The sequence below is a fragment of the uncultured Porphyromonas sp. genome (assembly GCF_915070105.1).
Lineage (GTDB): Bacteria > Bacteroidota > Bacteroidia > Bacteroidales > Porphyromonadaceae > Porphyromonas.
The window spans coordinates 1-40,901 of sequence record NZ_CAJZFJ010000009.1; the positions used below are offsets into that span (position 1 = coordinate 1).

General features: G+C 54.9%; 32 protein-coding genes. 20 read left to right on the forward strand and 12 right to left on the reverse strand.

What is annotated here, in order from left to right:
• Nucleotides 1–242: 242 nt before the first annotated feature.
• The 3 genes from QZ554_RS01710 to ruvC are packed head-to-tail and all read left to right on the forward strand — an operon-like array spanning nt 243 to nt 1,732.
• The gene (locus tag QZ554_RS01710) at nt 243–785 is read left to right on the forward strand and encodes a ClbS/DfsB family four-helix bundle protein (RefSeq protein ID WP_297193818.1); all 543 of its coding nucleotides are present in this window, start codon (nt 243–245) and stop codon (nt 783–785) included.
• A gap of 49 nt (nt 786–834) precedes the next feature.
• Nucleotides 835–1,146, forward strand: a complete 312-nt coding sequence (locus tag QZ554_RS01715) for a DUF4286 family protein (RefSeq protein ID WP_297193820.1) — start codon at nt 835–837, stop codon at nt 1,144–1,146.
• Between the two features lie 7 nt (nt 1,147–1,153).
• Complete coding sequence (ruvC, locus tag QZ554_RS01720; protein ID WP_297193822.1) at nt 1,154–1,732, forward strand: crossover junction endodeoxyribonuclease RuvC; 579 nt, start codon at nt 1,154–1,156, stop codon at nt 1,730–1,732.
• Nucleotides 1,733–1,906: 174 nt separating this feature from the next.
• Here the strand turns inward: ruvC and purN are convergent, their stop codons facing one another.
• Entirely contained in the window at nt 1,907–2,476 is a 570-nt protein-coding gene (purN, locus tag QZ554_RS01725; RefSeq protein WP_297193824.1) for a phosphoribosylglycinamide formyltransferase, read from the reverse strand.
• A gap of 168 nt (nt 2,477–2,644) precedes the next feature.
• On the opposite strand from purN, the gene QZ554_RS01730 reads away from it, so the two are divergent.
• The 16 genes from QZ554_RS01730 to QZ554_RS01805 all read left to right on the forward strand — a co-directional run bounded on the left by QZ554_RS01730 (nt 2,645) and on the right by QZ554_RS01805 (nt 20,205).
• Nucleotides 2,645–2,884, forward strand: a complete 240-nt coding sequence (locus QZ554_RS01730) for an acyl carrier protein (protein WP_297193825.1) — start codon at nt 2,645–2,647, stop codon at nt 2,882–2,884.
• A gap of 32 nt (nt 2,885–2,916) precedes the next feature.
• Nucleotides 2,917–4,173, forward strand: a complete 1,257-nt coding sequence (fabF, locus tag QZ554_RS01735; RefSeq protein ID WP_297193827.1) for a beta-ketoacyl-ACP synthase II — start codon at nt 2,917–2,919, stop codon at nt 4,171–4,173.
• An 85-nt stretch (nt 4,174–4,258) separates the two neighbouring features.
• Complete coding sequence (gene rnc, locus QZ554_RS01740) at nt 4,259–5,062, forward strand: ribonuclease III (RefSeq protein ID WP_297193829.1); 804 nt, start codon at nt 4,259–4,261, stop codon at nt 5,060–5,062.
• 288 nt (nt 5,063–5,350) lie between these two features.
• Nucleotides 5,351–6,673: an OmpA family protein gene (locus QZ554_RS01745; RefSeq protein ID WP_297193831.1), complete on the forward strand. Its 1,323-nt coding sequence runs from the start codon at nt 5,351–5,353 to the stop codon at nt 6,671–6,673.
• A 164-nt stretch (nt 6,674–6,837) separates the two neighbouring features.
• A complete protein-coding gene (locus QZ554_RS01750) occupies nt 6,838–7,713 on the forward strand; it encodes a beta-1,6-N-acetylglucosaminyltransferase (RefSeq protein WP_297193833.1) in 876 nt (291 codons plus the stop codon).
• Nucleotides 7,706–8,707, forward strand: a complete 1,002-nt coding sequence (locus QZ554_RS01755; RefSeq protein ID WP_297193835.1) for a glycosyltransferase family 2 protein — start codon at nt 7,706–7,708, stop codon at nt 8,705–8,707. The genes QZ554_RS01750 and QZ554_RS01755 overlap by 8 nt, the downstream gene beginning before the upstream one ends.
• Nucleotides 8,708–8,815: 108 nt before the next feature.
• Nucleotides 8,816–9,973, forward strand: coding sequence for a hypothetical protein (locus tag QZ554_RS01760; protein WP_297193836.1), 1,158 nt, complete (start codon nt 8,816–8,818; stop codon nt 9,971–9,973).
• Nucleotides 9,974–9,978: 5 nt separating this feature from the next.
• Nucleotides 9,979–11,103 carry a glycosyltransferase family 4 protein gene (locus QZ554_RS01765; RefSeq protein ID WP_297193838.1) on the forward strand — a complete coding sequence of 375 codons (1,125 nt, stop codon included), beginning with the start codon at nt 9,979–9,981 and terminating at the stop codon, nt 11,101–11,103.
• Nucleotides 11,104–11,131: 28 nt separating this feature from the next.
• The gene (locus QZ554_RS01770; RefSeq protein ID WP_297193840.1) at nt 11,132–12,250 is read left to right on the forward strand and encodes a glycosyltransferase family 1 protein; all 1,119 of its coding nucleotides are present in this window, start codon (nt 11,132–11,134) and stop codon (nt 12,248–12,250) included.
• A 382-nt stretch (nt 12,251–12,632) separates the two neighbouring features.
• Nucleotides 12,633–13,751 carry a glycosyltransferase gene (locus tag QZ554_RS01775; RefSeq protein ID WP_297193842.1) on the forward strand — a complete coding sequence of 373 codons (1,119 nt, stop codon included), beginning with the start codon at nt 12,633–12,635 and terminating at the stop codon, nt 13,749–13,751.
• Nucleotides 13,752–13,767: 16 nt separating this feature from the next.
• Nucleotides 13,768–14,364, forward strand: a complete 597-nt coding sequence (locus QZ554_RS01780) for a sugar transferase (protein ID WP_297193844.1) — start codon at nt 13,768–13,770, stop codon at nt 14,362–14,364.
• Nucleotides 14,365–14,383: 19 nt separating this feature from the next.
• Nucleotides 14,384–15,268, forward strand: coding sequence for a polysaccharide biosynthesis/export family protein (locus tag QZ554_RS01785; protein WP_297193845.1), 885 nt, complete (start codon nt 14,384–14,386; stop codon nt 15,266–15,268).
• A 4-nt stretch (nt 15,269–15,272) separates the two neighbouring features.
• Nucleotides 15,273–17,657, forward strand: coding sequence for a polysaccharide biosynthesis tyrosine autokinase (locus tag QZ554_RS01790; protein WP_297193847.1), 2,385 nt, complete (start codon nt 15,273–15,275; stop codon nt 17,655–17,657).
• 162 nt (nt 17,658–17,819) lie between these two features.
• On the forward strand, nt 17,820–18,803 hold the full coding sequence (locus QZ554_RS01795; protein WP_297193849.1) for a glycosyltransferase family 2 protein: 984 nt from the start codon (nt 17,820–17,822) through the stop codon (nt 18,801–18,803).
• A gap of 17 nt (nt 18,804–18,820) precedes the next feature.
• On the forward strand, nt 18,821–19,699 hold the full coding sequence (locus QZ554_RS01800; protein ID WP_297193851.1) for a hypothetical protein: 879 nt from the start codon (nt 18,821–18,823) through the stop codon (nt 19,697–19,699).
• A gap of 17 nt (nt 19,700–19,716) precedes the next feature.
• Complete coding sequence (locus tag QZ554_RS01805) at nt 19,717–20,205, forward strand: hypothetical protein (RefSeq protein WP_297193853.1); 489 nt, start codon at nt 19,717–19,719, stop codon at nt 20,203–20,205.
• Nucleotides 20,206–20,351: 146 nt separating this feature from the next.
• Here the strand turns inward: QZ554_RS01805 and QZ554_RS01810 are convergent, their stop codons facing one another.
• The 3 genes from QZ554_RS01810 to QZ554_RS01820 form a co-directional block, all read right to left on the reverse strand.
• Nucleotides 20,352–21,932, reverse strand: coding sequence for an FAD-dependent protein (locus tag QZ554_RS01810; RefSeq protein ID WP_297193855.1), 1,581 nt, complete (start codon nt 21,930–21,932; stop codon nt 20,352–20,354).
• Nucleotides 21,933–21,999: 67 nt separating this feature from the next.
• Nucleotides 22,000–22,635, reverse strand: coding sequence for a DedA family protein (locus QZ554_RS01815; RefSeq protein WP_297193857.1), 636 nt, complete (start codon nt 22,633–22,635; stop codon nt 22,000–22,002).
• A 27-nt stretch (nt 22,636–22,662) separates the two neighbouring features.
• A complete protein-coding gene (locus tag QZ554_RS01820) occupies nt 22,663–24,387 on the reverse strand; it encodes a glutamine--tRNA ligase/YqeY domain fusion protein (protein WP_297193859.1) in 1,725 nt (574 codons plus the stop codon).
• 683 nt (nt 24,388–25,070) lie between these two features.
• Here QZ554_RS01820 and QZ554_RS01825 point away from each other — a divergent pair.
• Entirely contained in the window at nt 25,071–25,658 is a 588-nt protein-coding gene (locus tag QZ554_RS01825; protein ID WP_297193861.1) for a hypothetical protein, read from the forward strand.
• Between the two features lie 224 nt (nt 25,659–25,882).
• On the opposite strand, the gene sprA is transcribed toward QZ554_RS01825, so the two are convergent.
• From sprA to serC, 8 genes are all read right to left on the reverse strand, one after another.
• The gene (gene sprA, locus QZ554_RS01830; RefSeq protein WP_297193863.1) at nt 25,883–32,944 is read right to left on the reverse strand and encodes a cell surface protein SprA; all 7,062 of its coding nucleotides are present in this window, start codon (nt 32,942–32,944) and stop codon (nt 25,883–25,885) included.
• A 112-nt stretch (nt 32,945–33,056) separates the two neighbouring features.
• The gene (gene ruvA / locus QZ554_RS01835; protein WP_297193865.1) at nt 33,057–33,674 is read right to left on the reverse strand and encodes a Holliday junction branch migration protein RuvA; all 618 of its coding nucleotides are present in this window, start codon (nt 33,672–33,674) and stop codon (nt 33,057–33,059) included.
• 681 nt (nt 33,675–34,355) lie between these two features.
• A complete protein-coding gene (locus QZ554_RS01840) occupies nt 34,356–35,249 on the reverse strand; it encodes a hypothetical protein (RefSeq protein ID WP_297193867.1) in 894 nt (297 codons plus the stop codon).
• A gap of 58 nt (nt 35,250–35,307) precedes the next feature.
• Entirely contained in the window at nt 35,308–36,222 is a 915-nt protein-coding gene (locus QZ554_RS01845; RefSeq protein ID WP_297193869.1) for a hypothetical protein, read from the reverse strand.
• Between the two features lie 66 nt (nt 36,223–36,288).
• Nucleotides 36,289–37,182: a hypothetical protein gene (locus QZ554_RS01850; RefSeq protein WP_297193871.1), complete on the reverse strand. Its 894-nt coding sequence runs from the start codon at nt 37,180–37,182 to the stop codon at nt 36,289–36,291.
• 136 nt (nt 37,183–37,318) lie between these two features.
• On the reverse strand, nt 37,319–38,566 hold the full coding sequence (locus QZ554_RS01855) for a DUF1015 domain-containing protein (RefSeq protein WP_297193873.1): 1,248 nt from the start codon (nt 38,564–38,566) through the stop codon (nt 37,319–37,321).
• 44 nt (nt 38,567–38,610) lie between these two features.
• Nucleotides 38,611–39,534 (reverse strand): NAD(P)-dependent oxidoreductase, encoded by a 924-nt coding sequence (locus tag QZ554_RS01860; protein WP_044167772.1) that lies wholly within the window; start codon nt 39,532–39,534, stop codon nt 38,611–38,613.
• A gap of 168 nt (nt 39,535–39,702) precedes the next feature.
• Nucleotides 39,703–40,776 (reverse strand): 3-phosphoserine/phosphohydroxythreonine transaminase, encoded by a 1,074-nt coding sequence (gene serC, locus QZ554_RS01865; RefSeq protein WP_297193876.1) that lies wholly within the window; start codon nt 40,774–40,776, stop codon nt 39,703–39,705.
• Nucleotides 40,777–40,901 lie beyond the last annotated feature (125 nt).

Genomic DNA, 40,901 nt, shown 5'->3' on the forward strand with positions numbered 1-40,901 from the left:
TGAGTTAGGCTTTATCCCGCGAGCGAATGCTACTCGCTTCTGCTGTCATATCAATCTTCTCTCTCCCATAGAAGAGGTGATGCCAGAGTGGTGTCACCTCTTTTTCGTTTTTCTCCTTGTTGCTTTGTTCCTCTTCTTCGGTGATCGTAGAGACGGATTTTATTATCTTTGGTGTGCTTCTCAGGAATATCATCCCTCTGGGGAGAGATTCTGACGGGGTATAATAGATGATATGAGTGAACATGCGAGGACCTACTAATCTAAAAGACTTCCTTCGGCAGGCAGAGGCTGGCTGGATGGAGCTGTGGAGCGTCATTGATGGGCAAAGTCCCGAGGAGCAAGAAAAGCCCTTCCCCGAAGGTGTAGCGACCTTGGGTAAGGAGAAGCATTGGGCTCGAGACCGCAACCTTCGTGATGTGCTGGTGCATTTGTATGCTTGGCATAGGCTACTGCTTGACTGGGTGGAGGCTGGTCGTGGAGGTGTGGCTCGTCCTTTCCTTCCTGCACCGTATAATTGGCGCACTTATCCCGAGATGAATCGGGTGATTTGGGAGCAAAATCAAGCGATATCACTCTCGGAGGCAAAGACGAACCTCAGGCAAAGCCATGCCGAGGTGATGCTGCTCCTTGGTGGGCTTACCGAGGAAGAACTCTTTTCGCAGGGCTTCTTTCCCTGGGTGGGGAAGACGGCACTCAGTGATTATTGCTACGCTTCGACCACGGCACACTATCGCTGGGCGGTGATGAAGCTCCGTCGGGTAGGGCGTCTGGCTCAGATAGGCTAGAGGATCTTTTGCCGTATCTTTGTGTGCTAGAAAAGGAAAAGAGAATAAAATGATCCTATATAATACGACCTTTGTGATGGGGGAGCCCTCGGAGGGGGCTTTCCTTGAGTTTATGAAGGAGGTTTACCTCCCTACACTGGCGCAGGATGAACTTGTGGAGGAGGGAAGCCTTCGCCTACACCGCATCGTGCCTCAGGACGAGGATGTGGACGGCATTAGCTATGCCTTGCACTTCTACACACCTACCGAATATCATCTGCAGGACGTGCTCTCCAACACGGGGCTACGTCTTGCCGAGGCGCTTGTCGCACGCTTTGGGGAAGCGGTCATTGGCTTTAGTACCATCATGAAGGAGGTCTAGTCAGGCGATGAAGCAAGTCTCTGAGCGCATCATCATGGGGATTGACCCAGGTACGATTATCATGGGCTATGGTCTGCTGCGGGTAAGAGGGCAGGAGGCCGAACTTCTCGCTCTGGGGACGATCAACCTCAATAAGTTTGACAACCATTATATCCGTCTGCGTCGGATCTTCGACCGAGTGCAAGGGCTCATCGACGAATACCATCCCGATGAACTTGCCATCGAGGCTCCCTTCTTCGGCAAGAACGTCCAGAGTATGCTCAAGCTAGGACGTGCCCAAGGGGTAGCTATGGCGGCAGCCCTTACACGTGACATCCCCATCACCGAGTACGTCCCTATGCGTATCAAGCAAGCCATTACAGGCAACGGCGGTGCTTCTAAGGAGCAGGTAGCGGGTATGCTCCAGCGCTACCTCAAGATCCCCGACGAAGACATGCCGAGGGAGTTGGATGCTACCGACGGTCTCGCGGCGGCGCTCTGCCATCACTTCCTCACCTCCTCGCCCTTGAGGGCAGGGAAGGCTGGAGCGACGAAGAATTGGGAGGACTTTGTCCGTCAGAACCCCAATCGAGTCAAGGGCGTATAGCCCTCCTAACTTGCGGGGAAGCCCAGCAAAGGGCTCCAAGCATAGGCCAAAGGGTGTAGCAAGACAACCCTCCATGAGGTGGTACTAGTACCTTACCTCATGGGGGGTTGTCTCTTTGTTGGGGTTTGAGTGTGAGGCTCTTAGTGGGGAGCTTCGCTAAGCCTTTGGGTGAGGCTAGAGGAAGCGCAGATACTGTGCAATAGTAGTCGGGAAGAAGCGGTGCTCCAGCTCGTGAATACGACTTGCCAGCGTCTCGGGAGTGTCGTCGGGGAAGACGGGGCAGGTGGCTTGTAGGAGGTGTCGGCCATGGTCGTAGTCCTCGTCCACGAGGTGGATGGTGATGCCACTCTGGGCTTTGCCCGCAGCTAGGACGGCACGGTGGACGTGATCGCCGTACATGCCTTTGCCGCCGAAGTCGGGTAGGAGAGCAGGATGGATATTGATGATGCGCTCGGGATACTCCTTTATATATATAGGAGTGATGAGGCAGAGGTAGCCGGCTAAGACGATGAGATCTACCTGCTGAGCCTTCATGAGGGCAATCGGTTCGGCACCATCACGGAGCTGCTCGTTCGTGAAGTAGTGACACGGGATATTGAGCTTCTTGGCACGCTCAATAACGCCAGCCTGAGGGCGATTGGTAATGATCAGAGCTACCTCTGCTTCGCCTGTTTGGCGAAGATAACTAACGATCTGCTGGGCATTGGAGCCATTGCCAGAGGCTAGTATTGCTATTCGTTTCATAAAATTACGTATCTTTGTGCACAATTCTGCTCGATTTGTGCAGTGAGGGGATGGGTACTCCCGCCCCCAGGTACTGCTCAGAGAGGCATGTGCTGGAGAAGCCTTGCGCTACAAAGGTACGTGTAACAGGACAAACGTAAGACTATATAAACTCAAAAAGAAAAGAACATGTCACAGGAAATTCAGGACAAGGTAGTAGCCATCATCGTCGAAAAGCTCAACTGCGAAGCAAGCGAAGTAACTCCAGAAGCAAACTTCTCGAGCGACCTCGGTGCAGACTCACTTGACACCGTCGAGCTCATCATGGAGTTCGAAAAGGCCTTCGACATCCAGATCCCCGACCAGGACGCTCAGGGCATCAAGACTGTCGGTGATGCTATCGAGTACATCAAGGCTAAGAAGGCCTAATCTGCGGTCCTAACCGGAAAAGGATTCGACTGATGGAACTCAAGAGAGTCGTCATCACTGGAATAGGCGCTATCTCACCTCTTGGGCATACCGCCCAAGAGACGTGGGAGGCCGTCGTAGCGGGTAAGAGTGGGGCAGGTCCCATCACGCTCTTCGATGCCTCAAAGTTCAAGACTACCTTTGCATGTGAGGTCAAGGGCTTCGATGTCGCAAAGTATATTGACCGCAAGGAGGCACGCCGCCTAGACCGCTATGCTCAGTTTGCCATGGTGGCAGCCGAAGAGTGTATCGCCGATTCCAAGCTAGACCTTGACAAGGTCAATAAGAACCGTGTGGGCGTCGTCATCGCCTCTGGTATCGGAGGTTTAGGTACCTTCGAGGAAGAGGTGCGCGGCTATGATGCCGAGGCAGGTCCACGCTTCAACCCCTTCTTCATCCCCAAGATGATCTCGGATATCTCCGCAGGTCATGTGTCGATGAAGTATGGCTTCCACGGCCCTAACTACTCTACTGCATCTGCTTGTGCTTCGTCTACGAACGCACTGATCGATGCTTGCCACCTAGTCCGCCTAGGTAAGGCTGATGTCATCATCGCTGGTGGCGCAGAGGCTTCGATCTGTGCAGCTGGTGTCGGTGGCTTCAACGCTATGAATGCCCTCTCTACACGCAACGATGATCCCGAGGGAGCTTCGCGCCCCTTCAGTGCCTCCCGTGATGGCTTCGTCATGGGCGAAGGTGCTGCCTGTCTCGTCGTCGAGGAGCTGGAGCACGCCCTAGCACGTGGTGCGCATATCTATGCCGAACTCGTGGGCACAGGTCTGTCTGCTGACGCCTATCACCTAACGGCGACCCATCCCGACGGGCTGGGAGCCAAGCTGGTAATGACCAATGCACTCGAGGATGCCGGTCTATCCCCCGAGGATATCGACTACATCAACGTCCATGGTACCTCTACTCCCGTGGGCGATATATCGGAGTCAAAGGCAATCAAGGAGGTCTTCGGTGAGGCAGCCTACAAGCTGAATATCAGCTCTACAAAGTCTATGACGGGTCACCTCCTCGGCGCCGCAGGTGCGATCGAGGCAGTCTTTGCCCTCAAGGCCGTAGAGGAGGATGTCGTTCCCCCGACGATCAACCATGCTAGCGACGATGAAGATCCCGAGATCGACTACAAGCTGAACTTTACGTTCAACGAGGCTCAGCGTCGTCCCGTGCGAGCAGCCCTCTCCAATACCTTCGGGTTCGGTGGGCACAACGCAAGTGTGATCTTCAAGAAGTACGTTAAGTAACCTCTTACTCCCACCTCTCTGGACGATCATCGGACAAGAACACCATAATAGTCCCTCTCTGTGAAAGGGGAGGAATATAGGATCTATGATTGTAAGGCTCGTTCAGAATGTATTCTCTAGGCTCTTTGGACTTCGGTCCAAAGAGCCTTTATTTCATCTTGTCGAGATACTCGGCTTTGAGCCCCATGAGATGTCCTACTACGAGTTGGCCTTTCGGCACAGCTCTGTGAGTAAGACGGATGCGACAGGCTTTAAGCTCAATAATGAGCGCTTGGAGTTCCTCGGAGATTCTGTCCTCGCCACAGCGATGAGCCACTACCTTTATCTGAGTCACCCCACTTGGGATGAGGGGGAGCTGAGTAAGAGGCGAGGGGCTCTAGTCAAGCGAGCTGTAAACAACGCTGTAGCCCAGCGTATGGGGCTAGATCGGATGCTCCAGATCCGCCGTGAGGCGCGCCATGGCAGTGCCGATATATATGGTAATACCCTAGAGGCTCTAATCGGTGCGATCTTCCTAGACCGTGGCTATACGAAGGCTGAGGAGTTTGTTCATCACCGAGTGCTCCCTCTGTTTATTGAGTTGGAGCAAAGCCTACGGGAGCAGACGACCAACTATAAGTCCCTCCTGCTGGAGTGGACACAAAAGCATCGTCTTAGCCTAGACTTCCGCATGCTTCAGGAGCCTAAGCGGTCGGGTGCTTCCTTTATTTGTGGCGTCTATATCAGTGAGCGCAAGGTGGGTGTCGGCTCAGGGCTCAATAAAAAGGAAGCCCATCAAGATGCTGCTCACCGAGCCCTCTTGGCTCTCTGTGAAGCAGATTCCTCTGTGGCAGAGGAATTAGGTCTTCGGATCGAAGATCTTATGATGATCCCTACGGAGAAAGCCTAGGGAAAGACTTAGTCGAGAGGCTAGGTTCTGCGTATCTGGGAAAAAGATATATATATTGCAAAAATAAGTTGTCGCTTTTATTAAAAAGCGTTACCTTTGCATTGTAATTGGTAAGTCCCCTAAATAGACTGTTGTATGAAGATTGCTCAGCAGGGGACAGGATTCTTTCAGGTTAAGCCTGTGTGAGGTTGCTTCGAAGGTTATATACTTTGCACGGCTATAGCTATGCTCAAAGGCTGGGAATTCAGAAATGAGTTCAATTAAAAGGATAACTATAGTAAGGATTTTATGATGTTAAGAAAGCTTTTAGTCGTCGCTATGTCTGGCTTTTTTCTTGTACAGGGAATCTCGGCTCAGACTACGACGGACTCCGTCTACACTGTAGAGGTAAAGGATGCCAGCAAGTATAAGGTCGAAACAAATCTCTTTGGGAGTAATTGGTTCTTCGGTCTTGGTGTTGGTGCCCAGATGTACTTCGGTGATCATGACAAGCAGATGAAGTTTGTAGATCGCCTAACTCCCAACTTCGAAGCTTATTTCGGTAAGTGGTTTACTCCAGGCATTGGGGTGCGCTTTGGTGCCAATGGCTACAAGATCAAGGGGCTATCAGGCTGGACTGGTCACAGAGGAGCTAACCCCAATGTGAATAGAGGAAACTACCGAGGCTTCATCGTAGGGTGGGATCCAGCTCGTCAACAAGGAAGCAAGCCCTATGATAAGGTGAATGTAGGTTACCCACTCTATGAGACGGAGATGAAGTATCTCCACGCTCATGGAGACGTAATGTTCAACCTTACGCAGATGATCTGTGGCTACAATGAGCATCGGTTCTACTCGCTGATTCCTTATCTTGGAGTAGGGTTTGCTGCTAGCCTTGAGAAGGCTGCGACTACAGGGCAGCACTCGCACGAAGTGACGGGGAGTGTTGGTTTGATCAACCGCTTCCGACTGAGCAGTGCTTGGGATATCAATCTTGATGTCCGCGCTGCCTATACAGGGGATCACTTCGACCAAGAGGATGTCTCAGCTAATCCTGATAGGAAGTATATGTCCTATGCTGGTGCTGGTCGTTTTGGCGAAGGGTTGCTCACGGCTACTCTCGGTATTAGCTACAACTTCCCTCGTCGTGGATGGGATCGTAGTACAATAACCACAATCCGTGTTAATGAGCATGTCCTAGAGAGCCTACGAGGTCGTGTTAATGAGCTGCAGACAATCAATGATGACCTCCGCCGTCAGCTCGAGGAGGCTCTAAACCGCCCTGTCACTCCAGCTACGGTCACGGCAATGCCTCTGTTGGTTACCTTCCCTATCGACCGCTGGACGCTGTCGCATAAGGATCGTGTTAATCTAGGCTTCCTTGCCGATGCTCTGAAGGCTAATCCTAACCTTGTTTATATGGTTGCTGGCTATGCGGACAAGGATACCGGTAGTGAAAAGCGCAACGTCTTCCTCGCTCGTAAGCGAGCAGAAGTTGTCTTCGACTGCCTCGTTAATGAGTTTGGAGTCTCTGAGTCTCAGCTGAAGCTTGATTCTTTCGGTGGTGTTGGCAATCTCTACTACAACGACCCCCGCTGTAGCCGCTCTGTCCTAACGAAGGTTGCGGAGTAAACCCTCCTAGAGTCCTTTTAGGGATGTCACCTCTTGGTGGAGGCTCCGTAGCGAAAGGTCTATAAGGAAAATCTCCCTCGTCAGCTCGTCGGCTTGTATCTAGGCCACGTAATGACGAGGGAGTTTTTTGCTTATACCTAAGAACGTTATATCTTTGTGGTTACATGAAACATGCGTATTTGATTCTTGCTCACACAGAGTTCAAGTTGCTGGGTTTTTTAGTCTCCCGGCTTGATGATCCTCGGAATGATATCTATATTCATTTTGACAAGAAGCTTCGTGTGCTACCGAAGCTCGAAGTGAAACAGGCAAAACTCTTTATTCTAGAGCATCGAGAGGATGTGGCATGGGCACACTGTAGCATGATAAAGGCTGAGTACCTTCTCTTTAGGGCAGCGTATTTTTCAACCGAGAAGTACGCTTATTATCACCTGCTTTCGGGTGTGGATCTTCCTTTGAAGAGCCAAGATTACATTCACAGCTTCTTCCTCAAGCATGAAGGGAAAGAATTTGTCGGGCTTCATCAGCCAAATATAGATGCTTATATTGATCGCAATCTAAGACATTACCATCTCTTCTCCCGTTCCTTCAGAGAAACAAAAGGGGTGAGAGGCCTAGCGAAGCGTATCTTGCGTAAGTCCTTTCACATTCTGCAAGATCTTTTCTCCTTTAGGATCAACCCTCGAGTAGACTTTCATAAAGGTGGACAATGGGTGAGCGTCACGTCAAAACTAGTGGCATATATCATCTCTAAGGAGCAGTACGCTCTTGCCCTATTTGATGGTACCTTTGGCTCAGATGAATTCTTTATTCCGACCTTGATTTGGGGGACTCCCTTTATGGAGAACCTTTATGACCCCACAGATGAAAGCCGTGGAGCAATGCGTTGCATAGGATGGGTGGGTGGACAACTCATAGATTATGCAAGGAAAGATCTAGAGATGCTACAAGATACAGATCTCCTCTTCGCTCGGAAGTTCAACTCTCATGATATGGACTTCATTGAAGAAGTCCTTAAACTGTCTTATACGCATGGATAAAGATCTGTCACCACTCGTCTCTGTAGTCATCCCTATTTATAAGGCAGAGGCTACACTCCCGAGTTGTATTGATAGCCTCATTGGACAGAGTTATCGTCCTCTGGAGCTCCTTTTTGTAGATGACAGTAGTCCTGACCGAGGTGCAGAGCTCGTAGCTTCCCGTACACCTGAACTTCGGGAGCGAGGTATGCAAGTGAAGCTCCTTCGTCATCCTGTGAACCAGGGTGTCGCTGTTGCACGAAATACAGCTCTTGATGCAGCTACAGGGGACTACATCTATTCGGTGGATGCAGATGATGAGCTCGCTCCAAATACGATAGAGCTCTTGGTGCAAAGAGCCCTTGAGGCGAAATGTGACATTGTCGGCTGTGAATGGCTGCTCAAGCAAGGAGAGAGCATTCGTCCAATGGTGCAGCCAGAGGTGAGGACAGGTCGTGAGGCCTTTGAGCAGTGCTGTAAAGGCTTGATGCGCTGGAATCTTTGGCTTTTCCTCATCAAGCGATCCCTTATTGAGACACCCGAGCCTCTACGTTTCCTCCCTGGGAAGAATATGGGCGAAGATATGATGCTTATGGGGAAGCTCTTCCAAAGAGCAGACTCAGTATCGATCGTTCATAAGCCTCTCTATACTTATGTACGTAATGATAGCTCCCTGACCAGCTCCTATAGTCCGCAGAACTGGGAGCAAGTGGATGCTAATCTCAAGGAGCTGGAGTCCTACATACAGCGTGCAGGTGGAGATGCCTCCACGCTGGAACTCCTGCAGTTCCTCAAACTTAACCTTAAACTCCCCCTTCTCATCACGGGCAAGCGTCAGGACTATGATCGCTGGATGTCGAGCTATACGGAGGCTCATCCCTTCATAGCCCGCAATACCTCTATCTCCTTCCGCACGAAGCTTCTACAGCAGATGGCTGCTCGTCGTCAGTACTGGTTCGTTATGCTTTATGACCGGATCGTCATGAAGTGGCTCTACAAACTCCTATATCACTAGTGTCGGTCTATGTGGAAGCTCCTCAGGGTACTCTTTATTTCGGTACTCATCCTTTGCTCTTATTATTCATTCTCCTTTGCTGCTTGGCCGACTGGTCCCAACACAAAGATGCTTCTAGCTGCGCTAGGGCTCGTGTGGTTTCTCTTCGACTCTTGGAGGCAAGGGAAGGGGCTTCCCTTTACTCCCCTTATGATCGGGGGGGCGATTTTTGCAGGGGTATACTCCATCATCAACCTTGTGGCAGTAGAGGTCAATGCCACGGATGACTATAGCTATGTGAACTATCTGACGACCTTCTTCGTCTGGATATTCAGTATCTATCCTGCCATGGCGATGCTTCGCCTGGAGTATGGGCAGGTTACCTTCACTCGTGTCGCTTATTATCTAGCGGGAGTCTCGGCCTTTCAGTGTATCAGTGCCCTTCTGATTGACAATATCCCAGAGGTGGATGAATGGGTTGCATCCCTTGTCCACTACGATGCGGAGTTTATGGAGCGTATTGACCGCTTGCGCTGCTTTAGTACTTCGCTTGACTCGGGTGGGGTACGCTTTGCCCTTGTCCTAGTCTTGATTGCAGGTTGTCTAAGTGCTGACAGGGAGCTAAGGGCCAATACTTCCCATGTCGTCTATCTCCTTCTCTCTTTCTTCGTCATATTGGCCGTCGGATCAATGGTTTCTCGTACTACCTTTACGGGGGGGGCAGTTGGTATTTTAATTTATATCATACAGACTTCATTTGGGGAGGTACGAAAAGAGACGAACCCGAGTAAAATTATGCCGATCTTTTTGTCTATAACGCTTTTGATAGTGGGCATTGGGATCTATCTTTACAATACAGATCCATATTATCATCAGCTTATTCGCTTTGCTTTTGAGGGATTCTTTAATCTTGTGGAGAAAGGTGAGTTTACTACAGGTTCTACGGAGGTACTCAGCTCTATGTGGCAGTGGCCGAAGGATACCCAGTCTTGGATTATCGGGACGGGAGCCTACGGGAACTTTATCTATGGTACGGACATTGGCTACTGTCGTCTGATTCTGTACTCGGGGCTGACGGGCTTCATTCCCTTTGCTCTTTCCTTTGTCTTCTATGCGTATGTGCTGGGCAGGAGGTATAGCCCTTATCGCTGGATGTTCCTTGCTTTCTGTGCTATGACCTTCATCATTTGGGTAAAGGTATCGACGGACATCCTGATGATCTATGCCTTTATGTTCTGGCTAAGGCCTGAGGACGATACCTTGATATTTAAGCAGGCTCAATCATAAGTACTATGAAGATCGTATACTGCATCCCAGCCACCTCCAACTCTGGAGGGATGGAGCGAGTCCTATCGGGGAAGGCTAACTACCTTGCCTCTCTGGGGCATGAGATCGCTATCATCACCACCGATCAGCGTGGCAAGGCTCCCTTCTTCCCCTTCCGAGAGGGGATTGCCCAGTATGACCTAGGGATCAACTATGATGAGAACAACGATGAGGGTATCCTCTCTAAGCTACGTTCCTATCCAGGGAAGAAGCGTCGCCACAAGGCTCTGCTTACCTCTCTCCTGATGGAGCTAAAGGCAGATGTCGTCGTCTCTATGTTTGGGGATGATGCTGATCTTCTCCCCTCGATCGCAGATGGGAGTAAGAAGGTACTTGAATATCACTTCTCCAAGCTCAAGCGACTACAATACGGGCGTACGGGACTCTGGCGACTGGTGGATCAGATTCGTACCAAGCTAGATGAACGCACGGTACGTCCTTATGATCGTTTTGTCGTCTTGACGAAGGAGGATCAGGGCTATTGGGGAGCATTGCCCAACATACGTGTTATCCCCAACGCTCTACCCTTCACGACCGATACCCCATCAGACTGCAAGGCTCACCGAGTGGTCGCTGCTGGGCGTTACGACTTCCAAAAGAACTTTGAGCTCCTCATCCGCCTTTGGGCACGCCTTGCCCAAAGTTTCCCCGATTGGGAGCTCTACATCGTAGGCGATGGGAAGATGCGGGCAGAGCTGACGGCTTTGGTTAGTTCTCTTGGGCTCACGGGCTCGATCACCCTCGCTACCCCCACACATCAGATGCAGGAGGTCTACCGATCTTCCTCGGTCTATGCAATGACCTCCCGCTACGAAGGTCTTCCGATGGTGCTCCTCGAAGCCCAGCAGATGGGGCTCCCGATCGTCTCTTTTGCCTGCCCCTGTGGTCCTCGTGATGTGATCACGGATGGTCGGGATGGGTTCCTCATTGAGCCTGGGGACGAAGAGCGTTTTGTCGCTGAGCTCTCCCGACTGATGGCGGACGAGGAGCTGCGCTGCAAGATGGGGGAAGAGGCACGTAAGGCCTCCCTTCGCTATACTGTAGATCATGTGATGGCTCAGTGGGTGGAGCTATTCGAGGGCTTGGGTTAAGGCTCTGCTAACTTGCTACTAGACGAAGATGAAACGCATTGTTATCTCCGCTGTGAACCTCCGCAAGGGTGGGACGCTGACTATCCTTAGGCAGTGCCTCGCCTTTCTCTCTGAATGGGCTCCTGGGGCAGGCTACGAAGTTGTAGCCCTTGTCCATCGCCAAGAGCTCGCCGACTACCCCAACATCCGCTATATCGAGCTCCCGTGGGCGATCGATAGCTGGACGAAGCGCCTGTGGTGCGAATACCGTACTATGGGCAAGATCTCACGGGAGCTACCCGGGGAGACGTCCCTCTGGCTCTCCCTGCACGATACCACGCCAAGGGTCAAGGCGGAGCGCCAAGCAGTCTACTGCCAGACCTCCTTCCCCTTCATGAAGTGGAGAGTGCGAGACTTCCACTTCGATCCCAAGATACCTCTCTTCTCGATGCTGACCCGCTTTGCCTATAGGATCGGTATTCATCGCAATCGCTATCTGGTGGTACAGCAACGCTGGCTTCGGGAGGGCTTCAGTCAGATGTTTGGTATCCCCTCGGAGCGGTTTATTGTAGCGCCTCCTCCTCGTTCGCCTGCTGTCGCACTCGGGGAAAGCCCCGAAGGTGAGGACAGGCAAGGGCGACCCTTCACCTTCCTTTTCGCTTCTACCCCCGATGTGCATAAGAACTTTGAGCTCCTTGCTGAGGCCTCAAGGCTCCTCGAGAGAAGGCTCGGCAAGGGTGTCTTCGAGACCGTCTTCACCGTCTCGGGGCAGGAGAACAAGTATGCCACTTGGCTCAAGGAAAAGTGGGGTGGGGTAGCGAGCCTTCGCTTCGCAGGCTTCCAGTCCCCCTCTGACCTTCAGAGCCTCTATGCTAGCTCGGACTGCTTGGTCTTCCCCTCGCGCATTGAGACGTGGGGTCTTCCGATCTCTGAGTTTATGCCCTACGATCGTCCTATGCTACTCTCTGACCTGCCTTATGCGCATGAGACCTCGACTGGGGCTCGTAGAGTGGCCTACTTCGATCCCGATAATGCGGAGCAGTTGGCTACGCTGATGGAGAAGACCCTCCGAGGCGACGACGCTCCCTTTGCGCCCAATGAGCCCCGCCCGACAGCCCCGCCCACGGCGAAGGACTGGCAGGAGCTCTTCACCTTGCTCCTTAGCTAAGGTCGCTCATCCCTCCTCTTTCTGCCCTACAGCAGGTAGGCCCGATACCTCTCTTTAGGTATCCTCGCTACCTCGTTTCGGGTTCCCCCGCTACCTCAGCAGGGCTTTCCTCACTACCTTCATCTAGCTACATGGAGGGTTAGAGGACGGGAAGTGGAAGTACTCACCGAGGGTTCGTTACTTTACCTCCTAAATGCCACTGTCATAGGGGGGAGAAATCCTTTGGGGAAGCTGTGCAGTGGCATCTGTAGCAGATAGTTAATAATTAGCAGTAAATTTATAGGGCAAAGGAGCTTGATCATCCCCTCCCTTCCCCTGCACGACGACAAGGTAGGAGAAGGAGCGGTCTGGCGAAGGCCCACTGCAACAATGGGAATAGAGTATGACTAGAATTCTACAACTTGGTAAGTTTTACCCCATCCATGGCGGCGTAGAGAAGGTCATGATGATCTTCACAGAGGGTCTCGATGAGCGAGGCTACTCCTGCGACATGCTCTGTGCCTCCCACGACGGCGAGGTGGACGATATAATCCTCTCGGAGCGCTCCCGCATCATGCGTACCAATACGCTGGTCAAGGCTGCTGCGACGATGATTTCTCCCGAGATGATCTTCCGCCTCCGACGTGTCTGCAATCGCTACGACATCATCCATATCCATCACCCAGACCCTATGGCGACCCTTGCCCTGTGGCTCTCGGGATACAAAGGGAAGGTCGTCCTGCACTGGCACAGCGATATCCTCAAGCAGAAGCACCTGCTCAAGCTCTTCATGCCCCTGCAAAAGTGGCTGATCCGTCGGGCAGACCTCATCCTAGGTACTACGCCTGTCTATGTCAAGGAGTCCCCATTCCTGCAGCAGGCACAGCATAAGACGAACTTCCTACCTATCGGGGTAGACCCTCACCCCTGGCTCGCAGATGAGATCGAGACGATACGAGAGAGCTACGCAGGAAAGAAGATTATCTTCAATGTCGGGCGTCTAGTACCCTATAAGGGCTATCACCACCTCATCGACTCGATGAGATACCTCAGTGATGACTACATCCTCCTCATAGGAGGTGATGGCCCGCTACGAGGGGAGCTAGAGGCACAGATCCAGCAGCATGGTCTGCAGGATCGCGTGAAGCTCCTAGGCTTCATCCCTGGCAAGCTCAAACCTGCCTACTTCGGTGCTTGTGATGTCTTCTGCCTGAGCTCGATCCTCAAGACCGAGGCTTATGCCATCGTCCTCATTGAGGCGATGTCCCTAGCTCGCCCCGTGATCGCCACCAAGATCCCCGAGTCAGGTGTCTCGTGGGTCAACGCAGATGGAGTCTCTGGGATCAACGTCCCCATCGAGGATAGTGCCTCTATGGCCGATTCTATACGAACAATATGTGAAGACCCAGCGTTGTGGGAGAAGTACAGCCGAGGAGCACGAGCACGCTTCTACGACGTCTTCACGAAAGATGAGATGATCAATAACTTGATCGAAATCTATACAGACCTACTAAATAAGTAAAGAGAGGAAATAGAGTATGAACATCATTGAGCGAGTGATCAAGCGAACGTTTGACTTTTGGCTAGCCCTGATCTCCTTGATCTTCTTCTCCCCAGTAATCGCTATCATCGCGATCTTGATACGCCGGGAGGAACCAGATGGGGATGTGATCTTCCAGCAGGAGCGTATCGGCTATAAAGGCAAGCCCTTCACTCTATATAAGTTCCGATCCATGCGAATGGATGCGGAGAAGGATAATACGCCCCAGCTCTACCAGGATGGCGATAGTCGTCTGACGAAGATCGGAGCCTTCATCCGAGCTCATCACCTCGATGAGTTCCCCCAGCTATGGAATGTACTTAAGGGGGAGATGGCATTCGTTGGACCACGACCTGAGCGTAAATTCTTCATCGACCAGATCATGGAGCATAACCCCGACTATGCCCGCCTCTATGCCCTGCGCCCAGGACTTTTCTCCTATGCTACACTCTATAACGGTTACACAGATACAATGGAAAAGATGCTAGAGCGTCTACGTCTCGACCTAGAGTATCTGGATAACTACTCGCTGTGGTTTGACGTTAAGATCATCTTCCTCACAGCCTTCTCTATTATTTTTGGTAAGAAATTCTAAGATGGGACACTATCCTGCAATGATTAAAAAGATACTCCGAGCAACAGCCCTACCTGCGGCTATTCTATTCACCCTCGTACTCTCCTCCTGTGACTCGGCACAGCGCACGATCTACCTCAAGGATGCCGAGGTCGCTAAGACCTATGGCGTGAAGTATGATAGTGGGATCGTGATCCAGAAGGGCGATAAGCTCGGTATCACCGTGACCAGCCTGCGCAATCCCGAGCTAGCTCTCCCCTTCAATGCCAAGGGGCTAACCACAGCCTCCAAGGCTCAGAGTACCCTACCTACGGTCTCTCTACCCGAAGGGATCAATGAGCCCAAGTCCCCTGATGCCCAGCTCTCCTATCTAGTAGATGCTAATGGCAACATCCAGTTCCCTGTCCTAGGGACTCTACAGGTGCAGGGGATGACCCTCGAGCAGGTTAGCGAGATCATTCGTACCCGCCTCGTCGCAGATAAGTACCTCGTAGATGCCCATGTGGTGACGAAGTTTGATAACCTAAGAGTTATGCTCCTCGGTGCTTTTATGGCTCTGACGACCTTCAATACAAACGCAACGTCCCTTACGGATAGAGGTTCCTTCCACCTCGATAACTCCCAGACGAATATTCTCGAGCTTATCTCTCGTGTGGGGGGGCTGTCAGAGCAGGCCGACTTTGCACGGGTGAATGTCATTCGCCGTGTGGGCAACGAGTATGCCTATTACAGGCTAAATATGCTCTCGAAGGACATCTTTGATTCTCCAGCCTTCTATCTCCAGCAGAACGATATCGTCTACGCAGAGTACAAGTATCAGAAGAAGGATAGTGAGGCCAAGCTCCTCTCTACTATCACCTATGTGACCTCTGCTCTCTCAACGCTGGTGACTGCAATGGCTCTCATCACAGTCCTCAAGAAGTAACGATATGGCAAGCAATCAAGATACAACCTCCCGCCAAGCCAGCGAGAGGGGAGTAGATATCAACCTCGTCGATATCTTCTTCTATCTCCTGCGCTTTTGGTATATCTATGTCCTCTCCATAGGACTTGTGCTGGCCTTCGCTCTCTATCGCATGGCACGTCAGCCCTATGTCTATGAGACGATGGTCAAGGTGTTCATCAAGGATGCTACCCAGCGTTCGATGGTCGATGCTGACATGATGCGCTACATGCGTAATGTCCGCCTCAATATGGATAACGAGATGCTCCAGATATCCTCCCGGCAGGTGCTAGAGCGTGCCGTGCGGATGGTCAATGCGAATGTCTTCTATCAGGCTCCCTCGGGGCTTCGTACCATAGAGCTCTACGATACGGCTCCCTTTGCTATTCACTTCCTCGACACCCTAGAACGAGAGGCTCGATATCAGGTTTCCTACAAGGATGCTCAGCATATCCTTCTCTCTGTCGAGGGGCAGAAGGGGGAACATGAGATCCCGCTTAATCTCCCCGTACAACTTGGTTCTGTTCGCTTCATCGTCGAGCCTCGGGCGAACTTTGCCTCCCCATGGCAGCACGAGGTCATCACCGTCGAGCGTTATCCTATCTCGGATATTGCTCGCTACTACCAGCATACGATCGAGGTAACCCAAGCAGAGTCTAAGGCTTCGTCGCTGACCCTTAGCCTACGTGACCATACGAAGAGTCGAGCCCTAGATATCCTCAAGGCACAGGTTGCCGCTTACAACCAAGAGGAGGTCGAGATGCGTGGACAGATCGCTATCAATACGACCAACTTCATCAATGAGCGTATTGCGATCCTCACCAAGGAGCTCGGTATCGTTGAGAACGAGATGGAGGACTTCTTGGTGAAGAATCGTACCCTAGACTTCGAGAGCAAGGTCGGACAGTATAATACCCGATCTATGGACTCTGAGGTGAAGGTCGTTGAGCTCCAGGCTCAGCTCCGCCTCGTCTCCTATATGCTTTCTTATCTCAATAGCCCTCAGAAGCAGGGTGAGTACCTCCCTCTCAATATCGGTATCTCCGACCCTAATCTCGACACCTACATCGCTAAGTATAATCAGCTCAAGAGTGATCGAGATCGCCTTGTGAAGGCCTCCGAGGGGAGTGTTGCCAACCCTGTCATCACAGAGTATGATCGTGCTCTAGCTCAGATCCGCAAGGAGGCAACCGAAGGGCTCAACCAATATGCGGTAGCTCTCAACACCCGTCTGAGAGACCTCCAGGGTACGCAGTCCTCACTCATCTCTCAGCTCCCTGATGTGTCCACGAAGGGACGTGAGAAGGCCGAGATCGACCGACGTATCGCTATCCGTGAGCATCTCTATACGGAGATGCTCAACAAGCGTGAGGAGTACACCCTCATGCAGGCTATGACTCAGGACAGTGCCTACATCCTCGATATGAACGATGCGCCAAGTCCTCCTGTCAGCCCCAATAAGCTACGTACGATCCTGCTGGCCTTCCTTATCGGTCTTGCCCTTCCGACGATTGTGTTGATTGTCCGTCTGCTAGCTGACAACAAGGTGCGTACTCGCAAGGATATCCTTGACCGCCTCACAATTCCTTTCCTTGGTGATATCCCCAAGGAGGATATCTCGGGCAAAACAGCCCCTCGAGGTGTGCGTGAGCAGGGCGCCGATGAGACCTCCGAGTCCTTCCGTGTGCTACGTGAGAATCTTCGCTTCATGATCGGTAGTGGTGATCGTCCTATGAAGAAGCTGATCTTCACCTCATTCGGAGAGGCTGCTGGTAAGTCCTACGTCTCGTATAACCTCTCCAAGACGCTCACCTTCGCAGGTCATTCGGTCGTTATCGTAGACCTAGACCTACGTAAGGGGACACTCTCTCGCCGAGCTTGTGTCTCGGGTATGGGGGTCTCTGAGTATCTCATCGACAAGAATCTGCCTGTGGAGAAGATTATCCATACCGATCCAAATTACGGTAAGCTCTCGGTAATCCCTGCAGGGGCAATTCCCCCTAACCCCGCAGAGCTCCTCCTCGGTCATCGCCTAGAGCAGCTGGCAGAGGAGCTATCACAGCGCTTTGATTTCGTTGTTTTCGATAATGTGCCCTTTGGCAGTGTCGCAGACTCTGCTATTGCCAATCGCATAGCGGATCTAACGATCTTCATCCTCCGTGCTGCTCGCATGGATAAGCGCGCTCTCCCCGAGCTGCAGCGCCTCTATGATCAGGGTATCCTAAACAATATGTCCATCGTCCTCAATGGGGCGAGTGAGAGTGCGCACGGCTACGGCTATGGTTATGGCTACGGCTATGGTTACGGCTATGGCTATGGCTACGGGACTAAAAAGAAGAAGAGCCTGCTCCGCCGTCTCGGCATCAAGTAGCAGTGCCCTTACTCCTAAGAGTATGACGACAGGCCGAGTATCCACCAGATGGACTCCTCTCCCACTCAAGGGTGGGAGAGGAGACCTCTCCTCCTCCCTTAGCTCTGCGAGTTCGGGGAGTGTAGGCTCATCTAGGAGGTGCTCGCAGCTATTTCCTCTGAGATGACCCAAGAGAATCGTTCGCAACGCCCTCTGCTGTCGGTCATTGTCCCTGTCTACAATGTCGCTCCCTATCTGGATCAGTGCCTAGGCTCGATCCTCTCGTGTGGGTATAGCGAGCTGGAGGTAATCGTCGTAGATGATGGTTCGACAGATGGCTCGCCTGCCCTATGCGATGCTTGGGCAGAGCGAGATGCTCGCCTTCGGATGATTCATCAGCCTAATGCAGGGCAGTCTGCTGCGAGGAATCGAGCTCTCGAGCAGATGCGAGGGGACTACTTCACCTTCGTTGATGCGGATGACTGGGTCGCACCTCAGGCATTTACCCGAGGAATAGCTTACCTAGAGGAGCATCCCGAGATAGGGCTGCTGGAGCTAGGTTATGCTGAGGTATTCTCCTCGGAGCACGAGCCCAAGCCTCAGTTGCAGACGAGTCAGAGCCTCTCGGCAAGGGAGGTTTTAGCTCTCTTCGCTCGTATGCAGGGACCACTAGGTATGCCGTGGGGTAAGCTTTTCCGCACAGCGCTCGCAGGCCACTTGCGGTTTCCCGAGGGGCGTATCTATGAGGATACACCCTTTGTCTTCCGAGCATTGAGCCTCTCGGGACGATACTATTATATGGCAGAGGTCGGTTATTATTATCGAGTTGGACGGCCAGGTAGCTCGACAGAGCATTGGGATGGTCGTCTGACTTGGCTCTTTGATAATCTATTGGAGCTGCACCCTGCCCTCACTGCGGAGTCCCCGGAGCTCCTACCCTATTTGTACCAGACGCTACTGGAGCGTCTCTTGATTTTTGTCCTGTGGGCTGATCGCCACCGAGCCTCAGCACCAGAGTTACGCTCATTATTACTCCCTTACACTAAAGAGCTACGTCGCAGGCCTCTGCTTCCTTCGTCAATGACAACGGCAGTGCGCAACACCCTCTTCATCTATACACCGAGGCTTTTTCTCATGATGAAGCGGCTCTGCACTCCTCGTAGCTAGTAACCAATGATATGACAATGGACGAACAACTCATATATTGCATCGCGTCGGAGTATATCGTGCTCCATACGCCTGCTCCAGAGGTCACAGCTAGCCTGTTGCCGAGCTATGAGCCTTTCCGTGTGGCTGAGCTACCTGAGGGTGTCGAGCCCCTCTTCACGTTCTCGGGTGGTGTAGAGCTAGATACCAAGAAGCGTATAGCCCTGCTGGAGGATAAGACCTCTGAGGGGGTACGTGCCCAGGTCTATCATACGGATGATAGGCAGCTTCTGCTGGAGCTGACTATCAGCCGTCGTCATCAGGCTCTCTGTGTCGATCGCTCTTGGCGCACGATCGTCTCCGATGTCCTGCTGGATGATCCATCGGCTGCGGTCTTCATCAATAGGCTTATTATGATAGCCTTTGGAGTGGCCATTGCCCCACATCGTATGCTCAAGATGCATGCCTCTGTCACTGTGTTGGATGGGCAAGCCTTGCTCTTCCTCGGCGTAAGTGGCACGGGTAAGAGCACGCATAGCCGTCTCTGGCGCAAGTTTGTCCCTGGGGCGACGCTTCTCAATGATGATGAGCCGATCGTACGTGTCCTAGAGGATGGCGAGGTGCGTGTCTATGGCTGTCCTTGGAGCGGAAGTACACCCTGCTACAAGAACGAGTCGGCTCGTGTCAAGGCTTTCGTCTATCTCTACCAGTCGCCTGAGAACAAGCTCTCTCGCCTGCGTGGTCGTGATAGCTTCGATGCGATCTATTCCTCCTCGGCCTTTCTGCACTCGGACAAGGTGCGTCACCTAGCGATGTTTGACACGGTAGCTGATGTGCTGGAGCGCATCCCGGTCTATCGCCTGGACTGCCGTCCAGACGAAGAGGCCGTCTCTCTTACTCGTCAGCTCCTTGATTAGCGAGCCCCCGAAAGACTATGAGTGATACTCCACGTACGGATACTAGACGCTCCTCGCTCGTTGTGGGTGTGGACGAATTCTTCCGTGAGATCCTAGCCCGTCTAGCCTCTGGCAAGCGGGTGAAGATACGAGCGAAGGGCTTTAGTATGCTCCCGCTCATCCGAGATACTCGGGATACGATCATCCTCTCTGCCCTCAGAGAGGACTCTATCCAGGTGGGTCGTCTCCTACTCGTGCGTATCACTCAGGGCTATGCTCTTCATCGGGTCGAGCGTATAGAGGGGCACACCATCACCCTAAGAGGTGATGGCAACCCCTACCAGAGGGAGCAGTGTACGCCTGACCAAGTCCTAGCCGAGGCAACAGCTATCCTAAGAGGGAAGAAGATGATCGAGCAGGGCTCTCGCCTCTGGTGGTGCTACGAGCACCTGTGGCCTAAGAATGACTTCATCCGTCGTCTCTGCCTTGCGCTCTATCGCCGTACGCTCCTTCGCTGGGGCTATTGAGCCTCTTCCCCTAAGACGACTATACAGCAAGGGCTGCACTCCTATACGGAGTGCAGCCCTTGCTGTATAGTCGTCTTTACACTCTAGCGTCTAGCGGTCGTGGCGTAGCGTGATTATTGTCTATGGGGGCTTGCTCGCACTCCTTGCTATCGCATGGATTGTAGCGTGGAGGCTAGGGCGGTAGCGGCATTCTCGCCGTCGATGGCTGCGGAGACGATACCACCTGCGTAGCCTGCTCCTTCGCCTGCGGGGTAGAGTCCGTCGATGAGGATGTGGCGGTAGTGCTCCCTATCTCTAGGGATGCGAACGGGCGAGGAGGTACGGCTCTCTACGGCGATGAGCTGCGCCTCTTCGCTGATGAAGCCCCGTGTAGAGCGGTCGAAGGCTCTGAAGCCCTCTGCCAGTCGCTTCGTCACGAATTCTGGCATCCACTCATGGAGGTTGCCCGAGGTGAGTCCCATAGTATAGGAGGTAGAGGGTAGGGTGCTGGAGGCTCGACCCTTCAGGAAGTCTGTCATGCGCTGGGCTGGGGCACGGAGCGAACGCTCGGCAGCGAGGTAGCTCCTGCGCTCCAGCTCCTCGCACCAGTACATCAGGGCGAGGGGGGAATGGTGTTCCTCCACCGAGATGCCCGTCTCGGGAATATCCTCGGGGTGAAGCTCTACGACCATCCCGGAGTTGGCCCAGCGAGAGCCTCTATTGGCAGGGGACATCCCATTGACGACTGTCTCCTCGGGGGCTGTCGAGGCGGGTACGATGAAGCCCCCCGGGCACATGCAGAAGCTGTAGACGCCACGCCCTGCCGACTGAGCCTTGTAGACGTACTCTGCCGCTGGTAGCCACTTCCCTCGTCCCTCGGGGCTGTGGTAGCGGATCTGGTCGATGAGCTGCTGGGGGTGCTCTAGGCGCACACCTACGGCGATAGGCTTAGCCTCGATGAGCACTCCTGCCCGATCGAGGTAGCGGTAGACGTCTCGTGCCGAGTGCCCTGTGGCTAGGATCACGGGCCCCATGAAGCTCTCGCCCGTGGCCGTGAGGACACCTCTTACCTTGCCCTCCTCTAGGATGAGCTCCGTCATGCGGCAGCCGAAGTGCACCTCGCCTCCTGAGCCGAGGATCTGCTCCCGCATCCTGCGGATGATCACGGGGAGCTTGTCTGTGCCGATATGAGGGTGGGCATCAATGAGGATCTTGGGGTCAGCTCCGAAGCGGCAGAAGACACGCAGGGTCTTCTCTACACTCCCTCGTTTCTTGCTCCGGGTATAGAGCTTGCCATCGGAGAAGGCTCCTGCCCCGCCCTCGCCGTAGCTGTAGTTGCTCTCGGGATCAATCACCCCCGTCTTAGCCAGAGTGGCTAGGTCTCGTCTGCGCTGCATCACATCCTGCCCTCGCTCTACGACGATGGGGCGCACACCTAGCTCTATGAGCCTAAGTGCAGCGAAGAGTCCACAGGGGCCAGCTCCTACCACGACAGCTGTCGGGGCGGAGGAGACATCGGGGTAGATCAGGTCCTCGAAGGTGTCTATGCAGGGCTCCTCCCCCGTGAGATAGACCTCGATACCTAGATTGACCAAGATACGACGCTGGCGAGCGTCGATATTGCGCCTACGTATCTGGATCGAGGTAATATCCTCGGTGGGAACGGAGAGCTGGCGAGCGACCTCCTCTCGGACGCGTGCGTCAGATGCTGCGACCTCGGGGGTGAGGGTAAGCTGGAGCGTAGTCATATCGGGTAGGGGAAAAGAGCCGTGGGGAGGTCTTGGTTAAGAGGGTAGAGAGGAGAATAGGAAGGCTTTACTCAGCCTTCCTATTTCTCTTGTAGAGGTAGTAGCCGATACCGGCGACTACGAGTAGAGCTATGATCACCAGCCCGATGGTCGTGCTGTAGCTCTTGATCGTCTCGGCGAAGAGCTCGGGGGGGACGGTCCTACCGATGAACCACCCGAGTAGGGCGAGGACGATGTTCCATGCCCCTGCACCGATCGTCGTATAGAGCAGGAAGCGCCCGACGGGCATCCCCGCTAGACCTGCTGGGATAGAGATCAGCTGGCGGATACCGGGGACGAGACGACCTACGAGGGTGGAGGTCACTCCGTTCTTGACGAAGTACCCTTCGGCCTTCTCTACCTTCTCTGCCGAGAGGAGGCATAGGCGTCCTAGACGGGAGGAGGCGAACTTATACACGATCGGGCGACCTAGATAGCGGGCGAGGTAATAGTTCACCAGCGCACCGATATCTGACCCGAGGGTGGCGAAGAAGACGACGAGGAAGATATTCATCTCCCCCTGAGCCGCCTTATAGGCAGCTGGGGGGACGACGACCTCCGAGGGGAAGGGGATGAAGGACGACTCGATAGCCATGAGTATCGTTACCCATAGGTAGTCGAGATGGTGGAGTATATCCTGGATGAAGCCTAGGGATTCGAGCATATTGGACCTATTGGATGCAGTGGAGGACTACTTATTGACTTTCTTCCACGTATCCTTGAGCGAGACCGTGCGGTTGAAGACGAGGTGATCGGGACGGCTGTCGGGGTCAAGGCAGAAGTAGCCGATACGCTGGAACTGGTAGTACTCCCCGAGCTGTGCCCCAGCGAGGAAGGGCTCTATGCGACAGCCCTTGACGACCTCGAGTGACTCGGGATTGAGTAGCTCCGAGAGCTCCTTGTCCTTGATCTCTGAGGGATCCTCATCGGTGAAGAGGCGGTCATACAGGCGCACCTCGGCCTCCACGCTGTCCGTGGCGGATACCCAGTGGATAGTACCCTTGACCTTGCGGTTGCTCTCGGGGCGTCCGCTTAGGGTCTCGGGGGCGTACTCGGCATAGACCTCTACGACATTGCCCGCCTCATCACGCTTGCACCCGGTGCAGCGTACGATGTAGGCGCTCTTTAGGCGCACCTCCTGCCCAGGGGTCATACGGAAGTACTTCTTAGGCGCATCCTCCATGAAGTCCTCGGCCTCGATGTAGAGCTCTCGGGAGAAGCGGATCGTGTGGGAGTCGGAGTTGGGGTCCTCGGGGTTGTTGAGGAAGGCCATATCCTCTGTCTGTCCCTCGGGGTAGTTCGTGATGACGAGACGTACGGGGCGCAGGACGGCAGAGCCACGTAGGGCACGGCGGTTGAGATCCTCACGGACAGAGTGCTCCAGCAGGGCGACATCGATCATCCCATCGTACTTCGTGTAGCCGATGCGGTCGATGAAGCCACGGATGGACTCGGGGGTGTAGCCACGACGACGTAGCCCGCAGATAGTAGGCATACGGGGGTCATCCCAACCCGAGACGAAGCCCTCCTTGACGAGCTGTAGGAGCTTGCGCTTGCTCATCATCGTGTAGGTGAGGTTCAAGCGGTTGAACTCGTACTGGCGTGGGCGGTAAGGGCCATCCTGACCCGGCTCGACCTGCTTCAGTAGGTCGATGAAGTAGTCATAGAGTGGGCGGTGCACGACGAACTCCAGCGTACAGATCGAGTGTGTGACACCCTCGAAGTAGTCGCTCTGCCCGTGGGCGAAGTCGTACATCGGATAGACGTTCCACTTCGTACCCGTGCGGTGGTGGGGGACCTTGATGATGCGGTAGATGATCGGGTCACGGAAGTGCATGTTGGGCGAAGCCATATCGATCTTTGCCCTTAGGATCATCGAGCCCTCCTTCAGCTCCCCGGAGTTCATCCGACGGAAGAGCTCTAGGCTCTCCTCACGTGGGCGGTCACGGTAGGGGCTCGCCACACCGGGGGTGGTAGGGGTACCCTTCTGCTGGGCGATCTGCTCGGCAGTCTGCTCATCTACGTAGGCATGGCCAGCTAGGATGAGCTCCTCGGCGAAGTGGTACAGCTGATCGAAGTAATCCGAGGCATAGAACTCTTGTCCCCAATGGAAGCCCAGCCACTCGATATCCTCACGGATAGCGTCCACGTACTCGACATCCTCCTTGGTGGGGTTGGTGTCGTCGAAGCGCAGGTTACACACTCCGCCGTACTTCTGTGCGATGCCGAAGTCCATGCAGATAGCCTTGGCGTGGCCGATGTGCAGGTATCCGTTGGGCTCGGGTGGGAAGCGGGTCTGTATACGCCCGTCGTGCTTCCCTTCGCTGAGATCGCGCTCTACGATCTGCTCGATGAAGTTCAGGCTCTTCTTCCCTTCATCTTCTATTATGGTCGTGACCTCTCTCTCTGTGGTCATAGTCCTCCTTATCGTTATTGGGTGAAAAGTTTATAACGACAAAAATACTATAAATCTGTATCCTAAGTGTGATTCGCTCCCCTAAGACACCCTTTCTGCGTTACCCATAGTCCCCCTCTCCCTACGCCTTTATTCCCCTTCTTCTCGTCTTACTACATCGCTTCCCCCTCTTAACGGTAATGGAGCCGACCACTCTCGTGTGGGCTATTCACCCTCCCAATGGCTTGGCGAACCCCTTGGTCTTCCATACAATATCCCTGCTTGTGCTCACGTGTAAATGGGCTCTGTGACGAAGGTTACTAGAGGGGTGAAACGCTCTTACCGAGAGCGCAAGTGCGCTCTCGGTAAGAGCGTCACAGCGTTCTCGGTAAGAGCGTCCTCGTCACCTATGTAAGGTGATTGTGACGCTCTTACCGAGTCCTCTCCTTGGCCTCTCGATACCCCGTGGATGGGGCTCTCGGAGAGTGCGTTACGAGTGGGTAGGGGAAGAGCTCTTTGGAAGGGGGAAGTGGGGCTATGTGAGGGGTGGGGGGATTTGCCCTATCTTCGCAGCCGAAATGCCCCAAGGCTCTAGTGCTACAGCCCTAGGCTTGGAGGGTAGGTCGATGTATCAAACGAACAACTTAATAACTAAAACAAATCTTCGGATGCAGACAGGGAGAGCTATACTCCCTTAGGATAATATGATGAAGAAAATAACACTCTTCGCCCTTGCTCTAGTGCTCGGGCTAAGTGCTGCTACTGCGCAGGTGCGACAGAAAGCCTTCGGCGTGGAGCTAGGCTCACATAACACCGCTCTGTATGAGCTGACACTAGGTAGACACTTCTCCGTCACGACACGTGCTGGGCTGGTACTAGATGCTGGATTTAGTGCCAAGAAGGACTTGGATGGCAAGCGTTTCGCCTTTGGGGGGCTTACCCCGTTCCTCAGCTTTGAGCCGCGCTGGTACTTCTCGGGGCAGTCCTCCAGTGACCTCTTTCATACGGGAGGCTATCTGACTGTGAGGCTTAACGGGGAATGGGCTCGTATGACGATCCTAGGTCCTTCCTATACGAAGGGGGATGACCGCCCTCTATATACGCTGTCCTTTGCTCCTACCTTTGGCTGGACCTTCGGGGTGAGTGACAATAGCTATATTCGCCTCTCAGCAGGCTTGGGCTTCTTCCGTACCAAGGTGGGATATGACGGAGGGAAGCACTACTGGAGGACCTCTACTAAGCAAGGTGTGATCACCGTCCCCATAGAAATGGTCTATGGTATTCGCTTCTAGGGGCAGGGGGGAGGTACTTGTCAAGTCCTCCTAGTATCCCACCCCTATCGGCAACCCTCATATAAAGGAGTGGGTCGCTATCCGAAGATATGGATAGCGACCCACTCGTCTTTCTGCCCTTCGTCTTTCAGTTCCATGAAGTCCCCTATATGGGGTGAGAGTGGAGCCTGGAGTCTTTGCCTGCCCTCCTGCTCTTGAGGTGAGTCTACAGGGGCAGGGCGGGGCTAGTTGGTCAAGGTGAGGCGTAGGGAGAGCCCATAGGCTGTCGTGGAAATGGGGAAGGAGTAGGTGCTCACGAGGGGGACATTGCGAGACCACTCGTAGTAGGCCTTGAGGGCGATGAGGCGACTCAGCTCGTACTCGGCACTCAGTCTCAGGCGAGTGTCCGCTAGCCCCGAGGTCGCCTGGGTGACGACCTCCTGGATACGGCGGATGAGGCTCTGGGAGCGACGATAGCTGTACTCGCCTCGTAGGGTCAGCCCCTTGGGGGAGGAGGGCTCGGCCTTGGTGCGTCGGGCTCGTCTCCCCTTCGTGGGGGTAGGGTGGAGGAGCTGTCGTAGGTCGGCGATCTTATAGCCAAGACCTAGGCTTAGTTCGTTGGAGCTCGTCTCGATGATGCTGAAGGCCGAGAGGTTCAGCACCACCCCACGGCTTCGTCGCCACTGGGCACTCATCCCTAGCCCGTTGTTCCAAGTCATCTCTAGCCCCAGAAGGGGGAAGAAGCTTTCCTGTATAGCCACCGAACCGATGTCGAAGGCATAGCTGAGCTGTGTCGTCCCACCCCCCGAACCATCCGAGGCAGGTAGGTGTCTGAGCCCGAGCTGGTCGGTATCCTCCCCTTGCCAGCCTGCTAGCGAGGAGAAGCCCCCCACGGTATAGGTCGCTCGGTAGGTATGGCGCAGGGAGATCGAGCGGAAGTGTTCCCTAAGTAGGGGGATACGGGTGAGCCCTGTGTAGTGGAGCGTCCAGTTGGGGAGCATCCCCGAGAGGGCAGGGAGGGCACGTAGGCTGACCCCATCTACTCCTCCAGCCTGTGAGTAGGCTGCACGGAAGGCGGGGATGAGTACCGCAGGGGCATTCTCCTCGAGCGGTGCGGAGGGCTGGAGGGAGGAGTAGCGACTCTGCTGTCGCTGGGCGATCCGCCTGCGGTAGTCTAGGAAGCGGGCGAAGGGCTCCGAGGCATAGCCCGAGCGAGCACCTGGCGAGGCGAAGAAGCCCCTTAGCCCGATGGTCGTCATGGTGAAGTCTCCGCCATAGAGCCTTGGCCGCCCCGAGTACATGTACTGCACCTCGGTGCGGTCGGTGCGGGTGTGGTTGCCCGAGAGGGTGATGGTGAGGTCCCTTAGGGGCTGGAGGGTAGCCCGAAGGTCATAGGTGACTGTACGTGTGAAGGCTGCTGGGGTGGGGCGCTCGGCATCCAGTAGGAGATCGCCCCGCTCGGCAAGCTGGTCTACGAAGCCTGCATCGGTGAGCCCGAGGGCGAAGGCAAGCCCCGGAGTGAGCATACCCCCGGAGCGACCTTGTCCCCCGATGGCCTTGATGTTGGGGAGGAAGCCCGGTAGGAGGGTCTGGGTCGTCGTGCGATAGGTGAGGGTCATATCCTTGAGGGAGGTGAGGGTGTAGACGAGGCGATCAAGTGCCTCGGAGAGGAAGCCCTGCTCCTCATGCTGCTTGGGACGCTTGCCCTTTGTCCCTCCCTTCCTCGTCTCTGCCTGCGCCACATCTCGGGCATAGCGATCCTCGAGACGGCGCAGGTAGGCGCTCTTGCGGTAGAGCTGGCGGAGGAGGAGCTGGGTGGAGCTCTCGATACTTCCCTGAGCCATGAGTGTATTCGCCACACGGACACTGGGGTCTGGGACTAGGGCTCCACGATCCCAGCTGTAGCTACTCGTATAGGAGAGCTGAGAGGTGAGGAAGCTCAAGGGGGCAATACGAGCAGTGGGGAGTTGCCAAGTGAGGGTCGTGCTCTGGGCATAGTGCAGCGGTGTCCCCCCCTCTCCGATGCTTCGCATGACGGAGTCCCGCCAGAGACGCCAGCCATCGGGGTTGAGGGCACGATTGACTTGCTGGTGGGGCTCCTCGATACGTGCATCCGTCCCACTGGAGAGCGTGAAGCTAAGCGAACTAGTAGGTGCCCAGCTTAGGCTAAGCTTCCTACTCCACAGGAACTGCTGGGCGAAGGTGGCAGGTATGCGACTGCTCGGGTCGTCGGTGCCGATACTGCGTAGCTGCTCCTCGTCATAGCTACGGAGCATCGTGCTCTGTAGGGTGAGGCGAGAGGGCCATAGGGAGAGCCCGTAGTCCCTGAGGAAGGTCGCCCAAGGACTCTGCCCACGGAGGGACTTGAAGGGACGTAGAGGTTGCCACGTCGGGGTATAGTCGTAGCTGGCGGAGGCCTGCCAGTCGAGGTGACGATTGTACTCGATCTCGGGGGTATGCTCCTCGGTGGTATTGTGCCCGAAGGATAGGGAGAGGTTGGCAGGGTCGTAGGGCATAGGCTCACGGGACTGGATGCCGACCGATACTCCCGAGAGAGAGAGGGCTCGGGTCTTGCGGTGGGTGATGGTGCGCCTAAGGAGGGAGTCCCGCCGAGCACGAGGGAGGCCGGAGAGCGCCTCGGAGAGACGTACATCCTCGTCCATGGGGTTGTACTCGGGGGTCGTGACCTCGTCAGATAGGGTGTAATAGAGGGGAATAGAGACCTTGGCCTGCTCGGGTAGGAGACGACCTAGTTCAGCTCCCGAGGAGAGGTGTATGCTTCGTCTGCTCTCTAGGCTTCGTGCGCCGAGGGGCTGGTCAATCGCTCCGAAGCCCGAGGAGATATACTGCGCACGGACGTTGGCCGATCCTAGGTCAGAGAGCTGGAGGGCAGCCTGTGCATTGGCTGCCCAGCCCCCCTCCTCGTGGTAGTCGCCGACACGTAGCTCATTGACCCACACCTCCACGCTCTTCGTTACCCCCGAGGCATTGCGCACCCCGATGAGTATCGTACGGATGGAGGAGAGAGAGGGGCTACCTAGGATGGTGAGGGTGTGCTGTGGGTGCTCCTTGCTCGCTGTGGAGAAGGGCTGGTAGAGCGTAGCCCCTAAGCCCTGCTCTATGGAGGCGTTGCGTCGGCGCTTGAGGGCGATGAGCTGGTCGAGGGCCAGGTCGATGAAGTTCTCCGTAGGCCATACCCGCTCTCGGTCAGTGGGGTTCTCGGAGCTGTATCGTCCAGCAGGGGTGAGGCGTAGGGGGAGGGAGTACTCGTAGTAGTTGCTCCGATAGTCCGAGCCTAGGCGCAGGAATAGGGTGAAGTCCCCATCCTCGGTAGGTGTCGTCTCTCCCACCAGCTCCTCAGCATGGGCGAAGAGCTGGAGACGGCGGTAGCGACGTAGGTCGTAGTGAGCACTGCGGTAGACGGCACGAGTATCCCCCGAGGTGAGTCCCTGTAGGCGGATGGAGAGCGCCTGCTCATTCTGCTGTAGGCTCTGGCTCTGCTGGCTGTCTAGTGTCCTAGATACGCCGGGGGGGAGGACGTAGTTGATCGGCTCACGATCGCCATGCTCCTCGATATTTACGGAGGTCACAGAGAGGTCGCCTATGGGAGCGGGTGGTGTCTGCTCGTCCAGCTGACCCTCATAGGTGCGCCAGTCTCCACGTACCAGACGTAGAGCGCCGAAGCGTAGCTGTAGCTCCTCCTGACAGCCCGTGAGGTACATGCGCATGAAACGTATGCTGCGCCAGTCTCGTGCCCCCCCGACTCGGGAGGTGAAGGAGCGCAGGGGTACCTTGAGCTGGAGCCAGCGTACCGTGGACTGCTGTCCATTGCGCAGGGTCACCTCGGCAGTACGCTCTCCGACGACGAAGCCTCGGCCGGGTCTTAGATCCTCGGGACGGAGCGAGATACGGTACTCGAAGTAGCGATCCTGCTCATTGAGGCTATAGTCCCTATTGATGTCCTCGGTGTCGGGGCTGACGGTGCTGGCCTGACTGTAGTCATCGTCTCGTGAGGCCTGAGAGTTGCCCTCTGTGCCGTTGTACCTCTTGTATCGCTCCAGGATAGGTAGGCGGGCGGCATCATAGTCTGCCCCTCGGTAATGGTGGAAGTTGTCCCCCGCTGGGTCATTCAGTGGGCTGAATGGATCACTCTGCCATGCAGCCCGAGTGGCTGCGCTAAGGGTGCTACTCAGGGCAGAGAGATAGGCGGCATAGGCGGGGTAGGTCTTCTCCTCCTCAGTAGAGAGTCCGTTGAGGCCCACGTCTTGTCGCTCACGTGCCCCAGCGGCATTGTCGAAGGCATAGCCCACGCTCTGTCGGGTGGGTACCTTGCCCCAAGGGCCGTCCTCGGTGGCAGAGGGGGTGGGGACGATGGGCAGGCCGTTCTCAAAGAATTTCCGTTCGTCTCGTAGTATGTCCTCCGATATATCCCCGAGGTCTATGTACAGCGCTCCTGACTGGGGCGAGGCTCCGTGGACGTATGGGTCCATCATCCAGAGCTCTAGGTACTCGATGCCCGCAGCCTCGAAGTCCGCTTGGTCGATCCTACGCATGATCCCCGCCCAGCTCTTCTCGGGGGTGCTTAGTCGTCCCGTGGGGAGGAGGGCAGAGGAGTTGAGGTTATAGGGGCCACGCTCCTCGGGGTAATAGCTTAGGGAAAGCGTCTGTAGGTAGCTGGCCTGGCTAAGGTTCTGATCACGGAAGGGGAAGAGCTCCTGCGTGGGGATCTCTCGGACGAAGTGATTGCTCACATAGTCGGGGTCGTTCCTGATATAGGCTGGGGTGAGGCTACTGCGCTCTCGGGTGAAGAGCGGGTCGATGGTGAACCATGCCAGCTGCGCCCTCCGCTCGCCATAGCGTAGGTAGTCCGTAGGGGTGAGCCCCGGGGGGATCATAGAGACAGGAGTGGAGGAGAGTTGCCAGGCATGAGGGCTCATGAGGTCGATGGTGCTACGTGAGCTCTCGAAGTCATCCAGCGAGCTGTAGCCCCGAGTATACTTGTCCTCGTAGTGTCCGGGGATGAGGTGGGCAAACTCCCCCGATAGGCTGAGTGAGGAGGGGGCTGTGTGCTCGACGAAGGGGAGCTTGTTCAGGAGCTTCGTGAGCCAAGGGGCTTGGCTCTGGTAGCTGAAGTTGAGCCCCCACATCGTATTGCGCATACTCTCTTCCCCGAGCCGAACCTTGGTCGTCAGAGGGAGCTCGGAGAGGTGCATGAGGGTAGCCCCGAGGCGGAGACTACGAGAGAGCTGGTAGCTTAGGTCAAGCCCTAGTACCGTCTTGCGCTGCTGCCCTAGTCCCCCTTCGCCTTGCACGGAGGCCTCGATGGGAGTCTTGGTCTCTAGGAGCTGCTTATTGAGGATCTTCACGATCCCCGCCCCGTAGTCTACACTGTAGTCCGTGCCCTCCCGGAGGAGCTGTCCGCCTGCCATGACCCTCACCGATCCCTCTGCGACGCCTGTCGTCCCGAGGGAGATCTCCCCCTCGTTGGTCGCACGGTAGGAGCCCCGCAGGCTGTACTTGTTCTTCTCTGCGAGCTGCTGTGCCTCGACCCTCGTCCTTTGGTAGAGCTCGGTATAGGCGTATTTGCTCGCCATACTTCCCCCACCCAGAGCCTGAGCAAGCGTACCCCCGAAGGGCTCGACCGTAGGGAAGAAGATGAGCCCATCACGTGAGCGGATGGTGTAGCCCTCTACGAAGTCAAAGCGTCCATCCTGCCGTGCCTCCTGCCGACTGTCCAGCCTATCAAGGCCTAGGACAGAGAGTAGCCGCTGCCCACGGAGTGGTCCCTCGGGCAGATAGGGTAGGGCGATCCCCGTAGCATCATCCCGATAGTAGACATCTAGGCGGAAGTCTGCCTGCTGGACATCCCTCACTCCAGAGCCTAGACTATAGACATTGCGCATCATCAGAGGCCAGTAGGGCGAGGTGGGGACGAGGTTGCTCCCCTTGAGGAGCTTGGCGAAGAGGGTCTCGGTAGAGCTGTCGGGGCGGTCGGAGGCAAATTCCCCGACACGATAGACCTGCCCCTGATAGGTGAATTCGTAGGCGACCGCTAGCACCTCATCGGGGGCGAGGGCTGCGGTGAGACTCACATAGCCCAGTGTGGGATGTAGGGTATATTCGCTGGGCTCTAGCCTACGTGCGCTCTCGATACGCTCATAGTCAGAGGAGGCGGTGTAGTCGGGGGTAAGGGCGGTGGTCACACCCTCGATCTGTCTCAGTTCGGGGCGGAGGGTGAGGCTCTGGTAAAGGCTATTGGCGGGGTTGGCTGGTACGGGTAGGCGAGGGGAGCTCAGGCTGATATGTCCGTTGTGCAGTACCTCGGGCTCTCCGAGGTCGGTGAAGGCCAGGATATTGCGTGCGTCGTCAAACTGCCCTCGACGGTTCGTCACCCACAGCTCTACACGTGTGATCTGTACCGCCGATCGGACATAGGGTAGGGTACGTAGCGCCCCTTCATAGTGCGAACGGAAGTACTCCGAGAGGAAGAAGTGCCTAGAGGCATCATAGTCCGAAGCCGAGATCTCGAAGGCCTCTGTCTGCCGTCCGCCACTGGAGGAGACCCGCCTCGTCTGGCTACGCTGCTGGCTCACGAGTAGATCCATCTGCAGGCGTCCCATCTGGAGCTGCGTGTGCATCCCGAAGAGTGTCCCCCCTCCGCTGATGAGGGAGTTCCTCGGGGTCATCGAGACATTCCCAACCTCGATCAAGCGAATGATGTCATCCTCGTTGCCCTCGAAGGCGAGCTTCAGCCTGCGTGCATCGGCCTCGAAGGTTGCCCCCGTGGCATAGTTCATCCCGAAGCTAAGCTTTGTCCCTATGGTGGCTTGTACCGAGGCCTGGATCTTCTCATCGAAGTCGAAGAAGGTGTGTCGGCGTGCTCGTTCGCTGAGCGAAGGATCATCGGTATGGGTCGTCTTGAGGCCAGCGGAGAGCTCGGCACTACCCTGGAGTCTGAGACGAATACCTCCCTTGCCAAAGAGCCACTCTGCCACGCTCTGCTCCAGCCTTAGGTCAAGGGGATTACGTCCCTTCTCCGTGCTGGCGCTTTTGCCCTGTCGGTAGAGCTCATCCCAGTAGCGTGACGTGCTGCGTCGCTCCATATAGCGGGTGTACTCCGCTTGGGTATAGGCAATGGGAGTCCCTAGGGGCTTACCCCCGAGGAAGGTGGTCAGGAAGTAAAGTCCAGTGCGAGGATCGTACACGAAGCGAGTCTCTATGCTTCGTGGTGTGCTTAGGGTGATCCCCGAGGGGGAGAGACGCTGTAGATCTGTGTCGCTCTCTGGGAGCAGGAGGGTGCTGTCCACCCATCTAGGCCGAGGGCTTTGTCCCCATAGAGGCATGCTGAGCGCTAGGATGCCAGCCAAGAGGCTGTAGCCTAGGCCGAGGAGCAATATGAGCCTACGGGGCACCACGTGGCTAGAGGAGCTTCAGACTCTGCTTGATGAGCTCCTCCACACGGATGGTGGGGTCAGAGGCGATGAGCTGACGGATGACCTTCTGTGCGGCAGCCTCGGGATAGCCCAGCATCTTGAGGGCGCTGACGGCCTCGCTGGGTGTGGTGGTGTCGAGGGGCTGTGCTCCCCGTCCCTTCTTCGGCTCGGTAGCTGTGCTCGTCGTGGGGAAGTCGCCTTCGATGGGAGGGAGCTTGCCACGGAGATCCACGAGGATACGCTGGGCGGTCTTCAGCCCAATACCCTTGATGGCCTTGAGGGGCTCGATCTGTCCGAGGGTGATGATGCTGTTGAGCTCATGCGGAGGGTATGAACTGAGGATGATGCGAGCGGTATTAGGTCCTACCCCCGAGACGCTCATGAGATGGCGAAAGAGCTCCTGCTCAGCTGCCGTAGCAAAGCCAAAGAGTAGGTGCGCATCCTCCCTGATGATCTCGGTGATGAGGATCTTGCCCTCACGCTGCCCCGAGAGGGCGGTGTAGGTCGTCAGAGAGATCGAGACATGGTAGCCTACGCCTGCACACTCGACGAGTACGGCGGTAGGGGTAAGTTCGGTATATAGTCCGTTGAGATAAGCTATCATTTGCGTAGTTTTGATCGATGCTACACCCGTAAGCATCTAAGAGACAAATATAAATAAAACTAAGGTTATGGGGGCAAGGTAGCAAGCTCCCCGAGCTGAGTGACCTTCCTTTTTCCGCCAATGCCACTCTTCTCTCGTCTGCACGACTTGTCGGCTCTTTGTGGGGGCTGGTTTTACGTACAAGTGGGAACTTAGTCTTAGCCCTGACCTCTGGAGCGTCTAGGTGTTAGTCCCGAGAGACGTCCCGGAGAGACCCCTCCGAGACGTATCCCAAGAGCCCGATGAGATATATCCTAAGACTCCTACGATGCGCATACTTAGAGCGAAGTTGTGTACACGCGTGTATACACTTGTGTACACGTGAGTACACTGTTGTATACACACGTGTATACTTTCCCCTCCTAGGTAGTAGGTGTACGCCTCGTAATTCTTCCCCTAGGGAGCAGATGTCGCTACTAGGAGTGTAGGCTCCTCGACTGCATTGCCGTCGTCCTCTAGTGACTTTATCCATTAGACCTACTTGCTCCTCACACCGAATGTACCTCGTAGGCTAAAACGAATCAGAGCCGCCCCCCCGATGCGGGGGACGGCTCTGCATGTATATCTTCTTGGGTGGACTTGTGAGGCGAATAGCTCGTGAAGGGGGCATCCCCCCTCGCTGAGCCTACGCCCGAGAGTGTGCTAATAGAGTGTGTACTCTAGGGTAAGGGGGAGCTGAACCCCTTCCTCGTCAATGAGGAAGCCAGCGATGGGAAGCCCTAGGGCGTTATACTTCGTGTAGCGAACTTCGCTCCAATCGCGTGTGACCTTTCCATCTGAATATTTGCTGACATCTTCGGTGTAGATCTGCTCGCCAAAGATACCGAAACGAACCTCGTGGCTACGGGTGTAGGTGATGGTCTCCTTTCCATTGTCTAGCTTGATCTCTGTGGAGACTTCTTTGATCACACGCCCCTCCTTGTCATAGGTGCGCTTATTACGTTTGATGGGCTCCTTCTTCTCCGAGTCCGCATAGATGGTCTCGACCTCTACCTCTCCCTCGTAGCTGTAGGAGAGGTAGTGAGTGCCATCTGTCTGGTTATAAGCGTATATATAGATCCCAGACTTCTTCTTGCGGTCAGGGCCGTAGGTGTACTGAGTGATCGACTTGGTAGCCCGCTTTTCGCTAGGAAGATCCTCGAACTGGACGAGGAGCCCATCCTTATATTTATACCTCTTGTAGTCCCAGTCGAACCCAGCTTCAAGGTTTTTCTCTTCGATGAGGTGGCCAGAGTTGTCGTAGGTATATTCGGTGTCGAAGATGGGGGTGAACTTCTCGTTCTCGAAGCTCTCTGTGAGCATCCTTGAGAAGCGAAGTTGCTTATCAAAGCTGAGTGTCAGACGGCTGTCGATCTTACCCTCCTTGTCGAAGTTGATTACGGTGACGAGATGTACCTTACCGATGATATCCTCACGCTTAGCGGGCTTTGGGTCGGGAGGTGTGGGGGTGGGTTTGTTGTCCTTCCCGCAGGAGGCGAGAGGGATGAGGAGGAGTGCCGTGAGGGCAAGCGTTAGATGGCGAAAGGTTACTTTCATTGCTTGTTACTGTTAGGAAATGAGGTCAAGAGAAAGCCCCACTAGTGGCAGGAAGCCTCTAGTAGAAGGTGTACTCTATGGTAACTACCTCGTCTTTCTTCTCGAGGGGTGCGCCTTCGATAGGTAGCCCCTGAGCATTGTACTTGGTGTAGCGAGTGCCAGTGATAAAATGCTCGGAGACCTGCCCCTGATCATCGTATCTATAGGTCTCATCTGAGAGCTTTTCGCCAAAGATGCCATAGCGAATAATATTGCGCGAGGAGAGGCTCACGACCTCCTTGTTGTCTGCGATCTTGATGTTGTACAGCTCCTCCTTGGTGATGCGACCCTCGTTATCATAGGTGCGCTTATTGCGCCTAATGAGTGTTTTCATCTCCTTATCGGCATAGACATTCTCAACCTCTACTTCCCCTTCGTAGCTGTAGGAGTAGTAGTTTATGGTCTTGTTGTCGGGATCTATGTCGAGGTAGGATGTATAGACTCCAGTCTTTCTCTTTTTGTTGGAGTCGTAGGTGTATTGGATGGTAGTTTGCTTGCTTTCGATACCATTTCCAGGCTCATCAAGCTCGACCTGTGTTAGTAGCCCATTTGTGTACGTGTATCGCTTTGTTTGTCTCTTATCTGAGGCGATTTCACGAGAATACTCTTGGGTGAGGTGGCCTGATGCGTCATAGGAGTTCTTCCCTTCGTGGGAGGGGACAAGCTTGTCGTTTTCGAGGATCTCGTCGAGGTATTCAGTAAGATGGAGTTGCTTGTCGTAGGTGAAGGTGCTACGGGACTGGAGCTGAGCCTTCTTGTCGCGATAGGTGAAGGTAACGGTGCGCACCTTACCGATGACATCCTCACGCTTAGCATGATGAGGAGTAGGAGGGGGTGGGGTTGGTGTGGGTTTGTTGTCCTTCCCGCAGGAAGAGAGTGGAATGAGAACAAGTGTCGCAAGGGCGAGTGTCAGATGGTGAAAGCTTGTTTTCATAGTGCTTGTTATTATTAATGTTATAAAATGTGGTCAAGTGAATGCTCCACTAGTGGCAGGAGGCCATTAGTAGAAGGTGTACTCTAGGGTGAAGTGGATTCTATCCTCGTCATCAAGCCTAAATCCCTCAATAGGGAGCCCCTGAGCATTGTACTTGGTGTAGTGGTAGCCACTGATGGAGTGACTAGTGGTCTTCCCCTGTGCATCAAGGTGGGTGAACTCAGAGTAGACCTCTTCACCGAAGATACCGAAGCGGGTCTCATGGATGGAGGTGGAGCGGATGATCTCCTTACCCTGCTCTAGCTCGATCGTCGTGGCGACCGATTTGATCACACGCCCCTCCTTGTCATAGGTGCGCTTATTACGTGCGACGAGATTCTTCCTCTCGGGGTCAGTGTAGGTAGCCTCTACCTCTACCTCCCCCTCGTAGCTGTAGGATAGGTAGTGAGTGCCATCTTCTCTACCCTGTGCAAATACATAGATCCCCGTTTCCTTCTTGCGATCGGGACCGTAGGTGTATTGGGTAATCGATTTTTGGGCGCCATTTCCGCTGAGGAGATCCTCGAACTGGAAGAGGAGTCCATCTTTATATTGATACCTCCTGTAGTCCCATCCGAATCCTACTTCACGGCTTTTCTCTTCGATGAGGCGACCAGAGGTATCATAGGAGAAAAAGGTCTCTACGTTAGGGACAAGCTTGCCGTCCTTGAGCCTCTCTGATACAGAGCTTTGGGGGCGTAGTTGCTTGTCGTAGGTAGTGACGGAACGAGCCTTGACCGGAGTCTCCTTGTCTCCAAAGATAGAGGTTATGGTGTGTACCTTACCGACGATGTCCTCACGCTTAGCGGGCTGAGGATCGGGAGGTGTGGGGGTGGGCTTGTTGTCCTTCCCGCAGGAAGAGAGTGGAATGAGGAGGAGTGCCGTGAGGGCAAGTGTCAGGGTACGAAGGATTGGTCTCATCGTGTGTCCTAGTGATTGGGGGTATTGATAAGGAAGAGTGTGTCCCCCGAAGGGAGGGATGGAGATAGGAGCAAAGAAACCCCCGAAGGCGTTGGAAAGACAACCCTCGGAGGCTTCTCTGTGTAGAAAACTACTTCTAGACAAGCTCGTGGATGATCAGGCCTGAGCGGAGCTTAGGCTCGAACCACGTGGTCTTAGGTGGCATAATATTGCCCGAGTCGGCGATGTCAATGAGTTGCTTCATCGATACGGGATAGAGGGCAAGGGCAAACTTCATCTCACCGCTGTCCACCCTCTTCTTTAGCTCGCCAAGGCCACGGATACCACCGACGAAGTCGATGCGCTTGTCCGAACGCAGGTCCTTGATGCCAAGGATCTTGTCGAGGATGAGGTTGGAGGAGATCGTCACGTCAAGTACCCCAATCGGATCGTGGTCGTCGTACGTGCCGGGCTTGGCTGTGAGTGAGTACCAGTGGTCTCCGAGGTAGAGGGCGAAGTTGTGCAAGCATGCGGGCTTGTAGATCTCCGTACCCTTGTCCTCGACGATGAAGTTCTCCTCGAGCTTCTTTAGGAGCTCTTCCTTGGTGAGGCCATTGAGATCCTTGACGACACGGTTGTAGTCAATGATGGTCAGCTGGTCGTCGGGGAAGCAGACAGCCATGAAGTAGTTGTACTCCTCATCGCCACGATGGTTGGGGTTCTGCTTGCGCTTCTCATCACCCACGAGGGCAGCGGCAGCGGAACGGTGGTGACCGTCTGCGATGTAGAGCGCAGGCATAGCCGCGAAGAGCTCGGTGATACGATGGATATCGGCTTCGTTGTCGATGATCCAGAACTCGTGACCGAAGCCGTCTAGTGGAGCGATGAAGCTGTAGACGGGCTTCTCCTTCGTGTACTTAGCGACGATGTCGTTGATCTCCTTTTGGGAGGGGTAGGCGAAGAAGACAGGCTCAATGTTGGCATTGTTCACACGTACGTGCTTCATACGGTCCTCCTCCTTGTCACGGCGGGTAAGCTCATGCTTCTTGATGACGCCCGTCATGTAGTCTTGGACAGAGGCGCAGACGACGAGGCCGTACTGTGTCTTGCCGTTCATCGTCTGAGCGTAGACGTAGTAGTTCTCCTTGTCGTCCTGTACGAGCCAGCCCTTTTCCCGGAAGTGGCGGAAGTTCTCAGCCGCCTTAGCGTAGACCTTCTCCTCATGTTCGTCTGTACCGACTGGGAAGTCGATCTCGGGACGGATGATGTGGTAGAGGGACATCTCGTTGCCCGCTGCTTCGGCACGAGCTTCGTCGCTATTGAGTACGTCGTAGGGGCGAGAGGCCACACGCTCTACGAGGTCTTGGGGTGGGCGGATACCACGGAATGGTTTGATGACAGCCATAGGATGGTGTTTGTGCTAGTGTGATGTGTACGTGTATGTGTCGGCTACTTGTTGAGGCGGAAGCGTTCGTTGCCCTCCTTGATGAAGCCCACGATCTGGCGAGCAGCAGCTAGACCAGCGTTGGTATTGGCTTCAGCGGTCTGAGCACCCATCTTCTTAGGTGTGGAGAAGTAGCGTTCGCCGAGGGCAGCCTCCATCTCTTCGTGGTTAGCGGGACGGATGTCGCTGAGGTAGCGAAGGTCTTCGCGTTCCTTGAGGAGCTCGAGTAGCTCTGCTTCGTTGATGATCTCCTTACGAGCTGTATTGACGAGGATAGCCTTCTTAGGTAGGAGGCTTACGAGCTCACGGCCGATAGAGCCCTTGGTCTCGGGAGTAGCGGGGATGTGTAGGGAGACGACGTCACAGGTGGAGAAGAGCTCCTTCTGTGAGCTAACGGGAGTCACACCTTCCTTGACCATCACATCAGCTGGGGTGTAGGGGTCGAAGGCAAAGATCTCCATGCCGATGCCCTTGGCGATACGAGCCACGTTGCGACCGGTGTTCCCATAGGCCAGTAGTCCGAGCTTCTTGTCCTTGAGCTCTGTGCCGGATGCGCCGTTGAAGCGATTGCGGACAGAGAAGAGTAGGAGGGCGAAGACGAGCTCAGCCACAGCGTTGGCATTCTGTCCAGGGGTGTTCATGACACATACGCCGTGTGCGGTGGCAGCCTCTAGGTCTACGTTGTCGTAGCCTGCGCCAGCACGCACAACGATCTTGAGCTGCTTGGCAGCGTCGAAGACCTCCTTATCTATGATGTCACTACGGATGATGATAGCCTCTACGTCGGCTACTGCGGCGAGGAGTTCGGCCTTGGAGGTGTACTTCTCTAGGGCTACGACGTCGAAGCCTGCATCGGTAAGGATCTGGCGAATCCCTGCTACGGCAGGAGCTGCGAATGGCTTTTCGGTGGCGATAAGAACTTTAGACATGATTCTTTTCTCTATGGGATATGTTAGTTAGTACGAATAGACGTATGATAAGCGAAGCAACGTACAGACAGCTCACCTCGGCCCTGGGAAAAAATAGAGGTGGTGCCCATACGTTGCTTCATGGGGGTGTACTCAGCCTTATGCTTAGCTTAGGTATGGGTACTTGGACTAGTGCTTACGCTCGAAGTCCTTCATTGCCTCTACGAGGAACTCTACGCTCGTCTTGGGTAGAGCATTGTAGAGTGAAGCACGGAAGCCTCCTACAGAGCGGTGACCCTTGATGCTGGAGATACCGCGTGAGGTAGCGAGGTCGAAGAAGTCCTTTTCGAGCTCCTTGTACTCGTCCTTCATGACGAAGCAGACGTTCATGATCGAGCGGTCTTCGGGATTGACGGTACCACGGAAGAGACGGCTGGAGTCGATGGCATCGTATAGGATGCGAGCCTTCTCGAGGTTCATCTTTTCGAGGGTCTTCACACCGCCGAGCTCCTTGTACCACTTCATCGTCTGCAGGGCGACGTAGATGGGGAATACGGGAGGGGTGTTGAACATAGAGTCCTTCTCGATGTGCGTACGATAGTCGAGCATCGTAGGCAGAGGACGGTCTACGTGGCCGAGGGCATCACGGCGTACGATGACGAAGGTCACACCAGCAGGAGCGATGTTCTTCTGTGCACCACCGTAGATGAGGTCGTACTTAGCTACATCCACCTCACGAGTGAAGATGTCGGAGGACATATCACCCACGAGACGAGTCTTGACGTCTGGGTCGTAGCGGAGCTCTGTACCGTAGACGGTGTTGTTGGTCGTGATGTGGAGGTAGTCTACATCATCGGGCACCTCGTTCTTCTCCCATGGCTTGGGGTACCAGACGTAGTTGTCTGCCTTAGAGGAGAAGGTGACAACTTCACCGACGAGCTTAGCTTCCTTAGCAGCCTTGCTCGCCCATGTGCCGGAGTCTACGTAGGCAGCCTTGGTCTTCAGTAGGTTCAGTGGAGCCTGATAGAACTGTAGGCTCGCACCGCCCCCGAGGAAGATCACTTCGTAACCCTCGGGTACATCGAGCAGCTCCTTCATCAGGTTGCGAGCTTCCTCAATGGTCGCTGTGAACTCCTTACCACGGTGAGATACTTCGAGGATGGACAGGCCTGTGCCTGCATAGTTGAGGACAGCAGAGGCTGCGTCCTTGATCACACTTTCGTCTAGGATGGATGGTCCTGCCGAGAAATTGTGCTTCTTCATAAGAGCAGTATTTGAAAATGAATAGTTATTGACTTCGATATTGTCTTCGTGCTTACTTAGGTGGGTGAGGCCTAGCCTCCAGCGTAGGTGCTGGGGGCTGACTACAACCCACTAGCAAAGGTATC

Bases quoted from the DNA above. Each gene is read 5' to 3' on its own strand.
- QZ554_RS01785 (WP_297193845.1), top strand. From the start codon at position 14,384: ATGATTAAAAAGATACTCCGAGCAACAGCCCTACCTGCGGCTATTCTA.
- QZ554_RS01825 (WP_297193861.1), top strand. From the start codon at position 25,071: ATGATGAAGAAAATAACACTCTTCGCCCTTGCTCTAGTGCTCGGGCTA.
- fabF (WP_297193827.1), top strand. From the start codon at position 2,917: ATGGAACTCAAGAGAGTCGTCATCACTGGAATAGGCGCTATCTCACCT.
- rnc (WP_297193829.1), top strand. From the start codon at position 4,259: ATGATTGTAAGGCTCGTTCAGAATGTATTCTCTAGGCTCTTTGGACTT.
- QZ554_RS01790 (WP_297193847.1), top strand. From the start codon at position 15,273: ATGGCAAGCAATCAAGATACAACCTCCCGCCAAGCCAGCGAGAGGGGA.
- QZ554_RS01800 (WP_297193851.1), top strand. From the start codon at position 18,821: ATGGACGAACAACTCATATATTGCATCGCGTCGGAGTATATCGTGCTC.
- QZ554_RS01730 (WP_297193825.1), top strand. From the start codon at position 2,645: ATGTCACAGGAAATTCAGGACAAGGTAGTAGCCATCATCGTCGAAAAG.
- QZ554_RS01810 (WP_297193855.1), bottom strand. From the start codon at position 21,932: ATGACTACGCTCCAGCTTACCCTCACCCCCGAGGTCGCAGCATCTGAC.
- QZ554_RS01840 (WP_297193867.1), bottom strand. From the start codon at position 35,249: ATGAAAGTAACCTTTCGCCATCTAACGCTTGCCCTCACGGCACTCCTC.
- QZ554_RS01820 (WP_297193859.1), bottom strand. From the start codon at position 24,387: ATGACCACAGAGAGAGAGGTCACGACCATAATAGAAGATGAAGGGAAG.
- QZ554_RS01755 (WP_297193835.1), top strand. From the start codon at position 7,706: ATGGATAAAGATCTGTCACCACTCGTCTCTGTAGTCATCCCTATTTAT.
- QZ554_RS01750 (WP_297193833.1), top strand. From the start codon at position 6,838: ATGAAACATGCGTATTTGATTCTTGCTCACACAGAGTTCAAGTTGCTG.
- QZ554_RS01765 (WP_297193838.1), top strand. From the start codon at position 9,979: ATGAAGATCGTATACTGCATCCCAGCCACCTCCAACTCTGGAGGGATG.
- QZ554_RS01795 (WP_297193849.1), top strand. From the start codon at position 17,820: ATGACCCAAGAGAATCGTTCGCAACGCCCTCTGCTGTCGGTCATTGTC.
- QZ554_RS01805 (WP_297193853.1), top strand. From the start codon at position 19,717: ATGAGTGATACTCCACGTACGGATACTAGACGCTCCTCGCTCGTTGTG.
- QZ554_RS01850 (WP_297193871.1), bottom strand. From the start codon at position 37,182: ATGAGACCAATCCTTCGTACCCTGACACTTGCCCTCACGGCACTCCTC.
- serC (WP_297193876.1), bottom strand. From the start codon at position 40,776: ATGAAGAAGCACAATTTCTCGGCAGGACCATCCATCCTAGACGAAAGT.
- QZ554_RS01745 (WP_297193831.1), top strand. From the start codon at position 5,351: ATGATGTTAAGAAAGCTTTTAGTCGTCGCTATGTCTGGCTTTTTTCTT.
- ruvA (WP_297193865.1), bottom strand. From the start codon at position 33,674: ATGATAGCTTATCTCAACGGACTATATACCGAACTTACCCCTACCGCC.
- ruvC (WP_297193822.1), top strand. From the start codon at position 1,154: ATGAAGCAAGTCTCTGAGCGCATCATCATGGGGATTGACCCAGGTACG.
- QZ554_RS01715 (WP_297193820.1), top strand. From the start codon at position 835: ATGATCCTATATAATACGACCTTTGTGATGGGGGAGCCCTCGGAGGGG.
- QZ554_RS01760 (WP_297193836.1), top strand. From the start codon at position 8,816: ATGCTTCTAGCTGCGCTAGGGCTCGTGTGGTTTCTCTTCGACTCTTGG.
- QZ554_RS01775 (WP_297193842.1), top strand. From the start codon at position 12,633: ATGACTAGAATTCTACAACTTGGTAAGTTTTACCCCATCCATGGCGGC.
- QZ554_RS01860 (WP_044167772.1), bottom strand. From the start codon at position 39,534: ATGTCTAAAGTTCTTATCGCCACCGAAAAGCCATTCGCAGCTCCTGCC.
- QZ554_RS01770 (WP_297193840.1), top strand. From the start codon at position 11,132: ATGAAACGCATTGTTATCTCCGCTGTGAACCTCCGCAAGGGTGGGACG.
- QZ554_RS01710 (WP_297193818.1), top strand. From the start codon at position 243: ATGCGAGGACCTACTAATCTAAAAGACTTCCTTCGGCAGGCAGAGGCT.
- QZ554_RS01855 (WP_297193873.1), bottom strand. From the start codon at position 38,566: ATGGCTGTCATCAAACCATTCCGTGGTATCCGCCCACCCCAAGACCTC.
- QZ554_RS01815 (WP_297193857.1), bottom strand. From the start codon at position 22,635: ATGCTCGAATCCCTAGGCTTCATCCAGGATATACTCCACCATCTCGAC.
- purN (WP_297193824.1), bottom strand. From the start codon at position 2,476: ATGAAACGAATAGCAATACTAGCCTCTGGCAATGGCTCCAATGCCCAG.
- QZ554_RS01780 (WP_297193844.1), top strand. From the start codon at position 13,768: ATGAACATCATTGAGCGAGTGATCAAGCGAACGTTTGACTTTTGGCTA.
- QZ554_RS01845 (WP_297193869.1), bottom strand. From the start codon at position 36,222: ATGAAAACAAGCTTTCACCATCTGACACTCGCCCTTGCGACACTTGTT.